The organism is Pseudomonas sp. MPDS (assembly GCF_013283895.1).
Lineage (GTDB): Bacteria > Pseudomonadota > Gammaproteobacteria > Pseudomonadales > Pseudomonadaceae > Aquipseudomonas > Aquipseudomonas rhizophila.
Map to the genome: position 1 here is coordinate 2,084,714 of NZ_CP054128.1, position 55,636 is coordinate 2,140,349.

Genomic DNA, 55,636 nt, shown 5'->3' on the forward strand with positions numbered 1-55,636 from the left:
TCAGTCAGGAGGAGGAATCAACCGGCGCCTGTGGACGAGATGAAGCGTCTAAATATAAGCCTAGTGCTACACAGTCCGACGGTTGTACATCTCCACCCTACACGTATCCCTGATAATCGGGTGCTGCCGCGCGCAGAATCCGCAGCGGGTTGGCATTTACCGTGAGCTCCGAAAGGGGAGGTCACGCATCATGGCTAATTTAGGCGTTGTTTCCGAAGCTCTCGCTCGGGGTCGTCTACCGGTGACTGCACTTTGTGAACTGGCCGTGAATGTGGCGCGCAAGGCGAGTCAAAACTCTGCTTTGCCGCGTATTTCAGGCCTCATGTCACCTGCGCTCGTTACACCTGCAAACTCTGCCGTTATCTAGCAAAAGCCCCGTAGGACGGCCTCTCGTCCTCGTGAATTGCGTTGGTCAGGGCCGGTTTTTGACCGTTAGTCCGCTGTCCGGCCGCTTTTGGCGGCGTTCGCGACTATAGCAGCAATGATTAAGTGCTTCAATTCCATAAAAAATTGTTATCATCGCCGCCATGACGACTACTGCCCCTTCGACCCCTGGCGTTCAACTGCTCGAGGTCTCGCCGGAATATGCCGGCCAACGAATCGATAACTTCCTTCTAGCCCGACTCAAAGGCGTGCCCAAGACCTTGATCTATCGCATTTTGCGCAAGGGTGAAGTGCGGGTGAACAAAGGACGGATCAAGCCCGAATACAAGCTTCAGGCGGGCGATATCGTGCGCGTGCCGCCGGTTCGCGTGCCCGAGCGCGATGAGCCCGTGCCCCTGGCCCAAGGCCTGTTGCAGCGCCTGGAAGCCTCGATCGTCTTCGAAGACAAGGCGCTGATCGTGCTCAACAAGCCTGCGGGCATTGCGGTTCACGGCGGCAGCGGCCTGAATTTCGGCGTGATCGAGGCCTTTCGTCAGTTGCGCCCCGACGCCAAGGAGCTGGAGTTGGTCCATCGCCTGGATCGCGACACCTCCGGCCTGCTGATGATCGCCAAGAAACGCAGCATGTTGCGGCATTTGCATGAGCAATTGCGCGGCGATGGCGTCGACAAGCGCTACATGGCGCTGGTGCGGGGACGTTGGGATACCTCCATCAAGCAAGTTCGGGCGCCGTTGCTCAAGAGCAACCTGCGTTCCGGCGAGCGCATGGTGGAAGTCAACGAAGAAGGCAAGGAGGCCTTGACAGTGTTCAAGGTCCTGCGCCGCTTCGGTGATTTCGCCACCATGGTCGAAGCCAAGCCGGTGACTGGCCGCACCCACCAGATTCGCGTCCATACGCTACATGCCGGGCATTGCATCGCTGGGGACAGCAAGTACGGCGATGACGACTTCACCCGGGAAATCCGTGATCTGGGTGGCAAGCGCCTGTTTCTCCATGCCTACATGTTGACCGTGCCGTTGCCCGATGGTGGTGAGCTGAAATTGCAGGCTCCCGTGGATGAAATGTGGGCCAAGACCGTGGAGCGGTTGAGTGCATCCTGAATACAAGCTGCTGATCTTCGATTGGGATGGCACTCTGGCGAACTCCATCGGTCGGATCGTGGAGGCAATGCATGCCGCCTCTGATCGTGCAGGTTTTGCCAGGTGTGATGATTTTGCCGTGAAGGGCATCATCGGCCTCGGCTTGCCGGAAGCGATCCGCAGTCTGTACCCGGAGATCAGTGACCCTGAGCTTCTGGTTTTTCGCCAGTATTACGCTGATCACTACATTGCGCTGGAGGCTGAGCCTTCGCCGTTGTTTGACGGTGTGGTAGACACTCTTGAAACCTTGAGGGGCGAGGGGTATCGCTTGGCTGTCGCCACCGGCAAGGCGCGTCGCGGGCTGGATCGGGTGCTGAAATCCCATGGCTGGGACGATTATTTCGATATCACCCGGGCTGCGGACGAAACGGCCAGTAAGCCGCATCCGCTGATGCTCGAGCAAATCCTGGCTCACTGCGGCATGCAGCCGGAACAGGCGTTGATGGTGGGGGATTCCTCGTTCGACCTGCAGATGGCGCGCAACGCCGGTATGGGGTCGGTTGCGGTGAGTTACGGCGCGCAGACGATCGCGGCGCTGCAAGCCTTCGAACCGCAGTTGGCGATCGATCATTTTCCTGAGTTGCACGCCTGGCTGAGCCGGCGGGCCAATTAAGTTTTTGCTGGGGATACTTGCATGACCGACGAATGGAAGGCACCGGCCAAGGCGAGCGCCGAGAACGGTGACGACAAAAGCTGGAAGCTGTTGGAGAAGACCTTGCTGGCCGGTGTGCAGGAGCAGCGTCGTTCCCGCCGCTGGGGCATTTTCTTCAAGCTGCTGACGTTCGTTTATCTCTTTGTCGCGCTATTGCTGTTCACGCCCCTGTTCGACATGGAAAAAAGCGCCGTGCGGGGTTCTGCGTACACCGCATTGATCGACATCGAAGGCATGATTGCCCATAAGGAGCCTGCCAGCGCGGACAATATCGTCGGTAGCCTGCGGGCTGCTTTCGAAGATCCCAAGGTCAAGGGTGTGATCTTGCGCATCAACAGTCCGGGTGGCAGCCCGGTGCAGTCGGGTTATGTCTATGACGAGATCGTCCGGTTGCGCGCGTTGCACCCGAACACCAAGGTCTACGCGGTCATTTCCGATCTGGGGGCTTCCGGTGCGTACTATATTGCCAGCGCGGCCGATCAGATCTATGCCGACAAGGCGAGCCTGGTGGGCTCCATTGGCGTGACGGCGGCCGGCTACGGTTTTGTCGGGACGATGGAGAAACTGGGCGTGGAGCGTCGGGTGTACACCTCCGGCGAGCATAAGTCGTTCCTTGATCCGTTCCAGCCGCAAAAACCTGAAGAAACCGCGTTTTGGCAGGGTGTGCTCGACACGACCCACAAGCAATTCATTGCCAGTGTCAAAAAAGGCCGGGGTGAGCGCCTCAAAGACAAGGAGCATCCCGAGCTGTTCTCTGGGCTGGTCTGGTCTGGGGAGCAGGCCTTGCCGCTGGGCTTGATCGATGGCCTGGGCAGCGCCAGTTCGGTGGCGCGGGACGTGATTGGCGAAAAAGAGCTGGTGGATTTCACCATCGAAGAGTCGCCGTTTGATCGCTTCTCGAAGAAGCTGGGGGCGAGCATTGCCGAGCATCTGGCGATGTGGATGGGGTTCCAGGGGCCGGCATTGCGCTAGTTCGTTGGTTTGCGCGATCCCCTGTGGCTTGTCTGTGGGGGCAAAGCTTGCTCGCGATGAGCGATAACCAGGCTGGTCTGCATCATCGCGGCGCCTGCATCGCCGCGGGCAAGCCTTGCTCCCACAAATAAATGCCCTCGCTACAAGTCGTATGTTGGCTTAGGGAACCTGCACGCCCTCGACCAGCAACATATCCACAAGGCGAATCAGTGGCAGGCCAACCAGGCTGGTGGCGTCTGGCCCTTCCGTGCTCTGGAACAGGCTCACGCCAAGCCCTTCGGCCTTGAAGCTGCCCGCGCAGTCATAAGGTTGCTCGGCCAGCAGGTAGCGTTCGATGCGTGCAGGGTCCAGCGTGCGCATGTGGACGGTAAACGGAACGCAATCGACCTGGCAGGCGCCGGTCTGGCTGTTAAGTACCGCCAGGCCGGTCAGAAAGCTGACCCGGGCGCCGCTGGCGGCCAGCAGTTGTTCGCGGGCGTTCTCGAATGTATGGGGCTTGCCCAGGATGCGCTCGCCGAGCACGGCCACCTGGTCCGAACCGATGATCAGATGCGCCGGATGGCTGCTCGCCAGGGCCTGGGCTTTTTCCCGGGCCAGGCGTTTTACCAGGTCGAGTGCCGCCTCGTCAGGCCGGCGGCTTTCGTCGATGTCCGGTGAACTGCAGACGAACGGTAGCCCCAGACGGGCAAGCAATTGCCGGCGATACACTGAGCTTGAGGCGAGTAATAAAGGCAGCATGGGCATCTCCAAAAGGCAGGGGCGAATTCTAGCGAGGCGCGCAAGTGACGGACAGGGCTGAATTTCCTTTGACATGGCCGGGTGCATCCCTATAATGCTGCGCCTATGTTGAATGACCCGATTCCACCTCACGTTGACCCGCGCAAATTGGCTGACCGTGGCACCACCCTTCAAGGTGAACTGCTGCTGGCCGATTTGAAGAGACTCTGCGACCCGCTTTCCGACGATGTCGGTACGGTCCAGGCCAAATTCGTTTTTGAACGAGATGAACGTAAATCTGTGGTAATCCACAGCTTTATCGACACTGAAGTCAAAATGGTTTGCCAGCGTTGTCTTGAGCTGGTCACCCTGCCGATCCACAGCGAATGCAGTTATGCCGTGGTGAAGGAGGGTGCGAATACCCAGTCGTTACCGAAAGGTTATGACGTGCTGGAACTGGGCGAAGATCCATTGGATCTGCAGTCACTGATCGAGGAGGAGCTTCTGCTCGCCTTGCCCATTGTGCCTGCTCATCATCCGGAAGAATGCCAGCAGCCGGCGGGAGCAGATGAGCCCGAACCGAGCGAGGACGAGGTAACGCGGTCCAACCCGTTCAGTGTATTGGCGCAGTTAAAGCGTGACCCAAACGTTTAGGAGTTAATCAATTATGGCTGTTCAGCAGAACAAAAAATCCCGCTCTGCCCGTGACATGCGCCGTTCGCACGACGCTCTCGAGGCTAGCACCCTGTCTGTAGAAAAAACCACCGGTGAAGTTCACCTGCGTCACCACGTATCGCCAGAAGGCGTATACCGTGGTCGTAAAGTGATCGACAAGGGCGCTGACGAGTAATCCTTGTCCGCTCAAGTCATCGCGATTGACGCAATGGGCGGGGACTTCGGTCCCCGCAGCATTGTTCAGGCCAGCCTTGCTTGTCTGAATGCTACACCCTCGTTGCACCTGACCCTCGTCGGTCAATCCTCCCTTCTAGAAGAAATGCTCAACGGCCAATCGGCTGTGGATCGTTCGCGTCTGACGATCGCACCTGCGTCCGAAGTCATCACCATGGACGAAAAGCCTGCCCAGGTCCTGCGTGGCAAGCCTGACGCCTCGATGCGTGTAGCCCTTGAGCTGCTGCGCGATGGCAAGGTCCAGGCGTGTGTCAGTGCAGGCAATACCGGTGCACTGATGGCGCTGTCGCGTTACGTGCTCAAGACCTTGCCGGGCATCGACCGGCCGGCGATGGTCGCGGCCATCCCCACCCAGCGTGGTTTTTGCCAGCTCCTTGATCTGGGCGCCAACGTCGATTGCAGTGCCGAGCATCTACTGCAATTTGCAGTGATGGGCTCGGTAGCGGCTGAAACCCTGGGTATCGTGCGCCCTCGTGTGGCGCTGCTGAACATCGGTACCGAAGACATCAAGGGTAACCAGCAAGTCAAGCTGGCAGCCACGTTGTTGCAGGCTGCGCGAGGTATCAATTACATCGGCTTCGTTGAGGGCGACGGGTTGTACCGGGGTGAGGCGGACGTGGTGGTGTGTGACGGTTTTGTCGGCAATATTTTGCTCAAGTCCAGCGAAGGCCTGGCGACCATGATCGGGGCGCGTATCGAGAAGCTGTTCAGGCAGAACCTGGCCTCGCGGATGGTCGGTGCCCTGGCGTTGCCGTTGATGCGTCGGCTGCAGGCGGACCTGGCGCCGGCGCGGCATAACGGTGCAAGTTTTCTCGGGCTGCAGGGCATTGTGATCAAGAGTCATGGTTCGGCGGGCGTGCAGGGGTTTCAAAGTGCGATCAATCGCGCGCTGATCGAAATCCAGGAAAACCTGCCGGAGCGTCTTCATGGGCGCCTCGAAGATTTGTTAACTTAGGCGTTTTCGTCTGACAATGCTTAAATGTGACCGGTCGGTTCAAGCCGCCATCCAACTGTCAGTTTCCTAGCGCCCCCTGGGGCGTCAATTTTTGACGACAAGATCATTAGGGGCTTTGTTTTCATGTCTGCTTCTCTCGCATTCGTCTTTCCTGGGCAGGGTTCGCAGTCCCTCGGCATGCTTTCCGAGCTGGGCGCGCAATACCCGTTGATCCTCGAAACATTCAAAGAAGCTTCCGATGCTCTGGGCTATGACCTGTGGGCACTGACCCAGCAAGGGCCGGAAGAGCAACTCAATCAAACCGACAAAACCCAGCCAGCCATCCTGACCGCCTCGATCGCACTCTGGCGCCTCTGGCTGGCCGAGGGCGGTGCGCGTCCGGCGTTCGTTGCCGGACACAGCCTGGGCGAATACAGCGCTCTGGTGGCTGCTGGCAGTCTGAGCCTGGGTGACGCGGTGAAGCTCGTGGAGCGTCGTGGCCAGTTGATGCAGGAGGCCGTTCCGGCCGGGCAGGGCGGCATGGCTGCGATTCTCGGCCTGGAAGATGCCGATGTGCTGGCAGCCTGCGCCGAAGCCGCGCAAGGCGAAGTGGTCAGCGCTGTGAACTTCAATTCGCCTGGCCAGGTGGTGATTGCCGGTGCCAAGGCTGCTGTAGAACGCGCCATTGAAGGGTGCAAGAGCCGTGGTGCCAAGCGTGCCATGCCGTTGCCCGTCAGCGTGCCGTCGCACTGCGAACTGATGCGTCCGGCCGCTGAGCGTTTTGCCGAGTCTATCGCTGCCATTGACTGGCAGGCGCCACAGATTCCAGTGGTACAGAACGTCAGCGCCGATGTGGCTGCGGATCTTGAGACCCTCAAGCGTGATCTGCTGGAGCAACTCTACAAACCGGTTCGCTGGGTCGAATCGGTGCAGACCCTGGCGGCCAAGGGCGCGACCGAACTGGTCGAGTGCGGTCCTGGTAAAGTGCTGGCCGGTCTGAACAAACGCTGCGCCGAAGGCGTATCGACTTCCAATCTCAATACCCCAGATGCTTTCGCTGCCGCCCGTGCAGCGCAGGCCTGAACAGGAGAAGCTTGCATGAGTCTGCAAGGTAAAGTTGCACTGGTGACCGGTGCAAGCCGTGGCATCGGCCAGGCCATTGCCCTGGAACTGGGTCGTCAAGGCGCCATCGTTGTTGGTACCGCGACTTCCGCTTCGGGCGCCGAGCGCATCGCCGCTACCCTGAAGGAAAACGACATCCAAGGCACCGGTCTTGAACTGAACGTCACCAGCGATGAATCCGTTGCGGCGGTGCTGGCAAACATTCAGGAACAGTTCGGTGCGCCGGCAATCCTGGTCAATAATGCCGGCATCACCCGCGATAACCTGATGATGCGCATGAAAGATGACGAATGGTTCGACGTGATCGATACCAACCTGAACAGCCTGTACCGGCTGTCCAAGGGCGTTCTGCGTGGCATGACCAAGGCTCGCTGGGGTCGAATTATCAGTATCGGTTCGGTTGTGGGTGCCATGGGCAACGCAGGCCAAGTAAACTATGCTGCGGCCAAAGCCGGTCTGGAAGGTTTCAGTCGTGCGCTGGCGCGTGAAGTGGGTTCGCGCTCGATTACGGTAAACTCGGTAGCCCCGGGTTTCATCGATACCGACATGACCCGTGAACTGCCGCAAGCGCAACGTGAAGCCTTGTTGACACAAATTCCGCTGGGTCGTCTGGGGCAAGCTCAAGAAATCGCGTCCGTGGTCGCTTTTCTTGCGTCGGATGGTGCGGCATACGTGACTGGGGCTACAATCCCGGTAAACGGCGGGATGTACATGAGTTAAATGTGACGGATTGCTTCAAAAAAATGTCATACGAGCTGTCTAAAATCCGTTATAAAGCTGCAATCTATTTATAGGCGGCGGGCTGCTGGGTTTGAGGAGTGAAGCTTTCGGTTGAAAAACCGAAAAGTCTTTCTATACACTTACCCACCGGCCAGCTGCCTGAATTTGTCCATTAGGAGTGAAAACAAGGTATGAGCACCATCGAAGAGCGCGTCAAGAAAATCGTTGCCGAGCAACTGGGCGTCAAAGAAGAAGAAGTGAAGAACGAAGCTGCCTTCGTTGAAGACCTGGGTGCCGACTCCCTTGACACCGTTGAGCTGGTGATGGCTCTGGAAGAGGAATTCGAGACCGAAATCCCTGACGAAGAAGCTGAAAAAATCACTACTGTTCAGCTGGCTATCGACTACATCAATAAGCATCAGGCTTAATTATTTTTAGTCGTCGCTAGCTGTCATGGAAAAACCGCACTGCCATCATGGCGTGCGGTTTTTTCTTTAGGCCTGATGCAAAGTCGTCATTAGAATAAAGGAGAGTGCTGTGTCGCGTAGACGCGTCGTAGTCACCGGTATGGGTATGTTGTCGCCACTGGGCACGGATGTGCCGAGCAGTTGGCAGGGCATTCTGGCTGGCCGTAGTGGCATTGGTCTGATCGAACACACCGACCTTTCTGCCTATTCCACCCGTTTTGGCGGCTCGGTAAAGGGTTTCAATGTCGAGGAGTACCTGTCGGTCAAAGAGGCCCGCAAGCTCGACCTGTTCATTCAATACGGCCTGGCAGCCGGATTCCAGGCCGTACGTAATGCCGGTCTTGAAGTCACCGATGCCAACCGTGAACGTATCGGCGTGGCCATGGGGTCGGGTATTGGCGGCTTGACCAATATCGAAGAAACCAGCCGTACGCTGCACGAGTCGGGGCCGCGACGGATTTCTCCGTTCTTTGTGCCGGGCTCGATCATCAATATGATTTCCGGTTTCCTGTCCATCCACCTGGGTGTGCAGGGGCCTAACTACGCTATTGCTACGGCGTGTACCACGGGCACCCACTGCATTGGCATGGCCGCGCGCAACATCATGTACGACGAGGCCGACGTGATGATTGCCGGCGGCGCCGAGATGGCGGCCTGCGGGCTGGGCATGGGTGGCTTCGGCGCATCCCGTGCGCTGTCGACCCGCAACGACGAACCGAGCCGCGCCAGTCGGCCGTGGGACAAGGGCCGAGACGGCTTCGTATTGTCCGACGGTTCCGGTGCGCTGGTACTCGAAGAGCTGGAGCATGCCAAGGCGCGCGGCGCGACCATTTATGCCGAGCTGATTGGCTTTGGCACCAGTGGCGATGCCTACCACATGACCTCGCCACCCGCCGACGGTGCCGGTGCTGCCCGCTGCATCACCAACGCACTGCGTGACGCGAAGGTCAACGCCGAGCAGGTGCAGTACATCAATGCCCATGGCACTTCGACCCCGGCGGGCGATCTCGCCGAGGCCCAGGCCATCAAGACCGTGTTCGGTGAGCACGCCTACAAACTGGCGGTCAGCTCGACCAAGTCCATGACCGGCCACTTGCTGGGTGCCGCGGGCGCGGTGGAAGCGATCTTCAGCGTACTGGCGATCAACAGCCAGGTCGCGCCACCGACCATCAACCTTGACGAGCCGGACGAAGGCTGCGATCTGGACTTCGTGCCACACACGGCGCGTGGCATGGACATCGATGTGGTGCTGTCCAACTCCTTCGGCTTTGGCGGTACCAACGGCTCGCTGGTGTTCCGCCGGTTCGCTGGTTGATGGAAAGCTGGGTCGACGGTCAGCCTGCCGACGTTCTGTCGCTCAAGGACCGCGGCCTGGCTTACGGCGATGGGTTGTTTGAAACCATCGCTGTGCGCAATGGCAAACCGGTGTTGCCTGAGCGTCACCTGCAGCGTCTGGCGCTAGGTTGTCAGCGGTTGACGCTCCAGGTTGACATGGGGGCGTTGGAGGCTGAGTTGCGCGCCTACGCGCAATGCCTGGGTGACGGCGTGCTTAAGTTGATCGTGACCCGCGGTGATGGTCTTCGCGGTTATGGCGCTGATCCCTCGGCGCCGTCCCGGCGCATCCTGCAGGGCAGTCCGCCGGCCGCCTATCCTCCAGTGCATGCCGAGCAGGGCGTTCGCCTGTTTCCCTGTGCCACCCGCCTGTCCGAGCAACCCTTGCTGGCCGGTCTCAAGCACCTCAATCGTCTTGAACAAGTGATGGCCCGCGCCGAATGGCGCGATGCCGAGCACGCCGAAGGCTTGATGCTGGACACGTCCGGGCGAGTGATCGAAGGCGTCTTCAGTAACCTCTTTCTGGTGCGCGATGGTGAATTGGTCACGGCGGACCTGAGCCGTTGTGGCGTGGCTGGCGTGATGCGGGCCGAATTATTGTATCAAGCCGAGTCTCAAGGCATCGCCACGCACATCACCGACATCCGCCTCGAACAGCTGCACCAGGCCGACGAAGTCTTCGTCTGCAATAGCGTTTATGGCGTATGGCCGGTACGTGCATGCGGTTCGGCGCGCTGGTCGACCGGGCCGCTCACCCGTAAACTGCAGACCCTTGCCCGCACGCTATTGGATGTTTGATTCGTGAGACGTAAATTCTTGCTTCTGCTGGAAACCGGACTGGTTCTGGCGGTGCTGCTGTTGGGCACTTGCGCCTGGAAAATTCATTCGGCGTTGCAACAACCGCTGAACATCACCCAGGAAGAACTGCTGGACGTCCCCAACGGGACCACCCCCACCGGAACCCTCAAGCGCCTCGAAGCGGACGGCCTGATCAAGGACGCTTTCTGGTTGCGCGTCTATTGGCGCTTCAATCTGGCCGGCCAACCGTTGCATTCCGGTGAGTACCGGATGGTGCCGGGCATGACAATGGAAAGCCTGATCGAGGTCTGGAAGCGCGGGGAAGTGGTGCAGTACAGCGTCACCCTGGTGGAGGGGTGGAATTTTCGCCAAGTTCGCGCGGCGCTGGCCAAGGATGAAAAACTCCAGCAGACCCTCGCCGGTCTGAGTGACAGCGAAGTGATGGACCGCCTGGGTCATTCCGGGATATTCCCCGAGGGACGGTTCTTCCCGGACACCTATCGCTTCGTGCGTGGCACATCGGACGCTGACCTGCTGAAAATTGCCTACGACCGGCTCGAAGACGTGCTTGCCAAAGAGTGGGCGCAACGCGCCGCCGATTTACCTTACTCCCAGCCCTATCAGGCGCTGATCATGGCATCCCTGGTGGAAAAGGAAACCGGCGTGCCTGAGGAGCGTGGGCAGATCGCCGGTGTGTTCGTGCGCCGTATGCGCCTGGGCATGCTGTTGCAAACCGACCCTACCGTGATCTACGGGCTGGGCGAGCGCTACAACGGCAAACTCACCCGTGCTCACTTGCGGGAAGAAAACCCCTACAACACCTATCTGATTCCTGGCCTGCCGCCGACACCGATTGCGATGGTGGGGCGCGAGGCGATTCACGCCGCGTTGAACCCAGTTGCCGGCAACAGCCTTTACTTCGTCGCCCGTGGTGATGGTAGCCACGTGTTCTCCGATGACCTGGATGCGCACAATAACGCCGTGCGCGAATATCAGCTCAAGCGCCGAGCCGATTATCGCTCCAGTCCGGCCCCGACTGTGCCGGATGAGGAGCCTATCGACGAACCGAATGCCAGCGAGCCGCCGCGCTCGCAATGACTTTGTTTAAGGATCGCCCGTGACTGGCTTGTTTATAACGCTGGAAGGCCCTGAAGGCGCCGGCAAGAGCACCAACCGCGAATACCTGGCCGAACGCCTGCGAGCCGCCGGCATCGAGGTGGTGTTGACCCGCGAGCCCGGAGGTACACCGCTGGCCGAGCGGATTCGCGAGGTGCTGCTGGCGCCGATCGAAGAAGTCATGAACCCTGACACCGAGCTGTTGCTGGTGTTCGCCGCCCGGGCACAACACTTGGCCGAAGTGATTCGCCCGGCGCTGGCCCGTGGCGCGGTGGTGCTCTGCGATCGTTTTACCGATTCGACCTATGCCTATCAGGGCGGTGGAAGGGGCTTGTCCCTGGAGCGCATCGCCGCGCTGGAAACCTTCGTCCAGGGTGACCTGCGGCCGGACCTGACCCTGGTGTTCGATCTACCGGTGGAAATCGGCCTGGCCCGCGCCAGCGCCCGGGGCCGGCTGGATCGTTTCGAATTGGAAGGCCAGGCGTTCTTCAACGCGGTGCGCAATGCCTTTTTGAGTCGGGCCAAGGCCGATCCGGCGCGTTATCTGTTGATTGATGCCGCTCAGCAGTTGGCGCAAGTCCAGCAGGCGCTGGACGGTTTGTTGCCGCGTTTGTTGGAGCGTGCCCGTGGCTGAAGCCTATCCCTGGCAGGACGGACTCTGGCAGCAACTGGCCGGAAGGGCACAGCATGCCCATGCCTATCTGCTGCACGGCCCGGTCGGTATCGGTAAGCGGGCGTTGGCCGAGCGTCTGATGGCTAGCCTGCTTTGCCAGCGCCCGGGTATCTCGAACGCGTGCGGTGAGTGCAAGTCCTGCCTGTTGCTCAAGGCCGGCAGTCATCCTGACAATTACGTGTTGGAACCGGAGGAGGCGGACAAGGCGATCAAGGTCGACCAGGTCCGGGATCTGGTCAGCTTCGTGGTCCAGACCTCGCAGATGGGCGGGCGCAAGGTGGTGCTGATCGAGCCGGTGGAATCGATGAACATCAATGCCGCCAACGCCTTGCTCAAGAGCCTTGAAGAGCCTTCCGGCGATACCGTGCTATTGCTGGTCAGTCACCAGCCGAGCCGCTTGCTGGCAACCATCAAAAGCCGTTGCGTACAGCAGGCCTGTCCGTTGCCCAGTGAGGCGATGAGCTTGAAGTGGTTGGCCGAGGCCTTGCCTGACAGCAGCGACGAAGAACGCGTCGAGTTGCTGACCCTTGCCGCCGGCTCGCCGTTGGCGGCCGTCAGCCTTCAGGCCCAGGGTGTGCGTGAACAACGGGCGCTGGTGGTGGATGGGGTGAAGAAGCTGCTTAAGCAGCAACAGTCTCCCACGCAACTGGCAGAAGGCTGGAACGCCATCCCGCTGCTTCTGCTGTTCGACTGGTTCTGTGACTGGTCGAGCCTGATCCTGCGCTACCAGCTCACCGAAGACGAAACCGGGCTGGGACTGGCGGACATGCGCAAGGTGATTCAGTACCTGGCGCAAAAAAGCAGCCAGGATAAAATCTTGAACATTCAGGACTGGATTCTTGCCCAGCGTCAGAAGGTGCTGAGCAAGGCGAACCTCAATCGGGTGCTGTTGCTCGAGGCGCTGTTGGTGCAATGGGCGAGTTTGCCTGGTCGAAACTGACAGACACTGCCTAAACTCAGCTCAATCGCAGCGGAGATCAGCATGAACGAACCTGTCAGTCCCGGGCCACGCAACGGCATCCTGTCCCTGACCATCAAGGACAAGTCGGTGCTCTACGCCGCCTACATGCCCTTCATCAAGAACGGCGGCCTGTTCATCCCCACCAACAAGAATTATCGCTTGGGCGATGAGGTGTTCATGCTCTTGAGCTTGATGGACGAAGCGGAGAAGATCCCGGTCGCCGGCAAGGTGATCTGGATGACGCCCAAAGGCGCCCAGGGTAACCGGGCTGCCGGTGTTGGTGTGCAGTTCAACGACGGCGACCATTCAGCCCGTAATCAGATCGAAACCCACCTGGCCGGAACCCTGAAATCCGACCGTCCCACCCATACGATGTAGCCCGGCCCTTTATGCTTGTAGATTCCCATTGTCACCTTGATCGTCTCGACCTCGCCGCCCACGACGGCTCCCTGGATGCTGCACTGGATGCCGCCCGCCAGCGTGGTGTGGGTCACTTCCTGTGCATCGGCGTCAGCGCCGACAATGCCGCCGACGTCAAAGCCCTGGCCGAACGCTATGCAGATGTCGATTGTTCAGTCGGCATCCATCCTCTGGACGTCCAGCCCGACGCTACGCCTGCCCTGGATTGGCTGTTGCGCGAGCTCGACCATCCACGGGTGGTCGCCATTGGCGAAACCGGCCTGGACTATCACTACGAACCGCAAGCCGCCGAGGTTCAGCAGGCTTCGTTCCGGCTGCATCTGGAGGCTGCGCAACAGACTGGCAAACCGGTGATCATCCACACCCGCGGCGCCCGGGCCGACACCCTGGCCTTGTTGCGTGACGCCGCGTTGCCCCAGGCGGGTGTGCTGCATTGCTTCACCGAGGACTGGGACATGGCCAAGGCCGCGCTGGACATGGGCTATTACATTTCCTTGTCCGGCATTGTCACGTTTCGCAATGCCGATGCACTGCGGGATGTGGCCAGCAAAGTGCCGGCAGATCGCCTGTTGGTGGAAACCGATTCACCGTACCTTGCGCCGATTCCGTATCGTGGCAAGCCGAACCTTCCGCAATACGTGCGGGAAGTGGCGGAGTTCCTGGCGATGTTGCGGGGCGAGTCCTACGAGCGATTTGCCGAACAGACTACGGAGAACTTCAAGCGGCTGTTTCCGCTGGCCCATGTCCGCGCGGCGTCTGCCTGAGTTTCAGGCAAAAAAAACCCGGGTTCTGGGGGGTGAATCCGGGTTAAGACCATTAGGAGTAAAACAAAGGCACGCGGTCCGTTGGTACCTTTACCGGCGCGTCACTTGGGGGAGATGTCGCGCCGACAGTTCAAGTATTGATCAGTATGCTGACGCGTCCAGTTTAGCCGGGCTGGTTTTTAAACAAATTTGGAATACGCTCGCTTCGGATAAGTTCTCACTGCCGTCAAAGCCAGTCGTTACGGTGCGGCGAAGCGAATGACAGGAAGCTGGAGCTGCACGGTTTTGTGAAGAACTGTGGTTGGGAACGGATGATCCGTGCATTTTTGCGTAAGTTAGGCATAATACTCGGCTTCGAATTTTGACCCTTCAGACCTTTTTCTTATGCACAAAGAACCCCGTAAGGTCCGTGAGTTTCGTCGCCGCGAGCAGGAAATTCTCGACACCGCGCTCAAGTTGTTCCTCGACCAGGGTGAAGACAGCGTCACCGTCGAGATGATTGCGGATGCCGTGGGTATCGGCAAAGGCACGATTTATAAACATTTCAAATCCAAGGCGGAGATCTACCTGCGCCTGATGCTTGATTACGAGCGCGATTTGAATGAGTTGCTGCATTCGGCCGATGTGGACAAGGACAAGGAGGCCCTGTCCCGGGCCTACTTCGAATTCCGCATGCGCGATCCGCAGCGTTATCGCTTGTTCGACCGCCTGGAAGAGAAGGTGGTCAAGGGCAACCAAGTGCCGGAGATGGTCGAGGAACTGCACAAGATCCGCGCCTCGAACTTCGAGCGCCTGACCCTGCTGATCAAAGGCCGGATCAGTGAAGGCAAGCTCGAAGACGTGCCGCCCTATTTCCACTACTGCGCCGCCTGGGCGTTGGTGCACGGTGCGGTGGCGCTGTATCACTCGCCGTTCTGGAGCAACGTGCTGGAAGACCAGGAAGGCTTCTTCCAGTTCCTGATGGACATAGGCGTTCGCATGGGCAACAAGCGCAAGCGTGACACCGACGTTCCGAGCAGCTAAGTCATTCAGCTGCCTGATTGCGCCATGTCCGCTTACATGGCGCAGTGTCCCAGGAATATACTCAGGCTTGGGCCTTGCGAAAACTTGAGTTCTGGGTCAAGTTTCGTAAGTCCGATTCTTCTTTCGCCGGAGTGATCCATGATCGTTGACCGTCAAGGCAGGCGTTTCCGCAATTTGCGAATCAGCCTGACTTCAGCCTGCAATTACGCCTGTACCTACTGCGTGCCCAACGGCAAGCGGCTGGTGGCTGCGCAGGATGAACTGTCGGCCGAGGCCATGGCGCGCGGTGTGGCCTACCTGATCGAAGCTGCCGGTATCGAGCGGCTGCGCATCACCGGCGGCGAGCCGCTGGTCAGCCCCAAGCTTGAAAGCTTCATGACGGCGGTGGGGCAGATGGGCCTGGAGGACATCAGCCTGACCACCAATGGTCAGTTACTGGCCAAAAAGCTGCCTTTGCTGGTAGATGCCGGCATTCGCCGCATCAACGTTTCCCTCGATACCCTGGACCCAGGGGCGTTTCGCAGTATCGCCCGCGGTGGCGATCTGGCAACCGTGCTCGACGGGATGGATCAGGCCCGTGCTGCGGGAATGAAGATCAAGGTCAACATGGTGCCGTTGCGCGGGCAGAACCTGGATCAGGTGATGCCACTGCTCGAGTACTGCCTGGAGCGCGGCTATGAGCTGCGCTTCATCGAGCTGATGCGCATGGGGCACCTGGCCAGCGACTCCAACGCGTTCCTGCAGCAATTCGTCAGCCTTCAGCAGTTGCTGAGCCTGATCGGCGACCAGTACGAGTACCTGCAAGCCGACGCTCCAGTGGATGCCACCGCAGTGCGCTATGAAATTCCGGGCCTAGGGCATTTTGGCGTGATCGCTAACGAAAGCGTGCCGTTCTGTCGTACCTGCTCACGGTTGCGGCTGTCCTCCACGGGTTGGCTGCATGGCTGCCTGTCGTCGAGTAACCGACACTTTGTCGGCGATCTGCTGGACAAACCCCGTCATCAGGCCTTGCCGGCTCTGCAGCGCTTGCTGGTCAAGGCGTTGGGGGATAAGCAGGAAGTGGCGTTCTCTGGCGGCGCAACCATCATGAAAATCATCGGCGGTTGACGAATGCTATCGCGGGCAAGCTTTGCTCCCAGGTGAACACCGTACCTGTGGGAGCAAGGCTTGCCCGCGATAGCAATTTCCCCTTCACTTGGATGTGTCTGACACCCCCATTTCGATGAGCTGGCGCAAAAGCTGCATCCAATGGCCATTCGCCGGTTTTCCGTCACCGGTTTTTGGAGGGTAGGATGCGTAGCCTGGTTTTGCTGCTGGCCGTTTTGGCGCTCGGTGGCTGCATGAATGTCAGCGACATGGGGGAGGGCGTTCGCTACCACATGAGCGACGCCGGTTTGCTGGACCACAGCGACAGCCGGCGTGTGAATAACCTGCGCATCCAGCCGGATTCGTTCATCTACATTGCCCAGGGTGCCTTCGCGCCTCCCGGCAGTGCCTACCCGCGGCCCAATGTCGTCGCCGAAGAGGCCTTCAACGGTTTCATCGAGTATTTCCCCATGGTGCGTCGTGCCCGGGTTCCCGAGGGTCTGGACCAGGCCATGGGCGAAGCCCGAGCCGCCGGTGCTCACTACTTGCTGTATACGCGGTTCGCCAAGGCCGACAACCGTATCGGCAACACCGACGAATGGCTGGATGAAGAGGCCGTGGACCGTTTGGGTGTCGACACCAGCGTCATTCAAATCATGTTGATCGAGACCAGCACCCAGTATTTGATTGATACTGCACGCATCAAGAGTCGTGGCGGTTTACTGACGTTGCACGACAAACAGCCAGAAGACCTGATCGCTCCCCCTTTGCGCGAGTATGCCCGCAGCCTGTTGGGAGTGAGCGACCAGTAACATTCAAGGAGTCACCATGAGCGGACCGCAAAAAGCCAATGACCTGCTGGGGCAGATCCCCAAGACCAAAGGTTTGCCGCCAGTCCACTTGTGGAATCCTGACTTCTGCGGCGATATCGACATGCGCATCGCCCGTGATGGCACCTGGTATTACCTGGGTACGCCAATCGGGCGCAAGCCGATGGTCAAGCTGTTCTCCACTATCATCCGCCGCGACGGCGATGATTACTTCCTGATCACTCCTGTGGAAAAAGTCGGCATCAAGGTCGACGATGCACCGTTTGTGGCGGTGACCCTGGAGGTTGAAGGGCAGGGTGAGCAGCAGCGACTGCGCTTCACCACCAACGTCGAGGAAACCACTGAGGCCGGCGGCGAACATCCGATGCGGGTGGTGATCGATCCGCAAACCCAGGAACCCGCGCCCTACGTGCACGTACGCAGCAACCTCGAAGCGCTGATCCATCGCAATGTGTTCTACCAGTTGGTGGAGCTGGCGGTCAGTCGCGAGATCGACGGGCAGAGGTGGTTGGGGGTATGGAGTGGTGGGGTATTTTTCCCGATAGGCCTGGAACCCTGATCCCTGTGGGAGCGAGCCTGCTCGCAGCATGGCCAACCTTGTCTTAACTGATCCACCGCTATCGCGAGCAGGCTCGCTCCCACCCGGGTGAAGCCGTAAAATTCAAATTGACACCCAATCATATGATGATTAGTTTGGGCCTCTATAGAAAGTGGCCCCGGGGTGTTCATGTCCAGCAGTTTTCACGCATCGACCGTCGATTGGCTGGGGAGCTGGATAGCTGCCGGTCAGGTCAAGCCTGGGCAGACCATCAAGGTTGAGGCCGACCTCGGCCAGCAACTGGGCGTCAGCCGCACGGTGATCCGTGAAGCGATCAAGACTCTGGTGGCCAAAGGCATGCTTGAAGTCGGCCCGAAAGTCGGGACACGGGTGCTGCCGGTGCGTCGCTGGAATCTGTTCGATCCGCAGGTGGTCGGTTGGCTGTCGCGCAGTGGGCTGCCGGAAAATTTCGTCGATGACCTGCTGGACCTGCGGCGTACCATCGAACCGATGGCGGTGCGCTGGGCCTGTGAGCGCGCGACGGCCGATCAGGTGCAGGCGATCCGCCTGGCCTACCATGCCCTGGAGCGGGCGGTGGACAGCGGGGCCGATTACAACCGTGCCGACCAGTTCTTCCATGAGTGCATCCTCGCTGCCAGCCATAATCAATTTATTGAGCAAATGGTCCCGGCCCTGGGCGCGCTGCTGGCGGTGTCGTTCGAGGTGTCCGCCGCCGACCCGGATGAGCTGCGCCGCACGTTGCCGATCCACAAGGATATCGCCGAAGCCATCGCTGCCCGTGACGCGGCGCGGGGCGTCTGGGCCTGCATGACCTTGATCGATAACGCTGACCTGGCGATCAAGCGTTTTTACCCTAACGTCATGGCCGGGCGGACAGAGATTGCCGGGCAAGCAGGAAACAGGAGTGTTCAATGATGTGGACGGCTGTGACGGAACACCGGGCGATATTGGGGGAGGGCCCCTTCTGGGACGAGCCGACCCAAGCACTGTATTGGGTCGACATTGCCGGTAAACAGGCGCTGCGGCTGATCGGCGCGAATGTGCAAATCTGGCAGATGCCCGAGCATGTGTCCGCTTTCATTCCGACACAAAGCGGCGACGCCTTGGTGACCCTGAGCAGCGGTGTCTATCGACTCGATCTGGATTCGCCGGGACTGGAACCGAACCTGAAATTGCTGTGCATGGCCGATCCCCGGCCAGGGAATCGCGCCAACGAGGCCCGTTGCGATGCCCTGGGCCAGCTCTGGCTCGGCACCATGCAGAACAACATCGGCGAAAACGCAGAAGACCTGCCCATTGAAGGACGATTCGGGGGCCTGTTTCGCATTGGCGCCGATGGCCGGGTCATGCCGCTGCTGCGCGATCGGGGCATTCCCAACACGCTGTTATGGAGTCCTGACGGCACTACGGTGTATTTCGGCGAAAGTCTCGACGGCACGCTTTACCGACATTTCATTTATCCCGACGGCAGCCTGGCCCCCGCCGAGGTCTGGTTTGGCCCTCACCCGCGTGGCGGCCCCGACGGCTCGGCAATGGATGCCAGGGGCTATGTCTGGAATGCTCGCTGGGACGGTAGCTGCCTGCTGCGACTGGACCCGCAAGGTCAGGTTGATCGGGTGATCGAGCTGCCCGTCAGTCGTCCCACCAGCTGTGTGTTTGGTGGTGAGGACCTCAAAACACTGTACATCACCAGTGCGGCGAGCCCACTTAACCATCCACTCGACGGCGCGGTGTTGTCGATGCGAGTCGATGTACCCGGTGTGGCTTGTACGCGGTTTGCGGGCTAAATCCCAAAATATGGGATGTAAATATATATATTGAGATTGTTTGGCGAGCGGGTTTATAGTCGGTCCCATCAGCGACACGCACTCACACTAAAAAAACAAGACAGGTGAAGTGATGCAACGATTTTCCTCCGTACCGCCCGACGGCGTACGCGATTCCAAAAGCCTTTCGACCGGTCATCTCTGGATGTCCGGTTTTTGTCGTGCTTGCGGACAGGAGTCTTGAGTCATGGCCCACACCCTGTCCTTGTTACCGATGCCCGAACCCCCGAAAGGCGAACGCCTGAAAAACAAAGTTGTGCTGCTGACCGGGGCTGCCCAAGGCATTGGCGAGGCGATCGTCGCCGCGTTCGCCTCGCAGCAGGCACGCTTGGTCATCAGTGATATCCAGGCCGAGAAGGTTGAGACAGTCGCAGCCCTCTGGCGTGAACGCGGGGCGGATGTGCAGGCACTCAAAGCCGATATATCCAACCAGCAGGACCTGCATGCCATGGCCCGTCGTGCCGTCGAACTGCACGGTCGCATCGACGTTCTGGTGAACTGCGCGGGCGTGAACGTATTTCGTGACCCGCTGGAAATGACCGAGCAAGATTGGCGGCGTTGTTTCGCCATCGACCTGGATGGCGCCTGGTACGGTTGCAAGGCTGTGTTGCCGCAGATGCTTGAGCAGGGCGGGGGCAGCATCATCAATATCGCCTCGACTCATTCATCCCACATCATTCCCGGCTGTTTCCCTTACCCGGTGGCCAAGCACGGACTGCTCGGCCTGACCCGCGCATTGGGTATCGAATACGCGCCCAAAGGTGTGCGGGTGAATGCCATTGCGCCGGGTTACATCGAAACCCAATTGAATATCGACTACTGGAACGGCTTCGCCGATCCACATGCCGAACGCCAGCGTGCGCTGGATCTGCACCCGCCACGCCGAATCGGCCAGCCGATCGAAGTGGCAATGACGGCGGTGTTCCTGGCCAGCGATGAAGCACCTTTCATCAACGCCTCGTGCATCACCATCGATGGTGGACGTTCGGTCATGTACCACGACTGAATATTTCGGGATTTCAGTCGGAAACTTCGTCTGTAATCCAATCATCATACGATATGACTATTTGGACCTATGCTGTACAGCAACATGTTTGACCGCCCAGCCTGCGCATTTCCACTGATGTTGGAGCAGGGCCCTGGACGTTTTGGCTTTCAAAAAAAAAAACAAGGAGACAGCTATGAATCATCGTCGTGGGATCCGTTCCCTGTGCCGTGCCGCCCTGGCGGTTACTGCCGTCAGCCTCAGCAGCACCTTGCTGGCGGCCGAAGAAGTGAAGATCGGTTTTCTGGTCAAGCAGGCCGAAGAACCCTGGTTCCAGACCGAATGGGCGTTCGCCGAAAAGGCTGGTAAGGACCGGGGCTTCACGGTGATCAAGATCGCCGTGCCCGACGGCGAGAAGACCCTCTCGGCCATCGACAGCCTCGCCGCTAACGGCGCCAAGGGCTTCGTGATCTGCCCACCGGACGTGGCTCTCGGCCCGGCCATCGTGGCCAAGGCCAAACTCAATGACATGAAAGTGATTGCTGTGGATGACCGTTTTGTCGGCTCCGATGGCAAGTTCATGGAAGACGTGCCGTACCTGGGCATGGCCGCGTTCGAAGTGGGCCAGAAGCAAGGCGACGCGATGGCCGCTGAGGCGAAAAAGCGCGGTTGGGACTGGAAAGACACCTATGCCGTGATCAACACCTACAACGAGCTGGATACGGGCAAGAAACGTACCGACGGTTCGGTCGACGCCCTGAAGAAGGCCGGCTTTCCAGACGATCACATCCTTTATACCGCGCTGAAAACCCTCGACGTGCCGGGCAGCATGGACGCCACCAACTCGGCCCTGGTGAAACTGCCCAGCGGGGCGAAAAACCTGATCATCGGCGGCATGAACGACAACACAGTGCTGGGCGGCGTGCGCGCCACCGAAAGCGCCGGGTTCAACGCGGCCAATGTGATCGGGATCGGCATCAACGGCACCGACGCCATCGGCGAACTGAAAAAACCCAACAGCGGTTTCTTCGGTTCGATGCTGCCAAGCCCGCACATCGAAGGCTACAAGACCGCCGAGATGATGTACGAGTGGATCACCACCGGCAAAGAGCCACCGAAGTACACCGCCATGGACGAGGTGACGCTGATCACTCGGGAGAACTTCAAGCAAGAACTGGAGAAGATCGGCCTGTGGAACTGATGGTCGGTTGATTCAAAAGCGGCCCTGGCCTGACGAGTGCCGGGGTCGCTTGATCTCTGTGAGTTCGAGGTGGTTATGCAAGCGCAAACAGCGACACAGCAACACAACATGGGCGGCAGCTTGCGGTTCAACGGGATTGGTAAATCCTTTCCCGGTGTGCAGGCGCTGGCCAATATCAGTTTCGTTGCTCATCCGGGACAGGTCCATGCTTTGATGGGCGAGAACGGCGCGGGCAAGTCCACGTTGCTGAAGATCCTCGGCGGTGCCTACATCCCCAGCAGCGGCGACCTGCAGATCGGCGAGCAGACGATGGCTTTCAAAGGCACCGCCGACAGCATTGCCAGCGGCGTGGCGGTGATCCACCAGGAGCTGCACCTGGTGCCGGAAATGACCGTTGCCGAAAATCTGTTCCTGGGGCATTTGCCGGCCCGTTTCGGTCTGGTCAATCGTGGGCAACTGCGCCAGCAGGCGTTGGCGTTGCTCAAAGGCCTGGCCGACGAAATCGACCCCCAGGAAAAAGTCGGTCGCCTGTCCCTCGGCCAGCGCCAACTGGTGGAAATCGCCAAGGCCTTGTCCCGTGGCGCCCATGTCATTGCCTTTGATGAACCCACCAGCAGCCTCTCGGCGCGGGAAATCGACCGCCTGATGGCGATCATCACCCGCCTGCGGGACGAGGGCAAAGTGGTGCTGTATGTCAGCCACCGCATGGAAGAGGTGTTCCGCATCTGTAACGCGGTCACGGTGTTCAAGGACGGCCGTTATGTGCATACCTTCGAGAACATGAGCGAGCTGACCCACGATCAGTTGGTCACCTGCATGGTCGGTCGCGACATCCAGGACATCTACGATTACCGCCCTCGCGAGCGCGGCGATGTGGCGTTGCAGGTCGAGGGGCTGCTCGGCCCGGGCCTGCGTGAGCCGGTGAGTTTCCAAGTGCATAAAGGTGAAATCCTCGGCCTGTTCGGGCTGGTGGGTGCCGGCCGTACCGAGTTGCTGCGGTTGCTCAGTGGGCTGGAACGCCAAACTGACGGGCGCCTGGTTCTGCATGACCAGCAGTTGAAACTGCGTTCACCCCGGGATGCCATTGCCGCGGGCGTGTTGCTCTGCCCGGAGGATCGCAAGAAGGAAGGCATCATCCCGTTGGGCAGCGTGGGCGAGAACATCAACATCAGCGCTCGCGGCGCCCATTCCACCCTGGGGTGCCTGTTGCGGGGCGACTGGGAACGGGGTAACGCCGACAAGCAGATCAAGGCGCTGAAAGTGAAGACGCCATCGGCGGGTCAGAAAATCATGTACCTGTCTGGCGGCAATCAGCAGAAAGCGATTCTCGGTCGCTGGCTGTCGATGCCGATGAAAGTCCTGTTGCTGGACGAGCCCACGCGCGGTATCGACATCGGCGCCAAGGCCGAGATTTATCAGATCATCCACAACCTGGCGGCCGATGGCATTGCGGTGATTGTGGTGTCCAGCGATCTGATGGAAGTGATGGGCATATCCGACCGAATCCTGGTGCTCTGCGAAGGGGTTATGCGCGGCGAGCTGCCGCGTGACCAGGCCAACGAATCCAACCTGCTGCAACTGGCGCTGCCACGCCAACGCGTTGCCGACGCGGCGAACTGAGAGGTAAATCATGACCATTCAAAACAATGCACTGCCAACGGCACGCAAACCCCTGGACTTGCGGCGCTTCCTGGACGACTGGGTCATGCTGCTGGCGGCTGTCGCAATCTTTGTGCTCTGCACCCTGATGATCGACAACTTCCTGTCACCCCTGAACATGCGAGGCCTGGGCCTGGCGATTTCCACCACGGGCATCGCGGCCTGCACCATGTTGTATTGCCTGGCTTCCGGGCACTTCGACTTGTCGGTGGGCTCGGTGATTGCCTGTGCCGGTGTGGTCGCGGCGGTGGTGATGCGTGACACCAACAGCGTGTTCCTCGGCGTCAGTGCGGCGCTGGTGATGGGGCTGATCGTCGGGCTGATCAATGGCATCGTCATTGCCAAGCTGCGGGTCAATGCGTTGATCACGACGCTGGCGACCATGCAGATCGTCCGGGGCCTGGCCTACATCTTTGCCAATGGCAAGGCGGTGGGCGTGTCCCAGGAATCGTTCTTCGTGTTCGGTAACGGCCAGATGTTCGGCGTGCCGGTGCCGATCCTGATCACCATTGTCTGCTTTCTGTTTTTCGGCTGGTTGTTGAACTACACCACCTACGGGCGCAACACCATGGCCATTGGTGGCAACCAGGAGGCGGCGTTGTTGGCAGGGGTGAACGTTGATCGGACCAAGATCATCATCTTCGCCGTGCATGGTGTGATCGGTGCCTTGGCGGGTGTGATTCTGGCCTCACGCATGACCTCGGGCCAACCGATGATCGGCCAGGGCTTTGAACTGACCGTGATCTCGGCTTGCGTGTTGGGCGGGGTGTCGTTGAGCGGCGGTATCGGCATGATTCGCCATGTCATCGCCGGGGTGCTGATTCTGGCGATTATTGAAAACGCGATGAACCTGAAGAACATCGACACCTTCTACCAGTACGTCATCCGTGGCTCGATCCTGTTGCTGGCGGTGGTGATCGATCGAATGAAACAACGCTGAAATCTGCCCCGACCGGGCTGGACCCAATCGCGAGCAGGCTCGCTCCCACAGGATCTGTGCCGGATTCCGAACCCGAGCACGGCGCAGATCCCCCTGTGGGAGGCTCCGAACTCCAGTACGGCGCAGGACCCTGTGGGAGCGAGCCTGCTCGCGATGGCGTCATCCCTGACGCCAGCGATCAACCGGCCTTGCGCAGCGCTTCAACCAATTCCTGCTTACGCATCTTCGAACGTCCGGGAATGTTCTTCGCCCGGGCCTCTTTCATCAGGTTATCCACAGTCTGGGTCGCGCGGGAGGCCTTGCTGGTGCGCGGCTGACCCTCGCGGGTCTTGGCTGCGCGACGGGCCGATTCCTTGCGGTCGGTTTTCTTTTCTGCTGCCGGTTTTGTCTTCCCCGACCCACCGGAGCGTTCGCCACCGCCAGACTGCTTGTTGACCGTCGCCCAAGCACGAGCCTCGGCCTTGTCCTCGGATAACCCCTTTTTCTCATAACTTGCTTCAATGTGTTCGGCTTTGCGCTTTTGCTCGGCTGTGTATTTTTCTTTGCTTCCACGAGGCATGGGAATCTCTCCTCAAGTGTGTGAGCAGAGCCACCCGCCAGGAGCGCGTCGCTCGCTCCCTGGGGGGTTACTGGCTGGCGCCGCCCTCGGAACCCGACCCGCCGGTGGTGGTTTTCGAGCCCGTGCCGGTTTCGGCGTTATCGGGGGTATTGGAGTCCGGCGTATTCATGCCGCCCTGACGACCCGCATCGTTGCCCTGCACCCGCGGATCGGTGCCGTTGGCGGGAGGCTGACCATTGTTCAGGCCGCCACCGGTGCCATCGGTGTTCAGCTTGGGCATGCCTTCGGTTGCGGGGGAATTGGGCGCCTGTACCGGATCGGTCGGACCGGTGCCGTCGGTGGTGGCTGCGAAAGCCGCCGAAGACAGCAGCGTGGCGAATGTGAATGCAGTCAGCCTTGATGAGATCATGGTGTCGCCTCCATTTTTTAGAATGCTTGCCTGATTTTGGGCTGTCCTGAATCCGGGTTGGTGCCTGACAGGCGACGAATGGTGCCGTAGGGACCGTCACTCAAAATTTGTCTTCGAGGTGTGACGAGCGCAGCGTGGCGGCTTAGTATGGCGCTTTCAATTGGCTACAAGGCCCGTTCATGTCGATCCAGATTCGTCCTGCGCAACCCAGCGATGCGCCTCAAATCCTTGCCTTCATCACTGAACTTGCCGATTACGAAAAGGCCCGCCACGAAGTCATCGCCAGCGTGACGGACATTCAGCGCAGCCTGTTCAGCGAGGGCTCCACTGCCCATGGACTGATCTGTCTGCGTGATGGCGTGCCCATCGGTTATGCGGTGTTTTTCTTCAGTTATTCCACGTGGCTGGGCAGCAACTGCCTGTACCTCGAAGACCTGTACATCACGCCTGACCAGCGCGGCGGCGGGGCAGGGAAGACGCTGCTGCGTCACCTGGCGAAAATTGCCTGCGACAACGATTGCGGTCGCTTCGAGTGGAGCGTGCTGGACTGGAACACGCCGGCGATCGAATTCTACAAGTCCCTCGGCGCGCAACCCCAGGAAGAGTGGGTGCGCTACCGGATGGACGGCAAGGTGCTACGGGATTTCGCTAACGGCAATTGAGCACTTCATGAGTGGGCGTCGGATGCCCACTCGGCAAACCCCGGTCGTGGTTCGAGTCGTTTGCAATAAGCGGCCACGGCCAGGTAGTCCGGGCGTTCCATGGGCGTCTGGCGCCAGCGATGCACCGACAGACCGATGAGCACATCCGCGAGGGAAAAATCCGCACCGGCCACGTAGGCGCCAGTGCGGTTCAATTGATCCTCCAGCAACCCCATCTTTTCGTTCCAGCCTTTGACCCCGGCGGCGATGCGTTGTGGGTCCTGAAACTCCGGGTTCTTGCGCACCAATGCATGAAACGCATAGCCCCATGACGGGTTGAGTTCGGTCGCTTGCCAGTCCATCCACTGTTCGATTCGGGCGCGCGCGGCCGGTTCGACGGGCAGTAGATCGTTGCCTCCATACTTGCCTACAAGGTAGCGACAAATGGTGTTGGACTCCCACAGCACACCGTTTTCATCAATGATCACCGGCACTTGGGCGTTGGGGTTGAGCGCCAGGAACTCCGGATCTTGGGTGGAGGCAAAGCCGATGCCCCAGTCTTCGCGCTCGTAGGCGATCTCCAGCTCCTGACAGGTCCACAACACTTTTCTGACGTTGATCGAAGAAGTGCGGCCGAGGATTTTCAACTGTTGTCCCATCCCTTTTTCCCTGAGTTGTTTGGCGTCCGATCAGAAACGTAGCAGGGTCTTGGGCGAATGGCGATTGGCTTTGTCGTCGATGTATTTAATCCCAATATATGGGAGTGATATTTATATATTGAGATTTTGTTGCGCCCAGGTTTATAGTCCGTGCACTCACTGCCAAAAAACAAAACAGGTGAAACGGATGCAGGCGCAATTGATTGCGCTCGATTGGGGGACCACCTCATTACGGGCTTACAAACTCGCCGCCGGGGGCGAGGTGCTCGAACAGCGTTCGCTGTCGTCGGGGATCATGCAGTTGCCCTCCGGGCCGCGAACGGTGGCCGGTCAGGTGTGCATCGACGGTTTTGAACTGGCCTTCGACGAGGCGTGCGGCGATTGGCTCGACGCCCAGCCAGGCCTGCCCGTGATCGCCTGCGGCATGGTCGGCAGCGCCCAGGGCTGGCGCGAAGCGCCTTACTGCGACACACCCGCCAACGTCGCCAATCTCGGACATTCCCTACAAACCGTTCGTAGTCTTCGCGGTGTCGATGTGCACATCGTGCCGGGGGTGATCCAGCGTTCGCGGTTACCCAATGTCATGCGCGGCGAAGAAACCCAAGTGCTTGGCGCCTTGCACAGCCTGCCGGATGAAGCGGTACTGATCGGCTTGCCCGGCAGTCATTCGAAATGGGTGGAAGTGGCCGATGGCTGCATCGTGCATTTCGATACGTTCATGACCGGCGAGATCTTCGCCGTGCTCAGTGACCACAGCATTCTGGGCCGCACCCAGCAACGTGGCACGGCGTTCGATAGCCTGGCTTTTGATCGCGGCGTGCAGGTGGCGTTGTCGGTGGACGGCCAGATCGGCCCGTTGTCCACCGTGTTCAGTGCCCGCAGTCTGGGCTTGACTGGCGAACTCAGTGCCAGCGCCCAGGCGGATTACCTTTCCGGCCTCCTGATCGGTCATGAGCTGACAGCCCTGGCCACCGTGCAACGCCGACGGCGCGACACCATTCATCTGCCGACGGTGGTGTTGATCGGCAATTCTCAACTCTGCGTCCGTTATCAACGGGCCCTCGATGCCTGCGGTTTTGCCCGGGTGTCCCTGGCCGAACAGGCTACCGAACGTGGTTTGTGGCAACTGGCCGTGGCGGCCGGGCTGCTCGATTCCACCGCATCGCGTTAAACGACTGGAGGTCTGACATGCTCACACAAGCACTGGCGCACAACGGGCTGATCGCAATTTTGCGCGGTCTGCGTCCGGAAGAGGCCGCCGCTATCGGCGAAGTCCTTTATGGCGCCGGATTTCGCGTCATCGAAGTACCGCTCAATTCTCCCGAGCCGTACGAAAGTATCCGCATCCTGCGCAGTACCTTACCCGCCGATTGCCTGATCGGGGCCGGCACGGTGCTCACGCCGGAACAGGTCGAGCAAGTGAAAGCCGCCGGCGGTCAAGTCATCGTTATGCCCCATAGCGATCCTAAGGTGTTGCGGGCGGCGAAAGCCGCGGGCTTGTACCTCTCGCCCGGTGTTGCCACGCCCACCGAAGCCTTTGCCGCACTGGCCGAAGGTGCCCATGTGTTGAAGATGTTTCCGGCCGAGCAAATGGGCCCGGCGGTGGTCAAGGCCTGGCTCGCGGTATTGCCGGCCGGAACCGTGCTGGTGCCGGTGGGCGGGATTACCCCGGACAACATGGCGGTGTTCGTCGAGGCCGGCGTCAAGGGGTTCGGCCTGGGTTCCGGGTTGTTCAAGCCGGGCCTGACGGCTGACGAAGTGGCGGTGCGCGCCAAGGCCTACGTGGCCGCGTGGAATGCCTTGAACTGAAGACTTTTCCAGCGCCCCGCGCGCTGCATCTGATAAGAGAGACAACAAGATGAAAATCACCAAACTGACCACGTTTATCGTTCCACCGCGCTGGTGCTTCCTCAAGGTTGAAACCGACGAAGGCGTCACTGGTTGGGGCGAACCCGTGGTTGAAGGCCGCGCCCACACGGTGGCGGCCGCCGTTGAGGAATTGTCCGACTACCTGATCGGCAAAGACCCACGCAATATCGAAGACATCTGGACCGTGCTGTATCGCGGCGGCTTCTACCGCGGCGGCGCGATTCATATGAGCGCCCTGGCCGGTATCGACCAGGCGTTGTGGGACATCAAGGGCAAGGCCCTGGGCGTGTCAGTCAGCGATTTGCTTGGCGGGCAGGTACGCGACAAGATCCGCGTGTATTCGTGGATCGGCGGCGACCGCCCGGCGGACACCGCCCGAGCGGCGAAAGAAGCTGTGGCGCGGGGTTTCACGGCGGTGAAGATGAACGGCACCGAAGAACTGCAGTTTCTCGACACCTTTGAAAAGGTCGACCTGGCCCTGGCCAATGTCGCGGCGGTACGGGATGCAGTCGGGCCGAACGTCGGTATTGGCGTGGACTTCCACGGTCGGGTGCACAAGCCGATGGCCAAGGTGCTGATGAAGGAGCTCGATCCGTACAAGCTGATGTTCATCGAAGAACCGGTGCTCAGTGAGAACTACGAAGCCCTGAAGGAATTGGCGCCGCTGACCAGCACGCCCATTGCCTTGGGTGAGCGGTTGTTCTCGCGTTGGGATTTCAAGCGTGTACTCAGCGAAGGCTACGTGGACATCATCCAGCCGGATGCGTCCCACGCCGGCGGCATCACCGAAACCCGCAAGATCGCCAACATGGCCGAGGCCTACGACGTGGCGCTGGCACTGCACTGCCCGCTGGGCCCGATCGCCCTGGCGGCGTGCCTGCAACTGGATGCGGTTTGCTACAACGCGTTCATCCAGGAGCAGAGCCTGGGCATCCATTACAACGAGAGCAACGACCTGCTGGATTACATCAAGGATCCGCGGGTGTTCGACTATGACAAGGGTTTCGTGAAAATCCCTAACGGTCCAGGCCTGGGCATCGAGATCAATGAGGAGTACGTCATCGAACGCGCCGCCATCGGCCACCGCTGGCGCAACCCGATCTGGCGCCATGCCGATGGCAGTTTTGCTGAGTGGTGAGTGGGTTCTGATTTCACCCGATCCCCTTGTGGGAGCGAGCCTGCTCGCGATGGCGATTTGTCCGCTGCACATGAGTCAACTGACACACCGTCATCGCGAGCAGGCTCGCTCCCACATTTGATCTCCCCTGCTGGGAGATCCGCTCAACGTCCCCGTTTCCTCAATAAACATAAAAAGAGGCACCTCACATGCAAGCGCACACCCTGAGCGCGCAAGCGTCGTTGGTGACGCCCAGCCGCAAGCGTTTTTTCATCATGGTCCTGCTGTTTATCACCGTGGTGATCAACTACCTGGACCGCAGCAACCTTTCGATCGCCGCCCCCGCGCTGACCAGTGAGCTGGGCATCGATCCGATCCACGTCGGGCTGATTTTCTCGGCGTTCGGCTGGACCTACGCCGCCATGCAGATCCCCGGCGGCTGGCTGGTGGATCGGGTGCCCCCGCGTATTCTGTATAGCGTTGCACTATTGCTGTGGTCGGTGGCCACGGTGATGCTCGGTTTTGCCGCCAGCTTCATCGCGTTGTTCGTCCTGCGCATGGCGGTTGGCGCCCTGGAGGCACCGGCCTACCCGATCAATAGCCGCGTGGTGACCACCTGGTTTCCTGAGCGCGAACGGGCCACGGCCATTGGTTTCTACACCTCGGGGCAGTTCGTCGGGCTGGCCTTCCTGACGCCGGTATTGGCGTGGCTGCAACACGCCTTCGGTTGGCACATGGTATTTGTCGCCACGGGCGCGGTGGGCATCATCTGGGCGGTGATCTGGTACGCGGTGTATCGCGAACCGCGGGATTTCAAAGGGGTCAACGCCGCCGAGATCGAACTGATCCGCGAAGGCGGCGGGTTGGTGGATATCCAGGCCGATACAGCCAAGGCCAAGGCCAAGTTCAGTTGGGCGGACCTGGGGATCGTCCTGACCCAGCGCAAGCTGTGGGGCATTTACCTGGGCCAGTTCTGCCTGAATTCCACACTGTGGTTTTTTCTGACCTGGTTCCCGACCTACCTGGTGAAATATCGCGGCATGGACTTCATCAAGTCCGGCCTGTTGGCGTCATTGCCGTTCCTCGCCGCGTTTGTCGGTGTGTTGTGTTCCGGGTTCTTCTCCGACTGGTTGATCCGTCGCGGTTCCACGGTGGGGTTCGCCCGCAAGCTACCGATCATCGGCGGGCTGCTGATCTCTACGGCGATCATCGGCGCCAACTTCGTTGAGTCGACACCGTTGGTGATCGCTTTCCTGGCCCTGGCGTTCTTCGGCAATGGCCTGGCGTCGATCACCTGGTCGCTGGTCTCGACCCTGGCGCCCGCGCGGTTGCTTGGCTTGACGGGCGGGGTGTTCAATTTCATCGGTAACCTGGCGGCCATCGCCACGCCCATCGTCATCGGTTTCCTCGCCAGCGGCGATTCGTTTGCCCCGGCCATCACCTATATCGCCGTGCTGGCGTTGATTGGCGCGCTGTCCTACATCCTGCTGGTAGGGAAGGTCGAGCGCATCGAGTTGTAGTCCGACGGGGCGGGCGACCATAATGCCGCCCGTTCCCCGCTCACTGTTGAAGGCCGGATATGCAGCAAGACGATCCAAAAATCACCAAGGACGCGGCGCCCACAGGCACCCAGACACTGCTGCGTGGTCTGGGTGTGGTCCAGGCGGTCGCCAGCGGCGCCCGTGACCTGAAGGAAATCGCCCGGTTGATCGGCACCACCCGTAGCACCACCCATCGCCTGGCCAGTTGCCTGGTGGATGAGCGCTACCTGCGGGTGGTGCCGCAAGTGGGTTATCTGTTGGGGCCGAAGCTGATCGAGCTGGGTTTTCAGGCCCGGGAAGAGTTGCCGTTGGTGAGCCTGGCGGGGCCGTACCTGGACGAGTTGTCGGCGCTCACCGGTGACACTGTTCACCTGGCGATTCGCGAGGGCGACGAGGTGTTGTACCTGCTGAAAAATCCAGGGCGCAATGGCCCGGAAATGCGTTCGCGCGTGGGCCATCGCATGCCGCTGGCGCGTACCGGGATCGGTAAGGCGCTGATGCTCGATGATTCTCAGGAACAATGGAAAAGGCTGTATGAAATCAGCTTGCCGGCGGGAGGGAAGAATCAGTTCTGGCCCCAGCATCAGGAGCAATCCTGGGAGCAGTTCCAGCAGCGGATGGTGGAGTATGTAGCGGGTGGTTATGCCTTCGATCTGGAAGACAACGAGCCGTCGATTCGTTGCGTGGCGGCGCCGATCCGAGACGCCGGCAAGCGCATCGTCGCCGGTATCAGCATCGCCAGCACCGTACCGTATATGCCGCTGGAAAAAATGGCCGAGCTGATTCCCCTGGTCAAAGGGGTCACAGCCCGGCTGTCGGCGGAACTAGGCGCGAAGGTCTGACGAACGTCAGGCTTTGAGCGTCGCCATGTCGATGACGAAGCGGTACTTCACGTCGCCTGCGATCATGCGGCTGTAGGCCTCGTTGATCTGGCGGATGTCGAGCATTTCAATGTCGCAGCTGATGTTGTGTTCGGCGCAGAAATCCAGCACTTCCTGGGTTTCGGCAACACCGCCGATCAGCGAGCCGGCCAGGACCCGACGGCCCATGATCAGTTTGGCCGCGTGTACCGGCGGATCGATCGGCTCGACCAGACCCACCAGGATATGCACGCCGTCGAAACGCAAGGTGTCGAGGTAGGGATTGAGGTCGTGCTGCACCGGAATGGTGTCCAGCAGGAAGTTGAAGCGCCCGGCGGCAGCAGCCATCTGCGCGGCGTCGGTGGACACGATCACGTGGTCCGCACCTTGGCGACGGGCTTCTTCAGCCTTGCTCGCCGAGCGGGTGAACAGCGTCACTTCCGCGCCCATGGCCTTGGCGAACTTGATGCCCATGTGGCCGAGGCCGCCCATGCCCAGCACGCCGACCTTGTCACCGGCCTTCACGCCATAGTGCTTGAGGGGCGAGTAGGTGGTGATGCCAGCGCAGAGAATCGGTGCGGCGCCGGCCGGGTCGAGGGTTTCCGGGATGCGCAGCACAAAGTGTTCGCTGACCACGATGCTGTTGGAGTACCCGCCCATGGTGTGGCCGCCGCTGATACGGTCCGGGCTGGCGTAGGTCTGCGTCATGCCTTGGTAGCAGTATTGTTCCAGGTCCGCGCGACAGGCTTCGCACTCGCGGCAGGAGTCGACCATGCAGCCAACGCCCACCAGGTCGCCAATCTTATAGCGGGTGACATTCGCACCGACGGCGGTGACTTTTCCGACGATCTCATGGCCGGGCATCAACGGGTAAACGGCAATGCCCCATTCATTGCGGGCCTGGTGGATGTCGGAATGGCATACGCCACAGTAGAGAATGTCGATCGCCACATCGTCGGCTCGCGGGCTGCGGCGTTCGAACTTCATTGGGGCGAGGGGAGTGGTGGCCGATTGGGCGGCATATCCGATAGCAGTGTACATAATGGACCTCGCTAAGCAGTGAACGGTGAGGTGGACCATTGTGGGAGTCATGTCGCTTCGCGGCGATGGCGATTCCTACGCGTGTCGTGCCTATTCCTCCGACATTGGCTATGGTTTGATCCTACGAAGCATTAGACCTGCGATGATGCTTTCATCCCTTTTTTCGTGAAGTTTTTCCCATGTTGTTGACCCGTCATCTTGATGCCAATGCCCCTTTGGTCTCGCTGATTGAACCCCTGGCGACCCGCGACGGATTCGTGCCCACGCAGTTGCCGGGCGTACAGGTGCTCAGGGCCAGCCAGGACGTTGCCCGTGGTCCACAGCTCTACGAGCCGAGTCTGGTGATCATTGTCCAGGGCAGCAAACTGGCGTTCCTGGGGCCACGCACGCTGGAGTACGGTGCGGGGCATTATTTGATCCAGGCGCTGCCGGTGCCGTTCGAATGCGAAACCTACGCCATGCCCAATGCTCCGTTGCTGGGGGTTTCCGTGGCAATCGATCGGGCGATACTGGGGGAGCTGGTGCTGGCCATGGGACTGGTGCCGGGGCGCAGCCTTGCGCCGCAGACCCCGGAGTCGATGACGTGTGCGGTGCTCGATGACGCCATGCGTGGATGTGTCGAGCGCTTGTTGCACTGCCTGCACGATCCGTTGGAATGCCAGGTCATGGGGCAGGCGCGGCTGCGGGAGCTGCTGTTTGTCGCCTTGCGCGGGCCCCAGGCCGACGTACTGCGCGCGCTGGTGGAGCAGCAAGGACAGTTTGCCCGGATTGCCGCTGCCCTGAGCCATCTGCACGCGCATTTCACCGAGCCGTTGAACGTCGAGACGCTGGCCAGTTGCGCGAACATGAGTGCTTCGACCTTCCATGAGCATTTCAAACGCAGCACGCTGTTGTCGCCGGTGCAGTACCTCAAACGACTGCGTCTGCTCAAGGCTCAGCGGTTGCTGCTGATCGAGGGCATGGGCGTGGCCCAGGTTGCGCACCAGGTGGGGTATCAGAGTTCGTCGCAGTTCAGCCGGGAGTACAAGCGTTACTTCGAGCGCAGTCCCGGGGAAGAGCGCGTCGCTTGATCACTCAGGATTCCTTGTGGGAGCGGGCCTGCTCGCGATAGCGCCTTGTCATTCAAGATGAATGTCGACTGACGCGCCGCTATCGCGAGCAGGCTCGCTCCCACATGGGTTCGGTGTGGTTGACAGAATCGCAGGCAACAAAAAGGCCCCCATGTCGGGAGCCTTGATGTTCAGCGAATCGGCTTACATATTCGGGTAAGTCGGCCCGCCGGCGCCTTCCGGCGAAACCCAGGTGATGTTCTGTGCAGGGTCCTTGATGTCGCAGGTCTTGCAATGAACGCAGTTCTGGGCGTTGATCTGGAAGCGCTTCTCGCCGTCTTCCTGGGTCACCACTTCGTACACCCCGGCCGGGCAATAGCGTTGGGCCGGTTCGTCATACAGCGGCAGGTTCTTGCTGATCGGGATGCTCGGGTCGGTCAGCTTCAGGTGGCAGGGCTGTTCTTCTTCATGGTTGGTACCGGAGATGAACACCGAGCTGAGTTTGTCGAAGCTGATCTTGCCGTCCGGTTTCGGGTAGTCGATCTTTTTGCAGTCAGCCGCCAATTTCAGGCAGGCGTAGTCCGGTTTGGTGTCATGCAGGGTGAACGGCAGCTTGCCGGCGAAGATGTTCTGGTCGAGCCAGTTGAAGCCGCCGCCGATGATAGCGCCGTACTTGTGAATCGCTGGGCCGAAGTTACGACTGGCGAACAGCTCTTCGTACAGCCAGCTGTTCTTGAAACTGTCGACGTAGGCGGTCAGTTCATCGCCGCCTTCGGATTCGGCGAACAGGCGATCGGCCACCGCTTCGGCGGCGAGCATGCCGGACTTCATGGCGGTGTGGCTGCCTTTGATCTTGGCGAAGTTCAGGGTGCCGAGGTCGCAACCGATCAGCGCGCCGCCCTTGAAGACCATTTTCGGCAGCGAATTCAGGCCGCCCTTGCAGATGGCACGCGCACCGTAGCTGACGCGCTTGCCGCCTTCCAGGTACTGCTTGAGCACCGGGTGATGCTTGAGGCGCTGGAACTCGTCGAACGGCGACAGGAAAGTGTTGCTGTAGGACAGATCGACGATCAGGCCGACGACCACCTGGTTGTTTTCCAGGTGATAAAGGAAAGAGCCCCCGGTATTTTCGGTGCCCATGATGTCCAGCGGCCAGCCGGCGGTGTGCACCACCAGGCCCGGTTGATGCTTGGCCGGGTCGATTTCCCAGATTTCCTTCAGGCCGATGCCGTAGTGCTGGGCGTCGGCGTCGCTGTCCAGGTTGAAGCGCTTGATCAGTTGCTTGCCGATATGACCACGGCAGCCTTCGGCGAACAGCGTGTATTTGCCACGCAGTTCCATACCAGGGGTGTAGAGGCCTTCTTTCGGCTTGCCTTCACGGTCGACACCGAGGTCGCCGGTAATGATCCCGCGTACGACGCCGTTCTCGTCGAACAGCGCTTCCTGGGCGGCGAAGCCCGGGTAGATTTCCACGCCCAGGTTCTCGGCCTGCTGAGCCAGCCAGCGGCACAGGTTGCCCAGGGAAATAATATAGTTGCCTTCGTTGTGCATGGTCTTGGGCACAAAGAAGTCAGGGATTTTGCTCGCGGTCTCGGCGTTTCTCAGGACAAAAATGTCATCGCGCACGACGGGCGTGTTCAACGGTGCGCCGAGTTCTTTCCAGTCCGGGAACAGTTCGTTCAGGGCGCGGGGTTCGAATACCGCACCGGAGAGAATGTGCGCACCGACTTCGGAGCCTTTTTCGACCACGCAGACGCTGATTTCCTTACCGGCTTCGGCGGCCTTCTGTTTCAGTCGGCAAGCGGCAGACAGGCCAGCGGGGCCGGCACCGACGATGACCACGTCGAATTCCATGTATTCGCGTTCCACAGGCTATCTCCTACTCAAGGCTCAACAGTTTTTTCTAATTGGAGGTTTGGCGTTGCATCCACGATCTGCTTCGCGAAATCGACGAAAGCGGCAATGAATGACCCGCGGTTCTCTCTTAAGCGGCGCATTATATCTACACCACTCTCAGGGTCCAATACAAACGTTTGTTTGAAATAGCCGCAGGCCAGATAAATCACTGACGTACGGCTTATGACTGACCATTTTGCCGTATTGACCGGAATGGGCGTTCCGGTCAAGATACGGGCGGTTTTGCGCTCGCCGTAGGCTGACTGTTGGTTCCAAGAGCACCTCTAAAGACAGGGCGAAGGCAGCACAAAGTGACGTATTGCGTGGTTCGGACGCGCAGTTTACACGCCGCGATAATGAATGACTCGTCGGTCATCACTGACGAACGGTCTTCACTCCCGTGAGCAAGGTCATGTGTGGTTCATGCCGGCGTTTTTAGAGGTGCCCTTGCGCCCATGAGCATCAACCGCCAGGTTCGCCTAGGCGACTTTCTTTTCACCGGAGAGTAACGAGGAATCCATGAAGGTTCTTGTAGCTGTCAAACGAGTGGTCGACTATAACGTCAAGGTTCGCGTCAAGGCGGACAACTCCGGCGTCGACCTCGCCAACGTCAAGATGTCGATGAACCCTTTCTGCGAAATCGCCGTAGAAGAAGCCGTACGCCTGAAAGAAAAAGGCGTGGCGACAGAGATCGTCGTCGTCTCCATCGGCCCGACCACTGCCCAGGAGCAACTGCGTACCGCGCTGGCGCTGGGTGCTGATCGCGCCATCCTCGTCGAATCCGCCGAAGACCTGACTTCCCTGGCCGTGGCCAAGCTGCTCAAGGCCGTTGTCGACAAGGAACAGCCACAGCTGGTGATCCTCGGCAAGCAGGCCATCGACAGCGACAACAACCAGACTGGCCAGATGCTCGCGGCATTGAGCGGCTACGGTCAGGGCACGTTCGCGTCCAAAGTTGAAGTGTCCGGCGACAGCGTTGCCGTGACTCGCGAAATCGACGGCGGCGCGCAGACTGTTTCCCTGAAACTGCCGGCCATCGTCACCACCGACCTGCGTTTGAACGAGCCGCGTTATGCGTCCCTGCCAAACATCATGAAAGCCAAGAAGAAGCCGCTTGAAGTGCTGACTCCGGACGCTTTGGGCGTTTCCACCGCCTCCACCAACAAGACCCTCAAAGTCGAAGCGCCGGCTGCACGCAGCGCGGGCATCAAGGTCAAGTCGGTGGCTGAACTGGTCGAGAAACTGAAAAACGAAGCGAAGGTAATCTGACATGACTATCTTGGTAATCGCCGAACACGATAACAAGGCGTTGGCTCCGGCCACGCTGAACACCGTTGCTGCCGCTGCGAAAATCGGTGGTGATGTCCACGTTCTGGTGGCCGGTCAAGGCGTTGGCGCCGTGGCTGAAGCCGCTGCGAAAATCGCGGGTGTGGCAAAAGTGTTGTCGGCCGACAACGCTGCCTATGCGCACCAGTTGCCGGAAAACGTTGCACCGCTGGTGGCCGAGCTGGGCAAGGGCTACAGCCACATCCTGGCTGCCGCCACGTCCAACGGCAAAAACATCCTGCCGCGCGTTGCCGCTGCGCTGGACGTCGACCAGATCTCCGAGATCATTTCGGTGGAAAGTGCCGACACCTTCAAGCGCCCGATCTATGCCGGTAACGCCATTGCTACCGTGCAGTCCAATGCTGCGGTCAAGGTCATCACCGTACGTGCTACCGGTTTCGACCCGGTTGCCGCCGAAGGTGGCTCCGCTGCTGTTGAAGCGGTGGCTGCTGCTCACGACGCCGGTATCTCCAGCTTCGTCAACGAAGAACTGGCCAAGTCCGATCGTCCGGAACTGACCGCTGCCAAGATCGTCGTTTCCGGCGGGCGTGGCATGCAGAACGGTGACAACTTCAAGCACCTGTACGCCCTGGCCGACAAGCTGGGCGCCGCCGTCGGTGCTTCCCGCGCCGCGGTCGACGCAGGTTTTGTACCTAACGACATGCAGGTCGGCCAGACCGGCAAGATCGTTGCGCCACAGCTGTACATCGCCGTCGGTATCTCCGGCGCGATCCAGCATCTGGCCGGCATGAAAGACTCCAAGGTGATCGTCGCGATCAACAAGGACGAAGAAGCGCCGATCTTCCAGGTGGCTGACTATGGCCTGGTAGCGGACTTGTTCGAAGCCATCCCTGAGCTGGAGAAGCTGGTCTAATCCGGCGTCTTCACTTATAAAGAGCCCGGCCCTTTGGCCGGGTTTTTTATTATCTGCACGTTGTTGTCACTGCAAGGGGAGCATATCGCCATGGATCTTCGCCGTTTGGCTGGCGTGTCGTTGCTGTGGGCGCTGGCCGTCGTGCCAGGTCTGTCTGTCGCCGCCGGCAAGTGTGAACGTCTGATCGCCACCGGTAGCCCGGATGCGCCGCCCTACCTGTGGCAAGACCCCCAGGATCCCAAACACCTGATCGGTGCCAGCGCCGACCTGCTGGCGCAAGTGGCGACGGAGCTGGGGATCAAGATCGAATTGCTCTATGCCGGCAAGCGTGCTCAGGCCCTGGACGAAGTGCGCAGCGGACGCATGGACCTGCTCGTCGACGCCGCGCTGACCATCAGCGAGCTTGAAACCCTGGACTATGTTCATCCGCCCTTGCTGAATAACGATTACCTGGTGTGGACCCGCAAGGATTCGACATTGGTGATCGCTCAGCCCGAGGACCTTCATGGTCATCCCGGGGCATTGTCGCAAAAGGCGCGAATGACCCAGGCATTTGGCGTATTTGCCGAGCAGCAATTGTCCCTGACCCGTACCCCCAACCTGACTGAAGCCTTTCAGAAACTGCTGCTGGGGGAGGTGGAGTATGTCCTGGCAGGGCGTTACTCGGGCCTGGCGATGGCCCAGACATTGGGCATGGCCAATGACCTGCAGGCCGCGCCGCAACCAGTGGATACCCCGGGGCTGTTCCTCGCGGTTTCCCATAACTCCGCCTGCAATGACCCATGGTTGCGCGGACAGCTGGCGCAAAAGATGACAGAATTGGCCGCGTCCGGCCTGACGGAGGCTGTGTTGCAGCGCAATATCGAGCGTTGGAAAACACAGTTGCAGCCACCTGTTGGTGCCCCAAAACAGTAGGGAACATTAGTGACTATTCGACCTCTTTTCGCTGCCCTGGCCGTACTGGCTCTGGCGGGTTGCGCAGCCGATCCGGCGCCGAATGAACAGATTCGCCTGACTGAACAGGCGCTGGAGCAAGCCCGCGCCGTGGGCGCCACATCCGAAGAAGTGCCCGAGTTGAAACTCGCCGAAGAAAAGTTCGCCCGCGCCCAGTCCAACATGGCCGACGAGTCGTTCAAGAAGGCCCGCATGCGCGCTGAGCAAGCCGAACTGGATGCACGCCTGGCCGAAGCGAAGGTGCTGACCCTCAAGGGCGAGGAACACCTGAACGTGCTTAACACCCGCATCGAGCGCTTGCGCAAACAGTTGAGAGATGATGCCCAATGAAGCAGTCCCAAGTATTTGGCGGCCTGATTCTCGCGGGCCTGGCCAGCTTGTACGGTTGCGCGGGTCAGCGCAGCGAAGTGGCGCTGGAAAAGGCAGGTGCCGACTTCCAGAAGGTCAAGGAAGACTCCAACGTATTGCGAGCCGCGCCCAAGGATGTCATCCGCGCCGGTGAATCCCTGGCCCGGGCCGATCGCTTGTCCAGCTACTGGGGCAGCAGCGAAGATGTGCTGCATTACGCCTACCTGAGCCAGCGCTACAGTGAGATTGCCCGTGAGCACAGCAATCAGGTGCTCAATGAAGAGCGCGCGGCGAAGCTCGAACTGGAGCGCCAGCGCCTGCAATTGGCCCTGCGCGAGTCCAAGTTGCTGAGTGTCCAGCAACAGGGCAAGTGGCTTGAAGAGCAGATCATGGCGATGGCGACCACCCAGACCGATCGCGGCCTGGTGATGACGCTCGGTGACGTGCTGTTCGACACCGGCCAGGCGCAGTTGAAGAACTCGGCAAACCGGGTGGTGCTCAAGATCGTGCAATTCTTGCAGCTCAACCCCAAGCGTGTGGTGCGCATCGAAGGTTACACCGACAGCACCGGCGGCAAGCAGGAAAACCTCAAGCTGTCCCATAGCCGGGCCCAGGCGGTGGCGGACGTGCTGGTGGACCTGGGGATCGACGAAAAGCGCATTCAGGTCGAAGGCTACGGTGATGAGTTCCCGGTCGACGTCAACGCTTCCGAGCGTGGTCGGGCACAGAACCGTCGGGTTGAAATTGTGTTCTCCGACGAGAAAGGCCAGCTCGGCGCCGCCCGCTAAGGGCTGCGTTGCTGGAAAACCCGGCCCCTTCAGAGGCGCCGGGTTTTTTTGGGCCTGCGAATCAGTGATTCATGAGTACAGTTGGGGGCTGTCACTGCCCTCTAGGGTCGGGTAATCTGGCAACTGTCCCAGTACACTTCTAAACTGTTCCGGTACTATCTCTCACAAAAATAAAATGCCCGTGAAATCGAGTGCTGCGTCATGACCAACCTCTTGCTCTATCAACGTATTGCCCAACAACTGGCTGAAGACATCCGGCGCGGTGTGTATCAGCCCGGCGAACGTGTGCCTTCGGTGCGCAAGATGAGCTCGCAGCTCAACGTCAGCCATGCGACGGTGCTGCAGGCCTACGCCAACCTTGAAGATCAGGGGCTGATCCGTGCGCGGCCGCAGTCCGGTTACTACGTGCATCAAACCCCGGCCCTGACGGCGCCGACGCCGGACATCGCGCGGGTCGAGCGTCCGGGGCTGGTCACGCGCAGCAGCATCATCCAGCAGGTGTTGGTTGAGTCGCGCCGCGAAGGGGTATTTCCCCTGGGCGCGGCGGTGCCGAGCGTCGACTACCTGCCTGTACGAGCGCTGCACCAGCAACTGGCCAAGGTCACGCGCTTCCACAGCCCGCGGGCGTTCAGCTACATGTTCAGCCCGGGCTTCGAACCCTTGCGCCGCCAAGTGGCGATTCGCATGCGCGATGCCGGGGTCGTGGTGGATCCCTCCGAGGTGGTGATCACTCACGGTTGCGTGGATGCGCTGCAAATGTCCTTGCGGGTGCTGACCCGGCCAGGAGACCTGATCGCCGCCGAGTCGCCGACCTACTACGGCTTGCTGCAACTGGCGGATCTGCTGGGCCTCAAGGTCATCGAGATCCCCAGCGACCCGGTCACCGGCATGAGCCTGGAAGCCCTGCAACTGGCGGCCAATCAGTGGTCGATCAAGGCGCTGGTGCTGACCACGCGCTTGAGCAATCCCCTCGGTGGGACGATGCCCGAGGAGCGGCAAAAGCAACTGTTGCGCCTGGCCTCGGATTTCGACATCCAGATCGTTGAAGACGATATTTATGGCGAGTTGATGTTCGAGCAGGGACGCACCAAGGCGCTCAAGGCCTATGACCGGTTGGACCGAGTCATTTACTGTTCGAGTTTTTCCAAGACGTTGTCACCGGGCGTGCGCATTGGTTGGATGATTGCCGGTAAATTCCAGCAGGAAATCCAACGGCTCCAGACCTTCAGCACGCATTCGGCATGCAGCGTCACGCAGATGGGCATCGCGGCGTACCTGGAAAATGGCGGCTATGATCGGCACTTGCGTTATATCCGCCAGGAGTACCGCAAAAACCTCAGTGCCTTTCAGTTGGCAGTGCAGCAATACTTTCCCGAAGGTACGCAAATGAGCCGGCCTAATGGAGGCTTCATTCTGTGGGTCAGTCTGCCGGGGCGGGTCAACACCCAGGAGTTGCATGTACGGGCGTTGCAGCAAGGTATCAGCATTGCACCAGGGCTGATTTTCAGTAACACCGAACAGTTCAACCATTGCATCCGCCTCAATTGCGGCACGCCTTGGAACCGCGAGGCTGAACGGGCCTTGATGACGCTAGGCCTGCTGGCCACCCAACTGTGCCAGGAGACCGCCAGCGGTTTTTGATAGAAACTGGCGGCTCCTGCCTGATAGGCTTGTCAGCGGCTGAGTAACAGGCGAGCATGGGGATCTCTGCCGTAAGTGCCGTAGTGTCTATGAAAGCCATTGCTCCTGCCGCCTGGGTTTTGATCGGCCTGTTGACTGCCTTCCATTCGGAAGGTGTCGTGGCTGCGTCGGCGCAGGAGAAACCGGCCGCCAGTGCGACTAAAAGCGCCTCGAAGAAAAAACCGGCAGTTGTTAAAAAAGCGCCGGCTAAAAAAGCTGCGGTAGCGAAGAAAAAACGGGCCCCTGTCGCCTCCAAGAGTCAATCTGCCCGCGAGGTCGCCAAAACCCGGTTACCGCCGGCCAAGCTGGATTTGAGCCTGCCTCAAGACATGGTCGAGGATCTGCAGCCTCCGGGGGCGGTGCCGTTACCCAAGCGTGAGCCTTTGTTGCCCTCCATGTTTGGGGAAAAACCGGGACCGTTTCAACTCAATGGCCGTTTGCTGAGCAATGAAATGCAATTGCCATTGCGCAATCAAGAGCGCAATGAAGTCGAAGGCGCGGCGTTGGATTTCGAATTCAAGCAGTAATCCTCCCATCTCGCCGCTGGCTGTAGGGTCATCCTGGCGTACAAGAAAAAACACACGGACGGTAATTTAAAACGAGTGTTTTAGCCGTTACTCTGTGTTCTGTTACTAATCATTACTTGTCGTGAGGATGTTGTCGTCATGAAATGCCGCGAAGGCTGTGGCGCCTGCTGCATCGCCCCTTCCATCAGTTCGCCGATTCCTGGCATGCCCGACGGCAAGCCGGCGGGCGAACGTTGTGTGCAGCTGTCAGTCGATAACCTGTGCCAGATATTCGGCCAGCCGGAGCGACCGAGGGTGTGCTCGGCGTTCGAGGCCGACATCGAGGTCTGCGGCAACAGCTCTGAAGACGCCATCCGGCTGATCGGTTGGTGGGAGCAAATCACGGCAGCGTAATGGGCCAGTTCGGAACTTCGATAACAAGGAAAAAACTATGGGTTCGCTGCATCGTATGGCTGTGTTGTGTGGTTTGACCGTGCTGCTGGCAACGGCTACCGCCCAGGCAGAAGACTGGAAAGTCGCCAAGGAAGAGGATGGCATCAAGGTTTCCCTCAGTGAAGTGGCCGGTTCCAAGTACAAGGCCTACCAAGGCGTGACCGTCATGAAAACCACCATGGCCAAGCTGCAAGCGCTTCAGGAAGACGTTTCGGCTGCCTGTGCCTGGATTCACGAATGCAAGAGCCAGGAGCTGCTCAAGCATGAAGGGGACCAGAGCTGGACCTACACCCAGTTCAACACGCCCTGGCCGGTTACCCCGCGGGACTCGGTGTTGCAAGTGACCACCGTCAAAGGTGCCGATGGCAGCCTGACCCGCAACCTCAAGGGCGTGCCAACCTACCGGCCTGAAAAAAAGGGTTTTGTGCGGGTCACTCAAGTTGAAGGCTTCTGGAAATTCACGCCCAAGGACGCCGGTCAGGTCGAAGTGATCTATCAGGTCCACACCGAACCAGGTGGCGATGTTCCTTCCTGGCTGGCCAACAAGTTCGTGGTGGATGCGCCGTTCAATACGTTGAAAGCCTTGAAAGCACGTGCCGAGAAATAATCGCCGACGCTGCATGAAAAACCGCCCGTGAGGCGGTTTTTTTTATGGCAGCCGTCCAACGACTGAGCGGAACGATTGTTCAGCCCTGAATGTCGAGATAGAGGTAAGCCAGGCCCTGAATTGATCGAGGAGACACCGATGCAAAAGTGGGAAATCACTTTCGTTGATGATCACGGCGAAGCCATCGCCGAGCGGTTCGACTATGAACAGGAGCCCACGATGGAGCAGGCTGCGCAGTTGATTCGCCAAAAGCTGCTCCCCGTACCCGCCAAGCTTGATCTCAATGACCTGGAGGGCCGCACCGCAGACCCTACGGTCAAGAATCTCAAATCCCAGCACAGTATCGAAATCATCAGCATTACACCGATTTCATGAAGTCACTGCCTGGCCCCGCTTGGCAGTGACCACTACTTGCAGCTACTCTGCAATTGAGATCAGCGAAAGGATCGCTTAGGTCCGGTCTTGTCAGCTACATGCTTGTGTCCCGACGGTAATTTGATGCCGTATCGCTGCAACCCAAGGGTTGCCCGCACGGGAAGACGGAAAGTCTATCCATCGGTTTGAGGAGGACGTTTCATGAGCACAGCCTATCAAGAAGACATCAGCACCAGTGTGCTTCGCCGCATGAAAGAAGGCGGTTTCGATTTCTCACAATTCCATCCCATCGAGTTCTACGCCATTTTCCCGGATGAGGAGCGGGCGCGCAGGGCGGCAGGTCAATTTCGGGGTGAGTCATTGAATGCACAGATCAGCGCACGGGATGACGGCGCCTGGTCATTGGAGTTGAGCCGGGTGATGTACGCCACCTACGATGACATTGGAGACTTCGAACAAAACTTCGAGGCGGTAGTGGAACCTTTGGGTGGCATCATCGAGGGGTGGGGCGTCAAACAGGAAATACGGCGCCTGCACGCCTGACCGTTCATTCACGCAACCCGAGCAACGGCTGACCCATGTGTCGGCCGTTTTCATAGGTGTGCTCCCACCGGGTCACCTCAGGCACAAAACCGACTTCATGGGGCCAACGGCTGTTTACGCCCCGCCATGTGCTTGAGATACCCCACCAGCAGATCCAGCTCCGCATCCGGCAGCACGGTGGCCGAGAACGCCGGCATCTTCCCTTGGGGCCAGCGACGCAGGCTTTGTGGGTCGCGGATATAGCGCTTGAGGAAATCCCCGGAAAAGTACTCGGTAGGATTGAAGGGGATGTTCAGGTCCGGGCCAAACTGCGCGTCGCCTGCGCCGTTGAGCCGATGGCAAGCCAGGCAGTTTTTCTGGAACAGTTCAAAGCCCTTATAGACCGGGTCATCCTGGGTCACCGTGGGTGCTGGCAGCAGGGCAGGGAAGCGCTCGGCTACCGCTGACAGGCGCTTGATGGTCGCCACCGCGTACGGCCATTGTTCGGGGCTGATGTGACCTGCCTGGGGGGTGGTCCAGACCAGATAGAAGGGCCCGGCGCTGCCCTTGCCTTCACCCAGTGGGGGCCAGGGGTGGGCCGGGTCTTCGATCGCCAGCCAGGCTCGCGCGCCGTTTGTGTTGAGTAACGGTGCTGCGGGCAATTCGGCGGCAAATCCGTCCAGCGCCACGGCCTGGAGATGGTCGTCGGGCTCGACGCCAGTCAACAGCGCTGTCAGCGGCACGGCGCGATAATTCATCGGCTTTTTGTAGGAAACGTCTTCAGCGATCTGGATCGTTCGGGCTTCAGGATGCTGGAGCAGTTCTTCGGTTTGCCAGGTACGGGCAGTCGTGCCCAGCTCCAGCACCAGCTGCGCGGCAAACAAGGGCGTGCTGAGCAGCAGCGCGCCGAACACAATGAGAGCTTTCACGAGGGTCGTCTTCCATGTCGAGGGAGTGCCGCAAAGGTTGGCACAGCCACCGCGACTCGAACAACGAACTCGTCACATTTTTTGATGATACAAGCGCTACCGCTTGCCGATGGTACAGGCACCCGCGCGCCGGATTCAGCCGATCACCTTGGTGATATTCGGCACAATCAACAGCAGCGTCGTGGCGAAGAGAATGAGTCCGGCTTGGCGAACTTTCGAATGTTTGAACATGGCTGACCCGCCTTTTTTGTTATTTCCTGAGGCCAGCCTGCATATCTCCTGACGGCTGGCGTTGCACTTCCTGTCTGACAAGCGCCTCGGCAAAACCCGATGACTATCTTGTACAAGGATTACATTAGGGGCCGCAGCCGCCTTGGCTTAGATCCAATTCGTATTAGTTTGCTGCCGTCCGCTCTTAAAGTGGTATGAGGCCTAGTGCCACCTTCGTGAAGGCCCTTTTGCTAGACACTTTGCTCACCTGAATCGGTTAACCCGATAGCATGCTACCGTTCGTCTGAGCGTGGCCGTCAACGTCGTTGAGCACTGCGGTCATTGAATCTCGGGCCGCTGGGCTTATGGTTGGAGCCATTGCATTGTCCCAGTGGTTTGAGGATGTCATGACCGAAGCTTTGATTTTTGACGCATTACGCACCCCCCGTGGCAAGGGCAAGGCCGATGGCGCTTTGCACAGCGTCAAGCCGGTGAACCTCGTGGGCGGCCTGCTCACCGCCCTGCAGCAGCGCATGGGCCTGGACACCAGTCAGGTTGACGATATCGTGCTCGGTTGCGTGACGCCGATAGGTGATCAGGGCGCCGACATCGCCAAGACCGCCGCGCTGATCGCCGATTGGGATGTCAGCGTGGCAGGCGTGCAGCTCAACCGGTTCTGCGCCTCGGGCCTGGAAGCGGTAAACCTGGCGGCGATGAAAGTGCGCTCCGGGTTCGAGGATCTGGTGGTGGCCGGAGGTGTCGAATCCATGTCTCGCGTGCCCATGGGCAGCGACGGCGGCGCTTGGGCGCTGGATCCTCAATCCAACCTGCAGGGCCACTTCACACCTCAGGGCATCGGTGCTGACCTGATCGCAACCCTGGAGGGCTTCAGCCGCGAGGACGTCGATGCTTTCGCGCTGCACTCCCAGCAAAAGGCCGCCCGGGCCCGGGCCGACGGTTCGTTCAACAAATCCCTGGTGGCGGTGCGGGACCAGAATGGCATCGTGCTGCTGGATCACGACGAATTCATCCGTGCGGACTCGACTCTGGAGGGCCTGGGCAAGCTCAAGCCGAGTTTCGCAGCCATGGGCCAGATGGGCTTCGACGCTACGGCGCTGCGGGTCTACAGCCATGTGGAACGGATCAACCATGTCCACACGCCGGGCAACAGTTCCGGCATCGTCGATGGAGCGGCGCTGATGCTGATCGGTTCCGAAGCCAAGGGGCAGGCGCTGGGGCTGCAACCGCGGGCGCGGATCGTCGCCACGGCTGTCACCAGCACCGATCCGACCATCATGCTCACCGGCCCGGCGCCGGCTACCCGCAAGGCCCTGGTGAAGGCTGGGCTGCGGGTGGAGGACATCGACCTGTTCGAAGTCAACGAAGCGTTCGCCTCAGTGGTGCTCAAGTTCATCAAGGACATGGCCATCGACCCTGCCAAGGTCAACGTCAACGGCGGCTCCATTGCCATGGGGCATCCTTTGGGGGCTACAGGCTGCGCAATCCTCGGCACTTTGCTCGATGAGTTGGAGGCGCGTCGCCTGCGCTATGGCCTGGCGACGCTGTGTGTCGGCGGCGGCATGGGCATTGCCACTGTTATCGAACGTCTCTGAGCCCCGATTTCAAGGAATACTTTTCATGAGCGATGCCATCCGTTACGAAACCGGCCAGGACCGGATCGTCGTCCTGACCCTGGACATGCCAGGCCAGAGCGCCAACACCATGAATGCGACGTACCGCGAGGCCATGGCTGCCTGCGTCGCTCGGTTGACCGCCGAAAAAGACTCGATTGCCGGGGTGATCATTACCTCGGCCAAGAAGACCTTCTTCGCTGGCGGCGACCTCAACGAACTGGTCAAGGTCGGTAAACCCCAAGCCAAGGCATTCTATGAAATGGTGCTCGGGCTCAAGGCGCAACTGCGTGCCCTGGAAACCCTGGGAAAACCGGTGGTGGCGGCCATCAATGGCGCGGCCCTGGGCGGCGGCTGGGAAATCTGCCTGGCTTGCCATCATCGTGTGGCGCTGGATCACCCGTCGGTGCAGATTGGCCTGCCGGAAGTCACCCTCGGCCTGTTGCCAGGTGGCGGCGGGGTGGTGCGGATGGTGCGGTTGCTTGGCTTGGAGAAAGCCTTGCCGTATTTGCTCGAGGGCAAGAAGGTGCGCCCGCAACAGGCGCTGCAGGCCGGTCTGATCGATGAGCTGGCGGTGGATCGCGAGGACCTGCTGAGCAAGTCCAGGGCTTGGATTCTCGCCAACCCCAGCGTGGTCCAACCTTGGGATGCGAAAGGCTATCAGATCCCGGGTGGCACGCCGTCTCACCCGAAAGTCGCGCAAATGCTGGCGATAGCACCTTCGATCCTGCGCAACAAAACCCAGGGTTGCCTGCCCGCGCCGGAGAAAATTCTCTGCGCGGCAGTGGAAGGTGCCCAGGTGGATTTCGACACCGCCCACGTGATCGAAACCCGCTACTTCACTGAGCTGACCACTGGCCAGGTGGCCAAGAACCTGATCGGCACTTTCTGGTTCCAGCTCAACGAAATCAAGGCCGGCGGTTCGCGCCCGCAGGGCTTTGCACCTTATCTGACCCAACAAGTCGGAGTACTCGGTGCCGGCATGATGGGGGCAGGTATCGCCTACGTCAGCGCCAGGGCCGGGATTGCGGTGGTGCTCAAGGACGTCAGCCTTGCCGCCGCCGAGAAAGGCAAGGCCCGCACGGCGGCGCTGCTGGATAAGAAGATCGCCCGCGGGCAGCTTACCGTCGAGCAGCGCGAAGCCACGCTGGCGCGGATTCAAACCACTGACAGCGACGCGGACCTGGCCGGTTGCGATCTGGTCATTGAGGCGGTGTTTGAGGATCGCGCCCTGAAAGCCAGCGTCACAGCCGCTGCCCAAGCGGTTGTTGGGGCGGACGCGGTGCTCGCCTCCAACACCTCGACCCTGCCCATCTCCGGCCTGGCGACGGCTGTACCGGATCAGACGAAGTTCATCGGCCTGCATTTCTTCAGCCCGGTGGAGAAAATGCCTCTGGTGGAAATCATCAGGGGCGCCCGCACCAGCGACGAGACCCTGGCACGAGGTTTCGATTTCGTTCTGCAAATCAACAAGACGCCGATCGTGGTCAACGACAGTCGTGGTTTCTTCACCTCCCGGGTATTCGGCACCTTTACCAACGAAGGCATCGCCATGCTGGGTGAGGGCGTGAGCGCGCCGATGATCGAGACCGAGGCGCGCAAGGCCGGGATGCCGGTGGGGCCTCTGGCGATCTCTGACGAAGTTTCCCTCAGCCTGATGAGCCATATCCGCGCGCAAACCGCCAAAGACCTGCAAGCGGAAGGGAAAACGCCGATCGAGCACCCGGCGTTCGCCGTGATTGACCTGCTGCTCAACGAATACAAGCGGCCAGGCAAAGCCGCCGGGGCCGGTTTCTACGAGTATCCGGCCGACGGGCAGAAACACCTGTGGCCGGAGCTCAAGCATCGTTTCGAGAAAGCCGACGGGCAGATCTCGCCACAGGACATCCGCGATCGCCTGCTGTTCATCCAGGCTCTGGAAACCGTGCGCTGCGTAGAGGAGGGCGTGCTCACCTCCACGGCGGACGCCAACGTCGGCTCGATTTTCGGTATCGGTTTCGCCGCCTGGACCGGCGGTGCGTTGCAGTTCATCAACCAGTACGGCCTGCGGGATTTTGTCGCCCGCGCTCAGTATCTGGCCGAGCAGTATGGCGAGCGATTTTCACCACCGGCCTTGTTGCTGGAGAAAGCCGCCAGGCAAGAACTGTTCTGACTGACAGGGGAAGGGGCTTGCCTTGGGACGGTATTTCAAGGCACGCTCAGGGGGTGTGCAATATTCCCATCATCGTGTCAGGTATTTTTTATGTCGCTGCGCATCTGCATTTTGGAAACCGATACCCTGCGTCCGGAACTGATCGACCAATATCAGGGTTACGGGCAGATGTTCCAGCGCCTGTTTTCACAACAGCCCGTCGCGGCTGAGTTCATTGTGTACAACGTGATGCAGGGGCAATACCCCAACGATGATGAGTCGTTCGACGCTTACCTGGTAACCGGCAGCAAAGCCGACTCCTTCGGCACCGACCCCTGGATTCAAACCCTCAAGACCTTCTTGCTGGATCGCTACCAGCGAGGCGACAAGTTGCTGGGCGTGTGCTTCGGTCATCAACTGCTGGCGCTGTTGCTGGGCGGCAAGGCCGAGCGCGCCACTCAAGGCTGGGGCGTGGGCACCCACCGCTACAAGCTCGCGGCCAAGGCGCCATGGATGAGCCCGGTGATGGAAGAGCTGACCCTGCTGATCAGTCACCAGGACCAGGTCACCGAGCTGCCGGAAAACGCCACGGTGATCGCGTCCAGCGATTTTTGCCCGTTCGCCGCCTACCACATCAACGATCAGGTGCTGTGCTTCCAGGGCCACCCGGAATTCATCCACGATTATTCCCGGGCGCTGCTGGAGATTCGCCAGCAACATCTGGGTGAGCAGATCTACCGCCAAGGCATGGCCAGTCTTGAGCAGGCGCATCACGGCACTACAGTGGCTGAGTGGATGATGCGTTTCGTCGCGCACAAGCCTGAAACCGCAGCGGCCCAAGACTAAAACACCATCGCCCCCACACTTGATAGACAGGTAATCAAGTGTGGGAGCGAGCCTGCTCGCGATGAATGTCACGCCAGCCTCAACCGCCTACAAGCTCGCTTACAACCACCCCGAGCGCTTGAAGCTCCCCCACAACGCGGTACAGCCCACCGCGATAAACCCCAGCACCAGAAAGTACCCGTAGTGCCAGGTCAACTCCGGCATGTTCTCGAAGTTCATCCCATAGATTCCGGCTACCGCCGTGGGGAACGCCAGGATCGCCGCCCACGCCGCGAACTTGCGCTGCACTACGCTCTGGCGCGACGCTTCGAGCAGCACGCCGACTTCAATGGTCTGGCTGGCGATGTCCGCCAAAGTCGCCAGGTCTTCCATCTGCCGCGTGACATGAATCTGCACATCGCGGAAGTACGGGCTCATGTTTTTGTCGATGAAGGGAAAGTCCAGTCTTTGCAGTTCTTCGCTGATTTCCACCATCGGTGCTGCATAACGGCGCAGGCGTAATACGTCACGGCGCAAGCTGTGCAAGTTCTGAATATCCCGCTCGTTCAGGGAGCTGCACAGTACGTTGCGCTCCAGTTCATCGATCTCGGCGTGAATGGCTTCACCCACCGGCTGGTAGTTTTCAATGACGAAATCCAGGATGGCATAGAGAACGAAATCTTCCCCGTGCTCCAGCAGAATAGGCCGCGCCTCACAGCGTTGTCGCACGTGGGCGTAGGACGCCGAGTGGCCATTGCGGGCGGTGATGATGTAGCCGTTGCCGGCGAAGATATGAGTCTCAATGAACTGCAGCTTGCCGTCCTTGCGCACCGGCGAATACGTGACGATAAACAGTGCATCGCCAAAGGTCTCCAGCTTGGGGCGGCTGTGCTTCTCCATCGCGTCTTCAATCGCCAATTCATGCAGGTTGAATTGACGTTGCAGGTTGGTCAGTTCCTGGGCACTGGGCTCTTCCAGGCCGATCCATACGAAGTGGCCCGGTTTGGCTGCCCAGGCGCTGCCTTCGTCGAGGGTGATGTTGGTGACTTTCTTACCGGCGCTGTAAACCGCAGCAGCAACGACTCTACCCATGATGGTGGTTCACTTCTTCTTGGAAAATGGCAGTGGCAGGCAATCTGTAGCTTAGTGTGCCCTGCTGCTTGAGAGTCAGCAAAATCCACCGAGTTCGCCGGTAGAGTCAAATGCCCTACAGGTGGAATCAGAATTGTGCGGGCTTTTGTGGGGAGGGGATAAACCCCCTCGCCACAGGGTTATGTGCCCGGCTGGCTATTGTTTAACGGGCTCGTTAAACAGCCTGCACCTGCCGGTCCATCACCGCGATGCACTCGCGCATTTGCTCACGGCACTGGGCGATGAGCTGGGGCATGTCATCCAGGCTCAATCCCGCCGTGGGAATGGCCGGTAGCGAGCGTATGAGGATGTCGCCGCTTCGCCAGCGATTGAGGCGCATGTGCTTGATGTAGCTGCTGACGCACACCGGAACAATCGGCACCCCGGCGGCGATCGCCATCTGGAACGCGCCTTTCTTGAAGGGCAGCAGATCCTCGCCAAGATTGCGCGTGCCTTCCGGGAACACCCAGATCGATGTGTCCTCGTGCTGCAACGTGTGAGTGGTGGTCAGCATCGACTGGCGCGCCTTGATCGCGTTACCCCGGTCAATCAGCACATTGCCCGCCAGCCAGAACAATTGCCCGAACAACGGCACCCACTTCAGGCTCTTCTTACCGATGCACACGGTGCGGTAGGGCACCACGTTGCCGAACACGAACAGGTCATAGTTGGACTGGTGGTTGGCAATGATCACGCAGCTCTGGGACTTGTTTACCAACGTGTCGACCTCGGCCTTCACCCGTAGACGCAAAATGCACATGGCGGGCCACGCATACAACCTGGCGCATAAACGGCTGTTGTCTGGATTGAACGGCCGACACAACCCCAGGATCACCCCGAGCACACCCGCCAGCACAAAATGCACACCCATCAACAACATACGCAATAAAAACAGCATCTACAGGCCCCGTCGGGACAAAAGGTGGCGCAGTGTACGGATGTGCACTGTTTTCGGCAATTGCCGCTATAGAGGTAGGAGATGGGCGATGTTTGAGCGCATGTTTCCGATTAGCGTGTCAGAAGCAGGCTAGAGCGGTTGTCGGTTTTTAAACAGAGCATGTAAGAAAAAGCCCGACACAGCGGTCGGGCTTTTCGTTTTGCGCTGAGGCAAGTTAACCCATGTGCTCCTGATCCAGCAGGATTGCACTGTCCAGCGTCTCCAGCAGGGCCTTGCGCACTTTCAGCTTGGTGTTCTTGTGGGCGGTCATGTTAATTTTCTTCAACTGACGCGCGGCCTCCAGCGCCGCACCCTGCAGCTCATCGGTCGACACCACCTTGTCGAGGAAGCCGGCGTCCACCGCGCTCTGCGGGTTGAACATCTCGCCATTGATCACCGAGCGATGAAACGCAGACTTGCGCAAGCGATCGCGGGCCAGCTCGATACCGGCGTGGTGCATGGTCATGCCGATCTGCACTTCGTTCAGGCCAATGCTGAAAGGCCCATCGACACCGATGCGATAATCCGCCGACAGCAGCAGGAACGCTCCCTTGGCCACCGCATGCCCTGGGCACGCGACAACGACGGGGAAGGGGTGCGACAACAGGCGACGGGCCAGGGTCGAGCCGGCCGTGACCAGACTCACCGCTTCCTTGGGACCGGCGGTCATCACCTTCAAATCATAACCACCGGACAGAATCCCCGGTTGCCCGGTAATGATCACCACCGCCCGATCCGTCACAGCCTGATCCAGCGCAGTGTTGAACGCGGCAATCACATCCGGCGAGATGGCATTGACCTTGCCGTTGTTCAAGGTCAGGGTCGCGATACCGTCTTCGAGATGGTAGGCAATCAGGTCGCTCATGGCGCTATTCCTTGTAAGAGAAGTGACGCAGACGTTACCCACCGCCGCAGGCCAGGTAAAGCGCTGTGACTGACTCACCGGTCAGCCCCCAGCCCCGACAAACCGCCTGGCCGCCCCATCGCCCGCGCCTTGCTCCATGGAACACTGCACACACAAACCCGAAGATTGGCCGGTTTGCCATGCCCGGACGCGTTTGAAATGCCCGACCACCTTAACCGCATGAAAATTCTGAAAAAAACCTTTGCCATCGGAAAAGCTTTCGACTACATTAGCGCGCCTCGACAGACTGAACAGTTTGCCGAGACACGGTGAAGTGTCCGAGTGGCTTAAGGAGCACGCCTGGAAAGTGTGTATACAGGAAACTGTATCGAGAGTTCGAATCTCTCCTTCACCGCCACATTCTGCAAACACAAACCCCTGATTTTCCTAGAGAAAGTCGGGGGTTTGTGGTTTTTGGCATGCAAAAAATGGCCATATGGGACTGACATGGGACTGGTGCGCTATTTTAGTGCAAAAAACAGAGCGTCGTGACTGATTGATTGGGCATGATCCGGCTGCGATGGACTAGTCTCTGCAGACGCCTCGATCAAGGACGAATCTATGCCAAATAACTCAGACTCCAACATCGCCACGGCAGATGCTCTGACATTGCTTCTACACAACCAGCATGCTCTGGGTGCAATAGAGGAGGTTACGAGATGGCTTTCAGAAAATGGCGCAGTGACTGTTGCAGAAATGCAGCGGTGGCCAGGGAAACCCTCGATAAAAATGCTAAAGCAATTACAGATGCGATTATTCGACTACGGCGCTCATAGAGAGTCGCCCTTCGAATCTCCGGATGATTTGCCTTTTGCCAAATTCAAACTTAATGAGATACTTTCATCAGTGAATCTTGAGTTTGGACGGGCTGCGAAATTCGGGAAAAATTCAGCTCTCAAATGCAACGAAGGGAGGCGAAGTGAAAAGCTCAACTCTAAGCACACTATTAGTGGCAAAGGCAATATTTGAAAAAACCAAATCCCTCGTTAACTCGGGTGATAAGTACTCTTGTACTGCGGGTATAATACTTCTTCAGGATTTTGTTGAATTAGTAGTTCTCGCCGTTCTTGATGAGCTTGATGCAGGCGATCAAAAGAGCTTGGAGTCAAAGTCGTTTGATGAGCTGTTGGGCGAGCTGAAAAAATTAAAGGTTCCAGTGGTGAAGTCTGGGACGATTAAAGCGCTAAATAAGCAGAGAGTTATTTCTAAGCACTACGGGCAGCTGTCGGAGCCGGCTTCTATTATCAATTATTTTAGTACGGCAATAGTTTTTACGGATGCTTTATTAGAGCATGTGATTGGATCAAAACTGCAAGAAATATTTTTAACCGATATTCTTAAAGATAGTCCTTCTAAAGATTTTCTCAAAGAGGCGATAGATGTCGCTGGCAATGGTGGATACCTGCAAGCACTGGCTCTGTTGAGGAAAGCTTTTTTCCTATCATATGAGCGTGAATACTGCATTTACTCATTTAGACAGCAGGAGTCTAGCAACGGATTTTTTGGCTTGCTCGGGATGTTGGGCGGCGGAAGGAAAGCTTACCCTTGGACTAGAAACAAGGCTTGGATAGAGGCGAACGTTAAAGCTCCCGCAGATTACATTCAAGTTGATCATGAGAAGTTAAAAACAGATTGTATGGAGTGGGGGGTAAGCACCGTTGATGTGGAAAATTTCAGACGGCTTACTCCCAAAGTCGTAGAGACAGAAAAGGGGGTTTGGCATCTCGATTATGATACAAATTTTGCTGCTAATGAACTCAGTTTAGAGAATTTCAATTACTGCCTGGATGTTGTTTTGGACTTTCTTTTAAAGAAGCAAGCGTTTGATGATGGGCATAAATGGCCGAAGCGAGTGAAATCTGGTCCTACGCCTATGATTTATATTGATAAGCCAATATTTGAGCGGCCGTCTACGACCTCTGCTATCGTTGAGTATGTAAAAGAAGATTATTATTATACCGTCGATAGAGTTGTGTCGGGCTTTGATGTTAATGAGGAGTTTCTCTACGCTCATCTTTATCCAAAAGATAAAGAGTTTTCTCTCACTCTGGAAGATCATATCTGGGGATATCTTTTGGCCGAATAATTAATCTCCCGCTCCTATAATTCCGCCCTATGGTCAATCGGCCCTCACACCTGGCCTAGGCGTGGTGGCCTTCTTTTAAGGCCTTGGAAACCAGTACCCCCAGGACTGGACCACCATTGCATAACCTCCTGGCTTTGCCGAAAGCGGTGGCCACAGTGGATTCAGTGTTGAGCGGCGCTTAAGTTGTTGTCGGGCGGATCTGCGAGCCTAGCGGCTGTGGATGACCTGCACCAGGCGACCGGCAGGGATCTGAACGTCGTCGTGGGTCAAAAGCACAACGTCACGGTAGGCGGGGACATGCAGGAGCGGATCGAGGGGGTGCGTAAAAGTGTGGCCGGCGCCAGTCAGCGTTTGCAAGCGCCGAAAAACTGGATCGGGTCTGAGGACGTGAACCTGTTTCAGGTGGTGTGCGACGTGCTTGATCTGCTGCAGGATATGAACACGCAAATCGCTTCCCACACTCACGGACCGACACCACCACCTGGGAATGCATCTGCGTTCACGGCAGCAGCGGTCAACGCAAAGTTACTCTTAATGAAACTAAATCCTATTACAAGTTGGTCAGCTTGCAATCAGATCTGACTCGTCA

General features: G+C 59.2%; 59 protein-coding genes, 1 tRNA gene and 2 pseudogenes (1 of these 62 only partly in view). 51 read left to right on the forward strand and 11 right to left on the reverse strand.

Going from position 1 to position 55,636, the window contains the following annotated elements:
* The first annotated feature begins 527 nt into the window (after positions 1-527).
* From rluC to HQ912_RS09185, 3 genes are read left to right on the forward strand one after another with little or no spacing between them, the layout of a single operon-like run.
* Positions 528-1,484 (forward strand): 23S rRNA pseudouridine(955/2504/2580) synthase RluC, encoded by a 957-nt coding sequence (rluC, locus tag HQ912_RS09175; protein ID WP_047228192.1) that lies wholly within the window; start codon positions 528-530, stop codon positions 1,482-1,484.
* Complete coding sequence (locus HQ912_RS09180; protein ID WP_047228193.1) at positions 1,474-2,136, forward strand: HAD-IA family hydrolase; 663 nt, start codon at positions 1,474-1,476, stop codon at positions 2,134-2,136. Before rluC ends, HQ912_RS09180 begins: the two co-directional genes overlap by 11 nt.
* A 21-nt stretch (positions 2,137-2,157) precedes the next feature.
* Complete coding sequence (locus tag HQ912_RS09185; protein ID WP_076383829.1) at positions 2,158-3,147, forward strand: S49 family peptidase; 990 nt, start codon at positions 2,158-2,160, stop codon at positions 3,145-3,147.
* A gap of 159 nt (positions 3,148-3,306) precedes the next feature.
* Here HQ912_RS09185 and HQ912_RS09190 read toward each other — a convergent pair whose 3' ends face one another.
* Positions 3,307-3,885 carry a Maf family protein gene (locus HQ912_RS09190; protein ID WP_173406695.1) on the reverse strand — a complete coding sequence of 193 codons (579 nt, stop codon included), beginning with the start codon at positions 3,883-3,885 and terminating at the stop codon, positions 3,307-3,309.
* A 105-nt stretch (positions 3,886-3,990) separates the two neighbouring features.
* On the opposite strand from HQ912_RS09190, the gene HQ912_RS09195 reads away from it, so the two are divergent.
* From HQ912_RS09195 to araH, 23 genes are all read left to right on the forward strand, one after another.
* Positions 3,991-4,518: a YceD family protein gene (locus HQ912_RS09195; RefSeq protein WP_003204262.1), complete on the forward strand. Its 528-nt coding sequence runs from the start codon at positions 3,991-3,993 to the stop codon at positions 4,516-4,518.
* A gap of 13 nt (positions 4,519-4,531) precedes the next feature.
* The gene (rpmF, locus tag HQ912_RS09200) at positions 4,532-4,714 is read left to right on the forward strand and encodes a 50S ribosomal protein L32 (protein WP_003179396.1); all 183 of its coding nucleotides are present in this window, start codon (positions 4,532-4,534) and stop codon (positions 4,712-4,714) included.
* 3 nt (positions 4,715-4,717) lie between these two features.
* Positions 4,718-5,728 (forward strand): phosphate acyltransferase PlsX, encoded by a 1,011-nt coding sequence (gene plsX / locus HQ912_RS09205; RefSeq protein ID WP_080962901.1) that lies wholly within the window; start codon positions 4,718-4,720, stop codon positions 5,726-5,728.
* A 123-nt stretch (positions 5,729-5,851) separates the two neighbouring features.
* On the forward strand, positions 5,852-6,790 hold the full coding sequence (gene fabD, locus HQ912_RS09210; protein WP_107322018.1) for an ACP S-malonyltransferase: 939 nt from the start codon (positions 5,852-5,854) through the stop codon (positions 6,788-6,790).
* 15 nt (positions 6,791-6,805) lie between these two features.
* Entirely contained in the window at positions 6,806-7,549 is a 744-nt protein-coding gene (gene fabG, locus HQ912_RS09215; protein WP_107322019.1) for a 3-oxoacyl-ACP reductase FabG, read from the forward strand.
* A 191-nt stretch (positions 7,550-7,740) separates the two neighbouring features.
* Entirely contained in the window at positions 7,741-7,977 is a 237-nt protein-coding gene (gene acpP, locus HQ912_RS09220) for an acyl carrier protein (protein ID WP_047228199.1), read from the forward strand.
* Positions 7,978-8,086: 109 nt separating this feature from the next.
* Entirely contained in the window at positions 8,087-9,331 is a 1,245-nt protein-coding gene (gene fabF, locus HQ912_RS09225; RefSeq protein WP_047228200.1) for a beta-ketoacyl-ACP synthase II, read from the forward strand.
* Positions 9,331-10,146: an aminodeoxychorismate lyase gene (gene pabC / locus HQ912_RS09230; RefSeq protein WP_047228201.1), complete on the forward strand. Its 816-nt coding sequence runs from the start codon at positions 9,331-9,333 to the stop codon at positions 10,144-10,146. The genes fabF and pabC overlap by 1 nt, the downstream gene beginning before the upstream one ends.
* Before the next feature lie 3 nt (positions 10,147-10,149).
* Positions 10,150-11,244 carry an endolytic transglycosylase MltG gene (gene mltG / locus HQ912_RS09235; RefSeq protein ID WP_076383833.1) on the forward strand — a complete coding sequence of 365 codons (1,095 nt, stop codon included), beginning with the start codon at positions 10,150-10,152 and terminating at the stop codon, positions 11,242-11,244.
* Between the two features lie 19 nt (positions 11,245-11,263).
* Positions 11,264-11,896, forward strand: coding sequence for a dTMP kinase (gene tmk, locus HQ912_RS09240; protein ID WP_173406696.1), 633 nt, complete (start codon positions 11,264-11,266; stop codon positions 11,894-11,896).
* Complete coding sequence (locus tag HQ912_RS09245) at positions 11,889-12,875, forward strand: DNA polymerase III subunit delta' (protein WP_173406697.1); 987 nt, start codon at positions 11,889-11,891, stop codon at positions 12,873-12,875. The genes tmk and HQ912_RS09245 overlap by 8 nt, the downstream gene beginning before the upstream one ends.
* A 42-nt stretch (positions 12,876-12,917) precedes the next feature.
* The gene (locus HQ912_RS09250) at positions 12,918-13,274 is read left to right on the forward strand and encodes a PilZ domain-containing protein (RefSeq protein ID WP_047228204.1); all 357 of its coding nucleotides are present in this window, start codon (positions 12,918-12,920) and stop codon (positions 13,272-13,274) included.
* Positions 13,275-13,285: 11 nt separating this feature from the next.
* Entirely contained in the window at positions 13,286-14,080 is a 795-nt protein-coding gene (locus tag HQ912_RS09255) for a TatD family hydrolase (protein ID WP_173406698.1), read from the forward strand.
* A 384-nt stretch (positions 14,081-14,464) separates the two neighbouring features.
* Complete coding sequence (locus HQ912_RS09260; protein WP_003204240.1) at positions 14,465-15,103, forward strand: TetR/AcrR family transcriptional regulator; 639 nt, start codon at positions 14,465-14,467, stop codon at positions 15,101-15,103.
* Between the two features lie 138 nt (positions 15,104-15,241).
* Positions 15,242-16,210 (forward strand): GTP 3',8-cyclase MoaA, encoded by a 969-nt coding sequence (locus HQ912_RS09265; protein ID WP_047228206.1) that lies wholly within the window; start codon positions 15,242-15,244, stop codon positions 16,208-16,210.
* A 185-nt stretch (positions 16,211-16,395) separates the two neighbouring features.
* The gene (locus HQ912_RS09270; protein ID WP_047228207.1) at positions 16,396-17,001 is read left to right on the forward strand and encodes a DUF4823 domain-containing protein; all 606 of its coding nucleotides are present in this window, start codon (positions 16,396-16,398) and stop codon (positions 16,999-17,001) included.
* 16 nt (positions 17,002-17,017) lie between these two features.
* The gene (locus HQ912_RS09275; RefSeq protein ID WP_047228208.1) at positions 17,018-17,578 is read left to right on the forward strand and encodes a DUF1285 domain-containing protein; all 561 of its coding nucleotides are present in this window, start codon (positions 17,018-17,020) and stop codon (positions 17,576-17,578) included.
* 168 nt (positions 17,579-17,746) lie between these two features.
* Complete coding sequence (locus tag HQ912_RS09280) at positions 17,747-18,493, forward strand: FadR/GntR family transcriptional regulator (protein WP_173406699.1); 747 nt, start codon at positions 17,747-17,749, stop codon at positions 18,491-18,493.
* A complete protein-coding gene (locus HQ912_RS09285; RefSeq protein ID WP_173406700.1) occupies positions 18,490-19,365 on the forward strand; it encodes an SMP-30/gluconolactonase/LRE family protein in 876 nt (291 codons plus the stop codon). The genes HQ912_RS09280 and HQ912_RS09285 overlap by 4 nt, the downstream gene beginning before the upstream one ends.
* A gap of 226 nt (positions 19,366-19,591) precedes the next feature.
* Positions 19,592-20,410 carry an SDR family oxidoreductase gene (locus HQ912_RS09290; RefSeq protein WP_139049466.1) on the forward strand — a complete coding sequence of 273 codons (819 nt, stop codon included), beginning with the start codon at positions 19,592-19,594 and terminating at the stop codon, positions 20,408-20,410.
* 175 nt (positions 20,411-20,585) lie between these two features.
* Positions 20,586-21,590, forward strand: coding sequence for a substrate-binding domain-containing protein (locus HQ912_RS09295; RefSeq protein ID WP_047228212.1), 1,005 nt, complete (start codon positions 20,586-20,588; stop codon positions 21,588-21,590).
* 75 nt (positions 21,591-21,665) lie between these two features.
* The gene (araG, locus tag HQ912_RS09300; RefSeq protein WP_047228213.1) at positions 21,666-23,210 is read left to right on the forward strand and encodes an L-arabinose ABC transporter ATP-binding protein AraG; all 1,545 of its coding nucleotides are present in this window, start codon (positions 21,666-21,668) and stop codon (positions 23,208-23,210) included.
* A 10-nt stretch (positions 23,211-23,220) separates the two neighbouring features.
* Positions 23,221-24,189, forward strand: coding sequence for an L-arabinose ABC transporter permease AraH (araH, locus tag HQ912_RS09305; protein ID WP_076383836.1), 969 nt, complete (start codon positions 23,221-23,223; stop codon positions 24,187-24,189).
* 178 nt (positions 24,190-24,367) lie between these two features.
* Here araH and HQ912_RS09310 read toward each other — a convergent pair whose 3' ends face one another.
* Both HQ912_RS09310 and HQ912_RS09315 read right to left on the reverse strand, forming a co-directional pair.
* A complete protein-coding gene (locus tag HQ912_RS09310) occupies positions 24,368-24,748 on the reverse strand; it encodes a Rho termination factor N-terminal domain-containing protein (protein ID WP_047228215.1) in 381 nt (126 codons plus the stop codon).
* A 67-nt stretch (positions 24,749-24,815) separates the two neighbouring features.
* Positions 24,816-25,157, reverse strand: coding sequence for a hypothetical protein (locus HQ912_RS09315; RefSeq protein ID WP_047228216.1), 342 nt, complete (start codon positions 25,155-25,157; stop codon positions 24,816-24,818).
* A 179-nt stretch (positions 25,158-25,336) separates the two neighbouring features.
* Here HQ912_RS09315 and HQ912_RS09320 point away from each other — a divergent pair, with 179 nt between their 5' ends.
* A complete protein-coding gene (locus tag HQ912_RS09320; protein ID WP_047228217.1) occupies positions 25,337-25,819 on the forward strand; it encodes a GNAT family N-acetyltransferase in 483 nt (160 codons plus the stop codon).
* Between the two features lie 5 nt (positions 25,820-25,824).
* Here the strand turns inward: HQ912_RS09320 and HQ912_RS09325 are convergent, their stop codons facing one another.
* Positions 25,825-26,457, reverse strand: a complete 633-nt coding sequence (locus HQ912_RS09325) for a glutathione S-transferase family protein (RefSeq protein WP_047228218.1) — start codon at positions 26,455-26,457, stop codon at positions 25,825-25,827.
* Between the two features lie 187 nt (positions 26,458-26,644).
* Between HQ912_RS09325 and HQ912_RS09330 the strand changes: the two genes are divergently transcribed.
* The 5 genes from HQ912_RS09330 (at position 26,645) to HQ912_RS09350 (ending at position 31,826) form a co-directional block, all read left to right on the forward strand.
* Positions 26,645-27,628, forward strand: coding sequence for a 2-dehydro-3-deoxygalactonokinase (locus HQ912_RS09330; protein WP_173406701.1), 984 nt, complete (start codon positions 26,645-26,647; stop codon positions 27,626-27,628).
* A 17-nt stretch (positions 27,629-27,645) separates the two neighbouring features.
* Complete coding sequence (locus HQ912_RS09335) at positions 27,646-28,266, forward strand: 2-dehydro-3-deoxy-6-phosphogalactonate aldolase (RefSeq protein WP_047228220.1); 621 nt, start codon at positions 27,646-27,648, stop codon at positions 28,264-28,266.
* Positions 28,267-28,315: 49 nt separating this feature from the next.
* Positions 28,316-29,464, forward strand: coding sequence for a galactonate dehydratase (gene dgoD, locus HQ912_RS09340; RefSeq protein ID WP_047228221.1), 1,149 nt, complete (start codon positions 28,316-28,318; stop codon positions 29,462-29,464).
* A gap of 188 nt (positions 29,465-29,652) precedes the next feature.
* Positions 29,653-30,963: an MFS transporter gene (locus tag HQ912_RS09345; protein WP_047228222.1), complete on the forward strand. Its 1,311-nt coding sequence runs from the start codon at positions 29,653-29,655 to the stop codon at positions 30,961-30,963.
* A 59-nt stretch (positions 30,964-31,022) separates the two neighbouring features.
* A complete protein-coding gene (locus HQ912_RS09350; RefSeq protein ID WP_013693986.1) occupies positions 31,023-31,826 on the forward strand; it encodes an IclR family transcriptional regulator in 804 nt (267 codons plus the stop codon).
* 6 nt (positions 31,827-31,832) lie between these two features.
* Here HQ912_RS09350 and HQ912_RS09355 read toward each other — a convergent pair whose 3' ends face one another.
* Entirely contained in the window at positions 31,833-32,885 is a 1,053-nt protein-coding gene (locus HQ912_RS09355) for an NAD(P)-dependent alcohol dehydrogenase (RefSeq protein WP_139049471.1), read from the reverse strand.
* A 179-nt stretch (positions 32,886-33,064) separates the two neighbouring features.
* Between HQ912_RS09355 and HQ912_RS09360 the strand changes: the two genes are divergently transcribed.
* Positions 33,065-33,955 carry an AraC family transcriptional regulator gene (locus tag HQ912_RS09360; RefSeq protein WP_047228224.1) on the forward strand — a complete coding sequence of 297 codons (891 nt, stop codon included), beginning with the start codon at positions 33,065-33,067 and terminating at the stop codon, positions 33,953-33,955.
* Positions 33,956-34,138: 183 nt separating this feature from the next.
* Here HQ912_RS09360 and HQ912_RS09365 read toward each other — a convergent pair whose 3' ends face one another.
* Positions 34,139-35,803: an electron transfer flavoprotein-ubiquinone oxidoreductase gene (locus HQ912_RS09365; protein ID WP_139049472.1), complete on the reverse strand. Its 1,665-nt coding sequence runs from the start codon at positions 35,801-35,803 to the stop codon at positions 34,139-34,141.
* A gap of 546 nt (positions 35,804-36,349) precedes the next feature.
* Between HQ912_RS09365 and HQ912_RS09370 the strand changes: the two genes are divergently transcribed.
* From HQ912_RS09370 to HQ912_RS09420, 11 genes are all read left to right on the forward strand, one after another.
* Positions 36,350-37,099: an electron transfer flavoprotein subunit beta/FixA family protein gene (locus HQ912_RS09370; protein ID WP_007908338.1), complete on the forward strand. Its 750-nt coding sequence runs from the start codon at positions 36,350-36,352 to the stop codon at positions 37,097-37,099.
* 1 nt (position 37,100) lies between these two features.
* A complete protein-coding gene (locus HQ912_RS09375; protein ID WP_107322026.1) occupies positions 37,101-38,030 on the forward strand; it encodes an electron transfer flavoprotein subunit alpha/FixB family protein in 930 nt (309 codons plus the stop codon).
* 90 nt (positions 38,031-38,120) lie between these two features.
* Positions 38,121-38,945, forward strand: coding sequence for a substrate-binding periplasmic protein (locus tag HQ912_RS09380; protein WP_076386580.1), 825 nt, complete (start codon positions 38,121-38,123; stop codon positions 38,943-38,945).
* 9 nt (positions 38,946-38,954) lie between these two features.
* Positions 38,955-39,314, forward strand: a complete 360-nt coding sequence (locus HQ912_RS09385) for a DUF4398 domain-containing protein (protein ID WP_047228227.1) — start codon at positions 38,955-38,957, stop codon at positions 39,312-39,314.
* Positions 39,311-40,120: an OmpA family protein gene (locus HQ912_RS09390; protein WP_047228228.1), complete on the forward strand. Its 810-nt coding sequence runs from the start codon at positions 39,311-39,313 to the stop codon at positions 40,118-40,120. The genes HQ912_RS09385 and HQ912_RS09390 overlap by 4 nt, the downstream gene beginning before the upstream one ends.
* A 201-nt stretch (positions 40,121-40,321) precedes the next feature.
* Positions 40,322-41,761, forward strand: a complete 1,440-nt coding sequence (locus HQ912_RS09395) for a PLP-dependent aminotransferase family protein (protein WP_047228229.1) — start codon at positions 40,322-40,324, stop codon at positions 41,759-41,761.
* A gap of 89 nt (positions 41,762-41,850) precedes the next feature.
* On the forward strand, positions 41,851-42,327 hold the full coding sequence (locus HQ912_RS09400; protein ID WP_047228230.1) for a hypothetical protein: 477 nt from the start codon (positions 41,851-41,853) through the stop codon (positions 42,325-42,327).
* 138 nt (positions 42,328-42,465) lie between these two features.
* Positions 42,466-42,720: a YkgJ family cysteine cluster protein gene (locus HQ912_RS09405; protein ID WP_047228231.1), complete on the forward strand. Its 255-nt coding sequence runs from the start codon at positions 42,466-42,468 to the stop codon at positions 42,718-42,720.
* A 37-nt stretch (positions 42,721-42,757) separates the two neighbouring features.
* Positions 42,758-43,366 (forward strand): START domain-containing protein, encoded by a 609-nt coding sequence (locus HQ912_RS09410; protein ID WP_047228232.1) that lies wholly within the window; start codon positions 42,758-42,760, stop codon positions 43,364-43,366.
* A gap of 138 nt (positions 43,367-43,504) precedes the next feature.
* Positions 43,505-43,741 (forward strand): hypothetical protein, encoded by a 237-nt coding sequence (locus HQ912_RS09415; protein ID WP_047228233.1) that lies wholly within the window; start codon positions 43,505-43,507, stop codon positions 43,739-43,741.
* Between the two features lie 201 nt (positions 43,742-43,942).
* Positions 43,943-44,284, forward strand: coding sequence for a ribonuclease E inhibitor RraB (locus HQ912_RS09420; RefSeq protein ID WP_047228234.1), 342 nt, complete (start codon positions 43,943-43,945; stop codon positions 44,282-44,284).
* A gap of 95 nt (positions 44,285-44,379) precedes the next feature.
* On the opposite strand, the gene HQ912_RS09425 is transcribed toward HQ912_RS09420, so the two are convergent.
* On the reverse strand, positions 44,380-45,192 hold the full coding sequence (locus HQ912_RS09425; RefSeq protein WP_173406702.1) for a c-type cytochrome: 813 nt from the start codon (positions 45,190-45,192) through the stop codon (positions 44,380-44,382).
* 617 nt (positions 45,193-45,809) lie between these two features.
* On the opposite strand from HQ912_RS09425, the gene HQ912_RS09430 reads away from it, so the two are divergent.
* The 3 genes from HQ912_RS09430 (at position 45,810) to HQ912_RS09440 (ending at position 50,010) form a co-directional block, all read left to right on the forward strand.
* Positions 45,810-47,015, forward strand: a complete 1,206-nt coding sequence (locus tag HQ912_RS09430) for an acetyl-CoA C-acetyltransferase (RefSeq protein ID WP_173406703.1) — start codon at positions 45,810-45,812, stop codon at positions 47,013-47,015.
* Positions 47,016-47,040: 25 nt separating this feature from the next.
* On the forward strand, positions 47,041-49,185 hold the full coding sequence (locus tag HQ912_RS09435; RefSeq protein ID WP_173406704.1) for a 3-hydroxyacyl-CoA dehydrogenase NAD-binding domain-containing protein: 2,145 nt from the start codon (positions 47,041-47,043) through the stop codon (positions 49,183-49,185).
* Positions 49,186-49,275: 90 nt separating this feature from the next.
* The gene (locus tag HQ912_RS09440) at positions 49,276-50,010 is read left to right on the forward strand and encodes an amidotransferase (protein WP_047228238.1); all 735 of its coding nucleotides are present in this window, start codon (positions 49,276-49,278) and stop codon (positions 50,008-50,010) included.
* 99 nt (positions 50,011-50,109) lie between these two features.
* On the opposite strand, the gene HQ912_RS09445 is transcribed toward HQ912_RS09440, so the two are convergent.
* The 3 genes from HQ912_RS09445 to HQ912_RS09455 form a co-directional block, all read right to left on the reverse strand.
* On the reverse strand, positions 50,110-51,081 hold the full coding sequence (locus HQ912_RS09445) for a magnesium and cobalt transport protein CorA (RefSeq protein ID WP_047228239.1): 972 nt from the start codon (positions 51,079-51,081) through the stop codon (positions 50,110-50,112).
* Positions 51,082-51,295: 214 nt separating this feature from the next.
* Positions 51,296-52,018 (reverse strand): lysophospholipid acyltransferase family protein, encoded by a 723-nt coding sequence (locus HQ912_RS09450; RefSeq protein WP_047228240.1) that lies wholly within the window; start codon positions 52,016-52,018, stop codon positions 51,296-51,298.
* Between the two features lie 214 nt (positions 52,019-52,232).
* Positions 52,233-52,922: a crotonase/enoyl-CoA hydratase family protein gene (locus HQ912_RS09455; protein WP_047228241.1), complete on the reverse strand. Its 690-nt coding sequence runs from the start codon at positions 52,920-52,922 to the stop codon at positions 52,233-52,235.
* Positions 52,923-53,229: 307 nt separating this feature from the next.
* Between HQ912_RS09455 and HQ912_RS09460 the strand changes: the two genes are divergently transcribed.
* The 4 genes and pseudogenes from HQ912_RS09460 to HQ912_RS09475 form a co-directional block, all read left to right on the forward strand.
* Positions 53,230-53,319: transfer RNA gene (locus HQ912_RS09460), tRNA-Ser, on the forward strand.
* Positions 53,320-53,522: 203 nt separating this feature from the next.
* Positions 53,523-53,737 (forward strand): annotated as a pseudogene (locus HQ912_RS09465) (hypothetical protein).
* 143 nt (positions 53,738-53,880) lie between these two features.
* Positions 53,881-55,047, forward strand: coding sequence for a hypothetical protein (locus tag HQ912_RS09470; protein WP_173406705.1), 1,167 nt, complete (start codon positions 53,881-53,883; stop codon positions 55,045-55,047).
* A gap of 174 nt (positions 55,048-55,221) precedes the next feature.
* Positions 55,222-55,629, forward strand: a pseudogene (locus HQ912_RS09475) (hypothetical protein); the annotation flags it as partial.
* Here the strand turns inward: HQ912_RS09475 and HQ912_RS09480 are convergent.
* Positions 55,609-55,636, reverse strand: the 3' end of a protein-coding gene (locus tag HQ912_RS09480) for a hypothetical protein (protein WP_173406706.1). It continues 995 nt past the right edge of the window; only the last 28 of its 1,023 coding nucleotides appear in the window; the start codon falls outside the window, past its right edge; its stop codon occupies positions 55,609-55,611. The pseudogene HQ912_RS09475 and the gene HQ912_RS09480 overlap by 21 nt on opposite strands.

Bases quoted from the DNA above. Each gene is read 5' to 3' on its own strand.
- rluC (WP_047228192.1), top strand. From the start codon at position 528: ATGACGACTACTGCCCCTTCGACCCCTGGCGTTCAACTGCTCGAGGTC.
- HQ912_RS09185 (WP_076383829.1), top strand. From the start codon at position 2,158: ATGACCGACGAATGGAAGGCACCGGCCAAGGCGAGCGCCGAGAACGGT.
- HQ912_RS09190 (WP_173406695.1), bottom strand. From the start codon at position 3,885: ATGCTGCCTTTATTACTCGCCTCAAGCTCAGTGTATCGCCGGCAATTG.
- HQ912_RS09195 (WP_003204262.1), top strand. From the start codon at position 3,991: ATGTTGAATGACCCGATTCCACCTCACGTTGACCCGCGCAAATTGGCT.
- rpmF (WP_003179396.1), top strand. From the start codon at position 4,532: ATGGCTGTTCAGCAGAACAAAAAATCCCGCTCTGCCCGTGACATGCGC.
- fabD (WP_107322018.1), top strand. From the start codon at position 5,852: ATGTCTGCTTCTCTCGCATTCGTCTTTCCTGGGCAGGGTTCGCAGTCC.
- fabG (WP_107322019.1), top strand. From the start codon at position 6,806: ATGAGTCTGCAAGGTAAAGTTGCACTGGTGACCGGTGCAAGCCGTGGC.
- acpP (WP_047228199.1), top strand. From the start codon at position 7,741: ATGAGCACCATCGAAGAGCGCGTCAAGAAAATCGTTGCCGAGCAACTG.
- pabC (WP_047228201.1), top strand. From the start codon at position 9,331: ATGGAAAGCTGGGTCGACGGTCAGCCTGCCGACGTTCTGTCGCTCAAG.
- HQ912_RS09250 (WP_047228204.1), top strand. From the start codon at position 12,918: ATGAACGAACCTGTCAGTCCCGGGCCACGCAACGGCATCCTGTCCCTG.
- HQ912_RS09255 (WP_173406698.1), top strand. From the start codon at position 13,286: ATGCTTGTAGATTCCCATTGTCACCTTGATCGTCTCGACCTCGCCGCC.
- HQ912_RS09260 (WP_003204240.1), top strand. From the start codon at position 14,465: ATGCACAAAGAACCCCGTAAGGTCCGTGAGTTTCGTCGCCGCGAGCAG.
- HQ912_RS09265 (WP_047228206.1), top strand. From the start codon at position 15,242: ATGATCGTTGACCGTCAAGGCAGGCGTTTCCGCAATTTGCGAATCAGC.
- HQ912_RS09270 (WP_047228207.1), top strand. From the start codon at position 16,396: ATGCGTAGCCTGGTTTTGCTGCTGGCCGTTTTGGCGCTCGGTGGCTGC.
- HQ912_RS09275 (WP_047228208.1), top strand. From the start codon at position 17,018: ATGAGCGGACCGCAAAAAGCCAATGACCTGCTGGGGCAGATCCCCAAG.
- HQ912_RS09280 (WP_173406699.1), top strand. From the start codon at position 17,747: ATGTCCAGCAGTTTTCACGCATCGACCGTCGATTGGCTGGGGAGCTGG.
- HQ912_RS09285 (WP_173406700.1), top strand. From the start codon at position 18,490: ATGATGTGGACGGCTGTGACGGAACACCGGGCGATATTGGGGGAGGGC.
- HQ912_RS09290 (WP_139049466.1), top strand. From the start codon at position 19,592: ATGGCCCACACCCTGTCCTTGTTACCGATGCCCGAACCCCCGAAAGGC.
- HQ912_RS09295 (WP_047228212.1), top strand. From the start codon at position 20,586: ATGAATCATCGTCGTGGGATCCGTTCCCTGTGCCGTGCCGCCCTGGCG.
- araG (WP_047228213.1), top strand. From the start codon at position 21,666: ATGCAAGCGCAAACAGCGACACAGCAACACAACATGGGCGGCAGCTTG.
- araH (WP_076383836.1), top strand. From the start codon at position 23,221: ATGACCATTCAAAACAATGCACTGCCAACGGCACGCAAACCCCTGGAC.
- HQ912_RS09310 (WP_047228215.1), bottom strand. From the start codon at position 24,748: ATGCCTCGTGGAAGCAAAGAAAAATACACAGCCGAGCAAAAGCGCAAA.
- HQ912_RS09315 (WP_047228216.1), bottom strand. From the start codon at position 25,157: ATGATCTCATCAAGGCTGACTGCATTCACATTCGCCACGCTGCTGTCT.
- HQ912_RS09320 (WP_047228217.1), top strand. From the start codon at position 25,337: ATGTCGATCCAGATTCGTCCTGCGCAACCCAGCGATGCGCCTCAAATC.
- HQ912_RS09325 (WP_047228218.1), bottom strand. From the start codon at position 26,457: ATGGGACAACAGTTGAAAATCCTCGGCCGCACTTCTTCGATCAACGTC.
- HQ912_RS09330 (WP_173406701.1), top strand. From the start codon at position 26,645: ATGCAGGCGCAATTGATTGCGCTCGATTGGGGGACCACCTCATTACGG.
- HQ912_RS09335 (WP_047228220.1), top strand. From the start codon at position 27,646: ATGCTCACACAAGCACTGGCGCACAACGGGCTGATCGCAATTTTGCGC.
- dgoD (WP_047228221.1), top strand. From the start codon at position 28,316: ATGAAAATCACCAAACTGACCACGTTTATCGTTCCACCGCGCTGGTGC.
- HQ912_RS09345 (WP_047228222.1), top strand. From the start codon at position 29,653: ATGCAAGCGCACACCCTGAGCGCGCAAGCGTCGTTGGTGACGCCCAGC.
- HQ912_RS09350 (WP_013693986.1), top strand. From the start codon at position 31,023: ATGCAGCAAGACGATCCAAAAATCACCAAGGACGCGGCGCCCACAGGC.
- HQ912_RS09355 (WP_139049471.1), bottom strand. From the start codon at position 32,885: ATGTACACTGCTATCGGATATGCCGCCCAATCGGCCACCACTCCCCTC.
- HQ912_RS09360 (WP_047228224.1), top strand. From the start codon at position 33,065: ATGTTGTTGACCCGTCATCTTGATGCCAATGCCCCTTTGGTCTCGCTG.
- HQ912_RS09370 (WP_007908338.1), top strand. From the start codon at position 36,350: ATGAAGGTTCTTGTAGCTGTCAAACGAGTGGTCGACTATAACGTCAAG.
- HQ912_RS09375 (WP_107322026.1), top strand. From the start codon at position 37,101: ATGACTATCTTGGTAATCGCCGAACACGATAACAAGGCGTTGGCTCCG.
- HQ912_RS09380 (WP_076386580.1), top strand. From the start codon at position 38,121: ATGGATCTTCGCCGTTTGGCTGGCGTGTCGTTGCTGTGGGCGCTGGCC.
- HQ912_RS09390 (WP_047228228.1), top strand. From the start codon at position 39,311: ATGAAGCAGTCCCAAGTATTTGGCGGCCTGATTCTCGCGGGCCTGGCC.
- HQ912_RS09395 (WP_047228229.1), top strand. From the start codon at position 40,322: ATGACCAACCTCTTGCTCTATCAACGTATTGCCCAACAACTGGCTGAA.
- HQ912_RS09400 (WP_047228230.1), top strand. From the start codon at position 41,851: ATGAAAGCCATTGCTCCTGCCGCCTGGGTTTTGATCGGCCTGTTGACT.
- HQ912_RS09405 (WP_047228231.1), top strand. From the start codon at position 42,466: ATGAAATGCCGCGAAGGCTGTGGCGCCTGCTGCATCGCCCCTTCCATC.
- HQ912_RS09410 (WP_047228232.1), top strand. From the start codon at position 42,758: ATGGGTTCGCTGCATCGTATGGCTGTGTTGTGTGGTTTGACCGTGCTG.
- HQ912_RS09415 (WP_047228233.1), top strand. From the start codon at position 43,505: ATGCAAAAGTGGGAAATCACTTTCGTTGATGATCACGGCGAAGCCATC.
- HQ912_RS09420 (WP_047228234.1), top strand. From the start codon at position 43,943: ATGAGCACAGCCTATCAAGAAGACATCAGCACCAGTGTGCTTCGCCGC.
- HQ912_RS09430 (WP_173406703.1), top strand. From the start codon at position 45,810: ATGACCGAAGCTTTGATTTTTGACGCATTACGCACCCCCCGTGGCAAG.
- HQ912_RS09435 (WP_173406704.1), top strand. From the start codon at position 47,041: ATGAGCGATGCCATCCGTTACGAAACCGGCCAGGACCGGATCGTCGTC.
- HQ912_RS09440 (WP_047228238.1), top strand. From the start codon at position 49,276: ATGTCGCTGCGCATCTGCATTTTGGAAACCGATACCCTGCGTCCGGAA.
- HQ912_RS09445 (WP_047228239.1), bottom strand. From the start codon at position 51,081: ATGGGTAGAGTCGTTGCTGCTGCGGTTTACAGCGCCGGTAAGAAAGTC.
- HQ912_RS09450 (WP_047228240.1), bottom strand. From the start codon at position 52,018: ATGCTGTTTTTATTGCGTATGTTGTTGATGGGTGTGCATTTTGTGCTG.
- HQ912_RS09455 (WP_047228241.1), bottom strand. From the start codon at position 52,922: ATGAGCGACCTGATTGCCTACCATCTCGAAGACGGTATCGCGACCCTG.